The 48,321-nt window shown below is 69.4% G+C and carries 47 protein-coding genes; 27 read left to right on the forward strand and 20 right to left on the reverse strand.

Features of this window, described 5'->3' with window-relative positions:
* The first annotated feature begins 24 nt into the window (after positions 1–24).
* Genes AC3WPZ_RS14505 through AC3WPZ_RS14520 form a run of 4 tightly spaced genes read left to right on the forward strand, consistent with a single transcriptional unit; the run spans position 25 to position 4,233 of the window.
* Complete coding sequence (locus AC3WPZ_RS14505; protein WP_492440231.1) at positions 25–1,026, forward strand: ABC transporter substrate-binding protein; 1,002 nt, start codon at positions 25–27, stop codon at positions 1,024–1,026.
* A gap of 17 nt (positions 1,027–1,043) precedes the next feature.
* The gene (locus AC3WPZ_RS14510) at positions 1,044–2,111 is read left to right on the forward strand and encodes an aromatic ring-hydroxylating dioxygenase subunit alpha (RefSeq protein WP_382322072.1); all 1,068 of its coding nucleotides are present in this window, start codon (positions 1,044–1,046) and stop codon (positions 2,109–2,111) included.
* An 11-nt stretch (positions 2,112–2,122) separates the two neighbouring features.
* Positions 2,123–2,953 (forward strand): creatininase family protein, encoded by an 831-nt coding sequence (locus AC3WPZ_RS14515; protein ID WP_492440233.1) that lies wholly within the window; start codon positions 2,123–2,125, stop codon positions 2,951–2,953.
* Positions 2,950–4,233: an amidohydrolase family protein gene (locus AC3WPZ_RS14520; RefSeq protein ID WP_492440235.1), complete on the forward strand. Its 1,284-nt coding sequence runs from the start codon at positions 2,950–2,952 to the stop codon at positions 4,231–4,233. The genes AC3WPZ_RS14515 and AC3WPZ_RS14520 overlap by 4 nt, the downstream gene beginning before the upstream one ends.
* Positions 4,234–4,254: 21 nt before the next feature.
* On the opposite strand, the gene AC3WPZ_RS14525 is transcribed toward AC3WPZ_RS14520, so the two are convergent.
* Together AC3WPZ_RS14525 and AC3WPZ_RS14530 are read right to left on the reverse strand one after the other, a co-directional pair.
* Entirely contained in the window at positions 4,255–5,778 is a 1,524-nt protein-coding gene (locus AC3WPZ_RS14525) for a class I adenylate-forming enzyme family protein (RefSeq protein ID WP_492440237.1), read from the reverse strand.
* On the reverse strand, positions 5,772–6,245 hold the full coding sequence (locus tag AC3WPZ_RS14530) for a hypothetical protein (protein WP_492440239.1): 474 nt from the start codon (positions 6,243–6,245) through the stop codon (positions 5,772–5,774). The genes AC3WPZ_RS14525 and AC3WPZ_RS14530 overlap by 7 nt, the downstream gene beginning before the upstream one ends.
* Positions 6,246–6,392: 147 nt before the next feature.
* Between AC3WPZ_RS14530 and AC3WPZ_RS14535 the strand changes: the two genes are divergently transcribed.
* Positions 6,393–7,382, forward strand: a complete 990-nt coding sequence (locus AC3WPZ_RS14535) for a 2-hydroxyacid dehydrogenase (protein ID WP_382325747.1) — start codon at positions 6,393–6,395, stop codon at positions 7,380–7,382.
* Here AC3WPZ_RS14535 and mdeB read toward each other — a convergent pair.
* On the reverse strand, positions 7,366–9,969 hold the full coding sequence (mdeB, locus tag AC3WPZ_RS14540) for an alpha-ketoglutarate dehydrogenase (RefSeq protein ID WP_492440241.1): 2,604 nt from the start codon (positions 9,967–9,969) through the stop codon (positions 7,366–7,368). The two genes, AC3WPZ_RS14535 and mdeB, sit on opposite strands and share 17 nt — an antisense overlap.
* 101 nt (positions 9,970–10,070) lie before the next feature.
* Here mdeB and AC3WPZ_RS14545 point away from each other — a divergent pair, with 101 nt between their 5' ends.
* From AC3WPZ_RS14545 to AC3WPZ_RS14560, 4 genes are all read left to right on the forward strand, one after another.
* The gene (locus AC3WPZ_RS14545) at positions 10,071–10,553 is read left to right on the forward strand and encodes an Lrp/AsnC family transcriptional regulator (RefSeq protein ID WP_382322064.1); all 483 of its coding nucleotides are present in this window, start codon (positions 10,071–10,073) and stop codon (positions 10,551–10,553) included.
* Between the two features lie 11 nt (positions 10,554–10,564).
* Positions 10,565–11,452, forward strand: a complete 888-nt coding sequence (locus tag AC3WPZ_RS14550; protein ID WP_492435447.1) for a LysR family transcriptional regulator — start codon at positions 10,565–10,567, stop codon at positions 11,450–11,452.
* Positions 11,453–11,573: 121 nt separating this feature from the next.
* Entirely contained in the window at positions 11,574–12,395 is an 822-nt protein-coding gene (locus AC3WPZ_RS14555; protein ID WP_382322062.1) for a class II aldolase/adducin family protein, read from the forward strand.
* Between the two features lie 42 nt (positions 12,396–12,437).
* Positions 12,438–13,406: a tripartite tricarboxylate transporter substrate binding protein gene (locus AC3WPZ_RS14560; RefSeq protein WP_492435445.1), complete on the forward strand. Its 969-nt coding sequence runs from the start codon at positions 12,438–12,440 to the stop codon at positions 13,404–13,406.
* Positions 13,407–13,422: 16 nt separating this feature from the next.
* On the opposite strand, the gene AC3WPZ_RS14565 is transcribed toward AC3WPZ_RS14560, so the two are convergent.
* Entirely contained in the window at positions 13,423–14,208 is a 786-nt protein-coding gene (locus AC3WPZ_RS14565; RefSeq protein WP_382322060.1) for an IclR family transcriptional regulator domain-containing protein, read from the reverse strand.
* Positions 14,209–14,231: 23 nt separating this feature from the next.
* A complete protein-coding gene (locus AC3WPZ_RS14570; protein WP_382153902.1) occupies positions 14,232–15,122 on the reverse strand; it encodes a LysR substrate-binding domain-containing protein in 891 nt (296 codons plus the stop codon).
* A gap of 99 nt (positions 15,123–15,221) precedes the next feature.
* Between AC3WPZ_RS14570 and AC3WPZ_RS14575 the strand changes: the two genes are divergently transcribed.
* Together AC3WPZ_RS14575 and dkgB are read left to right on the forward strand one after the other, a co-directional pair.
* A complete protein-coding gene (locus AC3WPZ_RS14575) occupies positions 15,222–16,430 on the forward strand; it encodes an MFS transporter (RefSeq protein WP_382322059.1) in 1,209 nt (402 codons plus the stop codon).
* Positions 16,431–16,455: 25 nt separating this feature from the next.
* On the forward strand, positions 16,456–17,265 hold the full coding sequence (gene dkgB / locus AC3WPZ_RS14580) for a 2,5-didehydrogluconate reductase DkgB (RefSeq protein ID WP_382322058.1): 810 nt from the start codon (positions 16,456–16,458) through the stop codon (positions 17,263–17,265).
* A gap of 14 nt (positions 17,266–17,279) precedes the next feature.
* On the opposite strand, the gene AC3WPZ_RS14585 is transcribed toward dkgB, so the two are convergent.
* On the reverse strand, positions 17,280–18,245 hold the full coding sequence (locus tag AC3WPZ_RS14585) for an AraC family transcriptional regulator (protein WP_444687521.1): 966 nt from the start codon (positions 18,243–18,245) through the stop codon (positions 17,280–17,282).
* A gap of 160 nt (positions 18,246–18,405) precedes the next feature.
* Here AC3WPZ_RS14585 and AC3WPZ_RS14590 point away from each other — a divergent pair, with 160 nt between their 5' ends.
* The 5 genes from AC3WPZ_RS14590 (at position 18,406) to AC3WPZ_RS14610 (ending at position 22,417) form a co-directional block, all read left to right on the forward strand.
* A complete protein-coding gene (locus tag AC3WPZ_RS14590; RefSeq protein ID WP_382322056.1) occupies positions 18,406–19,236 on the forward strand; it encodes a Rossmann-fold NAD(P)-binding domain-containing protein in 831 nt (276 codons plus the stop codon).
* A 97-nt stretch (positions 19,237–19,333) separates the two neighbouring features.
* Positions 19,334–20,017, forward strand: a complete 684-nt coding sequence (locus AC3WPZ_RS14595) for a glycosyltransferase family 2 protein (RefSeq protein ID WP_382322055.1) — start codon at positions 19,334–19,336, stop codon at positions 20,015–20,017.
* Positions 20,014–21,057, forward strand: coding sequence for an acyl-CoA dehydrogenase family protein (locus AC3WPZ_RS14600; protein WP_444687520.1), 1,044 nt, complete (start codon positions 20,014–20,016; stop codon positions 21,055–21,057). Before AC3WPZ_RS14595 ends, AC3WPZ_RS14600 begins: the two co-directional genes overlap by 4 nt.
* Entirely contained in the window at positions 21,045–21,806 is a 762-nt protein-coding gene (locus AC3WPZ_RS14605; RefSeq protein WP_444687519.1) for a PIG-L deacetylase family protein, read from the forward strand. Before AC3WPZ_RS14600 ends, AC3WPZ_RS14605 begins: the two co-directional genes overlap by 13 nt.
* 2 nt (positions 21,807–21,808) lie before the next feature.
* Positions 21,809–22,417: an SAM-dependent methyltransferase gene (locus AC3WPZ_RS14610; protein ID WP_492440244.1), complete on the forward strand. Its 609-nt coding sequence runs from the start codon at positions 21,809–21,811 to the stop codon at positions 22,415–22,417.
* 18 nt (positions 22,418–22,435) lie between these two features.
* Here the strand turns inward: AC3WPZ_RS14610 and AC3WPZ_RS14615 are convergent, their stop codons facing one another.
* Positions 22,436–22,990, reverse strand: a complete 555-nt coding sequence (locus AC3WPZ_RS14615; RefSeq protein ID WP_382322050.1) for a ferritin-like domain-containing protein — start codon at positions 22,988–22,990, stop codon at positions 22,436–22,438.
* 178 nt (positions 22,991–23,168) lie between these two features.
* Here AC3WPZ_RS14615 and AC3WPZ_RS14620 point away from each other — a divergent pair, with 178 nt between their 5' ends.
* Positions 23,169–23,456: a histidine kinase gene (locus tag AC3WPZ_RS14620; protein WP_444687517.1), complete on the forward strand. Its 288-nt coding sequence runs from the start codon at positions 23,169–23,171 to the stop codon at positions 23,454–23,456.
* 105 nt (positions 23,457–23,561) lie between these two features.
* Here AC3WPZ_RS14620 and AC3WPZ_RS14625 read toward each other — a convergent pair whose 3' ends face one another.
* Positions 23,562–24,488 (reverse strand): response regulator, encoded by a 927-nt coding sequence (locus AC3WPZ_RS14625; RefSeq protein WP_444692227.1) that lies wholly within the window; start codon positions 24,486–24,488, stop codon positions 23,562–23,564.
* Positions 24,472–27,897, reverse strand: a complete 3,426-nt coding sequence (locus AC3WPZ_RS14630; RefSeq protein ID WP_444687515.1) for a hybrid sensor histidine kinase/response regulator — start codon at positions 27,895–27,897, stop codon at positions 24,472–24,474. The genes AC3WPZ_RS14625 and AC3WPZ_RS14630 overlap by 17 nt, the downstream gene beginning before the upstream one ends.
* A 148-nt stretch (positions 27,898–28,045) precedes the next feature.
* Here AC3WPZ_RS14630 and urtA point away from each other — a divergent pair, with 148 nt between their 5' ends.
* The 8 genes from urtA (at position 28,046) to AC3WPZ_RS14670 (ending at position 35,290) form a co-directional block, all read left to right on the forward strand.
* Positions 28,046–29,323, forward strand: a complete 1,278-nt coding sequence (gene urtA, locus AC3WPZ_RS14635; protein ID WP_444687514.1) for an urea ABC transporter substrate-binding protein — start codon at positions 28,046–28,048, stop codon at positions 29,321–29,323.
* 67 nt (positions 29,324–29,390) lie between these two features.
* Positions 29,391–30,305, forward strand: coding sequence for an urea ABC transporter permease subunit UrtB (urtB, locus tag AC3WPZ_RS14640; protein WP_382153929.1), 915 nt, complete (start codon positions 29,391–29,393; stop codon positions 30,303–30,305).
* A gap of 24 nt (positions 30,306–30,329) precedes the next feature.
* The gene (urtC, locus tag AC3WPZ_RS14645) at positions 30,330–31,529 is read left to right on the forward strand and encodes an urea ABC transporter permease subunit UrtC (RefSeq protein WP_492435430.1); all 1,200 of its coding nucleotides are present in this window, start codon (positions 30,330–30,332) and stop codon (positions 31,527–31,529) included.
* Positions 31,530–31,545: 16 nt separating this feature from the next.
* Positions 31,546–32,289, forward strand: a complete 744-nt coding sequence (gene urtD / locus AC3WPZ_RS14650) for an urea ABC transporter ATP-binding protein UrtD (RefSeq protein WP_444687511.1) — start codon at positions 31,546–31,548, stop codon at positions 32,287–32,289.
* A 13-nt stretch (positions 32,290–32,302) separates the two neighbouring features.
* Positions 32,303–32,992 carry an urea ABC transporter ATP-binding subunit UrtE gene (gene urtE / locus AC3WPZ_RS14655; RefSeq protein ID WP_382153938.1) on the forward strand — a complete coding sequence of 230 codons (690 nt, stop codon included), beginning with the start codon at positions 32,303–32,305 and terminating at the stop codon, positions 32,990–32,992.
* A 42-nt stretch (positions 32,993–33,034) separates the two neighbouring features.
* Positions 33,035–34,261 (forward strand): formamidase, encoded by a 1,227-nt coding sequence (fmdA, locus tag AC3WPZ_RS14660; RefSeq protein WP_382322038.1) that lies wholly within the window; start codon positions 33,035–33,037, stop codon positions 34,259–34,261.
* 10 nt (positions 34,262–34,271) lie between these two features.
* The gene (locus AC3WPZ_RS14665; protein ID WP_444687509.1) at positions 34,272–34,613 is read left to right on the forward strand and encodes an FmdB family zinc ribbon protein; all 342 of its coding nucleotides are present in this window, start codon (positions 34,272–34,274) and stop codon (positions 34,611–34,613) included.
* Between the two features lie 428 nt (positions 34,614–35,041).
* Positions 35,042–35,290, forward strand: a complete 249-nt coding sequence (locus AC3WPZ_RS14670) for a PsiF family protein (protein ID WP_492440249.1) — start codon at positions 35,042–35,044, stop codon at positions 35,288–35,290.
* A gap of 21 nt (positions 35,291–35,311) precedes the next feature.
* On the opposite strand, the gene AC3WPZ_RS14675 is transcribed toward AC3WPZ_RS14670, so the two are convergent.
* Positions 35,312–35,917, reverse strand: a complete 606-nt coding sequence (locus AC3WPZ_RS14675; protein WP_492440251.1) for a hypothetical protein — start codon at positions 35,915–35,917, stop codon at positions 35,312–35,314.
* A gap of 99 nt (positions 35,918–36,016) precedes the next feature.
* Between AC3WPZ_RS14675 and AC3WPZ_RS14680 the strand changes: the two genes are divergently transcribed.
* Positions 36,017–36,241, forward strand: coding sequence for a hypothetical protein (locus AC3WPZ_RS14680; RefSeq protein WP_382153949.1), 225 nt, complete (start codon positions 36,017–36,019; stop codon positions 36,239–36,241).
* A 28-nt stretch (positions 36,242–36,269) separates the two neighbouring features.
* Here AC3WPZ_RS14680 and AC3WPZ_RS14685 read toward each other — a convergent pair whose 3' ends face one another.
* The 8 genes from AC3WPZ_RS14685 to AC3WPZ_RS14720 form a co-directional block, all read right to left on the reverse strand.
* Complete coding sequence (locus AC3WPZ_RS14685; protein ID WP_492440253.1) at positions 36,270–36,587, reverse strand: c-type cytochrome; 318 nt, start codon at positions 36,585–36,587, stop codon at positions 36,270–36,272.
* Between the two features lie 131 nt (positions 36,588–36,718).
* On the reverse strand, positions 36,719–37,993 hold the full coding sequence (locus tag AC3WPZ_RS14690; protein ID WP_492440255.1) for a PQQ-dependent sugar dehydrogenase: 1,275 nt from the start codon (positions 37,991–37,993) through the stop codon (positions 36,719–36,721).
* A 133-nt stretch (positions 37,994–38,126) separates the two neighbouring features.
* Positions 38,127–38,522 carry a RidA family protein gene (locus AC3WPZ_RS14695; protein ID WP_382322031.1) on the reverse strand — a complete coding sequence of 132 codons (396 nt, stop codon included), beginning with the start codon at positions 38,520–38,522 and terminating at the stop codon, positions 38,127–38,129.
* Positions 38,519–40,186, reverse strand: coding sequence for an AMP-binding protein (locus AC3WPZ_RS14700; RefSeq protein ID WP_492440257.1), 1,668 nt, complete (start codon positions 40,184–40,186; stop codon positions 38,519–38,521). The genes AC3WPZ_RS14695 and AC3WPZ_RS14700 overlap by 4 nt, the downstream gene beginning before the upstream one ends.
* A gap of 119 nt (positions 40,187–40,305) precedes the next feature.
* Entirely contained in the window at positions 40,306–41,418 is a 1,113-nt protein-coding gene (locus tag AC3WPZ_RS14705; protein ID WP_444688125.1) for an acyl-CoA dehydrogenase family protein, read from the reverse strand.
* Between the two features lie 85 nt (positions 41,419–41,503).
* A complete protein-coding gene (locus tag AC3WPZ_RS14710) occupies positions 41,504–42,361 on the reverse strand; it encodes an enoyl-CoA hydratase family protein (RefSeq protein WP_382153964.1) in 858 nt (285 codons plus the stop codon).
* A complete protein-coding gene (locus tag AC3WPZ_RS14715) occupies positions 42,358–42,858 on the reverse strand; it encodes a MarR family winged helix-turn-helix transcriptional regulator (RefSeq protein ID WP_382322030.1) in 501 nt (166 codons plus the stop codon). The genes AC3WPZ_RS14710 and AC3WPZ_RS14715 overlap by 4 nt, the downstream gene beginning before the upstream one ends.
* Entirely contained in the window at positions 42,855–45,299 is a 2,445-nt protein-coding gene (locus AC3WPZ_RS14720; protein ID WP_382322029.1) for a bifunctional salicylyl-CoA 5-hydroxylase/oxidoreductase, read from the reverse strand. The genes AC3WPZ_RS14715 and AC3WPZ_RS14720 overlap by 4 nt, the downstream gene beginning before the upstream one ends.
* A 183-nt stretch (positions 45,300–45,482) precedes the next feature.
* On the opposite strand from AC3WPZ_RS14720, the gene AC3WPZ_RS14725 reads away from it, so the two are divergent.
* Positions 45,483–45,812, forward strand: coding sequence for a DUF1840 domain-containing protein (locus AC3WPZ_RS14725; RefSeq protein ID WP_382322027.1), 330 nt, complete (start codon positions 45,483–45,485; stop codon positions 45,810–45,812).
* A gap of 158 nt (positions 45,813–45,970) precedes the next feature.
* Here the strand turns inward: AC3WPZ_RS14725 and AC3WPZ_RS14730 are convergent, their stop codons facing one another.
* Positions 45,971–46,987 carry a Bug family tripartite tricarboxylate transporter substrate binding protein gene (locus tag AC3WPZ_RS14730; protein WP_492440260.1) on the reverse strand — a complete coding sequence of 339 codons (1,017 nt, stop codon included), beginning with the start codon at positions 46,985–46,987 and terminating at the stop codon, positions 45,971–45,973.
* Between the two features lie 83 nt (positions 46,988–47,070).
* On the reverse strand, positions 47,071–48,057 hold the full coding sequence (locus AC3WPZ_RS14735) for a tripartite tricarboxylate transporter substrate-binding protein (protein ID WP_382322024.1): 987 nt from the start codon (positions 48,055–48,057) through the stop codon (positions 47,071–47,073).
* Between the last annotated feature and the right edge of the window lie 264 nt (positions 48,058–48,321).

Consider the following 48,321-nt stretch of genomic DNA (forward strand, 5'->3'; position numbering starts at 1 on the left):
CCCCCCCCACAAGGAGTTCTCCCCATGAATGTCCGATCGGTTCTTGGTTCGGCGCGCGGCGCCCTGGCCGCCTGTCTCGTGTCGCTGACCGCCGTGGCACTCCCCGCCCAGGCGCAGGCCCCGCGCGACGTGAATGTGGCGCTGAGCTTCTACGCCTCCGCCGAACACGGTGGCTACTACGCGGCGCTGGCCGAAGGCATCTACGAAAAACACGGCCTGAACGTGAAGGTGACGCAGGTCGGCCCGCAGGGCAACAACATGCAGCTGATGGTTTCGGGCCGCATGGACTTCGTCAACGGCTGGAGCATGCGCGCCCTCAACGCGGTGCGCGAGGACATTCCCCTGGTGTCGGTGGCCGCCGTGTTCCAGCGCGACCCACAGTGCCTGGTGCATCACCAGGGGGCGTACGCCAAGCTGGAGAACATGAAAGGCGCGCCGATCCGCGTGGCCCAGCTCGCGCGCGGCAGCTTCTGGCCCTGGCTGAAGGTCCGGCACGGCTTCGACGACAGCCAGCTGCGGCCGTTCGACACCAGCTACGCAGCCCTGCTGCAGGACCCCAAGATGGTGCAGCAAGGTTTCATCACCAACGACGGCTTCCAGTTCAAGCGCCAGAACCTCGCCATGGACTGCCTGCTGCTGGCCGACTACGGGTGGTCCAGCTACAACTACACGATCGACACCACCCAGCGGCTCATCAAGGAGAACCCCAAGCTCGTGGGCGACTTCGTCAAAGCCACGGTGGAAGGCTGGCGCGCCTTTTTCAAGGACCCCGCGCCGGCCTCGCGCCTGATCAAGGCGAACAACCCGCAGATGACCGACGAACAGATCGCCTACGCCATGGCGCAGATGAAGCAGTACGGCCTGGTCGAGTCGGGCGACGCCGCGGGCGGCAGGATCGGCGCCATGAGCGATGCCCGCTGGACGGCCTTCTACCAGGAGATGGTGGCCGCCAAGGCGCTGCCCCCCGGACTCGACCCGCGCAAGGCCTACGACCTGCAATTCGTCAAGCAGCTGTATCCCCAATAACCGAAAGAGACACGCCCATGCTGATCACCCAACAACCCATGTTCCGCCACTTCTGGTACCCCGTCATGCCCACGCACCTGCTGGACGCCGGCCACCCCAAGGCCTTCCGGCTGCTGGGCGAAGACATCGTGCTCTGGAAAGTCGGCGAAGGGCGCTACGCCTCGATGGAAGACCGCTGCTGCCACCGCACCGCCAAGCTCTCGATGGGTTGGCTGGAGGACGACCGCATCGTCTGCGGCTACCACGGCTGGGCCTACGACTGCACGGGGCAATGCGTGTCCATGCCGCAGAGCCCCGAGGCCCAGAAGATCCCCTACAAGGTGAAGAGCCACCTGACGGACGTGCGCTACGGCTACGTGTGGGTCTGCCTGGAGCCCGATCCGATCAACACCATTCCGGTGCTGGAAGAAGACGGCGCGCCGGGCTTCCGCCTGATCCACGAGTTCTACGAACCCTGCCGCGCCACCGGCCTGCGCCTGATGGAAAACTTCTTCGACTTCTCGCACACGAGCTTCGTGCACAAGGGCACCTTCGGCAACCTGGTGGACGCCAAGCCGCGCAAGACCGAGATCGAGGAAACCGAGCACGGTCTGGTGCTGCGTGGCGATGTGCCGGTGCTCAACGCCGACGAACACATCCAGCGCGTGGTGCGCGACAGTGGGCTGGAGTCGGTGCGGCACATGGTCAGCAAGTGGTACATGCCCTTCATGCGCAAGTCGCAGATCAACTACCCCAACGGCCTGATCCATTCGCTGGTGACCTCGGCCACGCCCATCGACGACGAGCGCTCCATGCTGTGCCAGTGGATCTACCGCAACGACACGGAGGCCGAAGTCAGCGCGGCCGACTGCATCGAGATGGACCGCCGCATCACCAACGAGGACATCCTGATCCTCGAAGGGCTGGACCCGGACGTGCCGCTGGCACCCGCCAACGCCGAGGAGGCCCACATGTACACCGACCGGCCGGGCCTGGCGATGCGCCGGCGCCTGCTGAAGATGATGGAGGCGCGTGGCGAGAAGGAAGTGCGCACGCCGCGCAACCTGGCGCGTTTCGGCATCCGTGTCGAAACCGCCTCGGCGTGAAGGGCGCTGCCATGGCCGACACCTTCGCCGCCACCGTGCCCTCCCGCTTCTGGGCCGACCTGACCAGCGAGGCCTTCTCGCGCCTGGACCGGGCCAGCGTGATCGCCGTGCTGCCCGTGGGCGCGATCGAGCAGCACGGCCCGCACCTGCCGATGTCGGTGGACACCGCCACCGTCAACGCCATGGTGGCGGCCACGCTGCCGCACCTGGGCGCGGAGCTGCCGGTGCTGTTCCTGCCCACGCAGCCCATCGGCAAGAGCAACGAGCACTCGCGCTACCCGGGCACGCTGACCCTGTCCGCGCAGACGCTGATCACCCTGTGGAGCGAGATCGGCGCCTGCGTGGCCGCCGCCGGCGTGCGCAAGCTGGTGCTGTTCAACAGCCACGGCGGGCAGGAGTCCATCATGGACATCGTGGCCCGCGACCTGCGCGAGCGCTTCGACATGCTGGTGGTGTGCGTGAACTGGTACCAGCTGGGTCTGCCCGATGGGCTGATCGGCGACGACGAGATGCGCCACGGCATTCACGCGGGTGAACTGGAGAGTTCCATCCTGCTGCAGATTCACCCCGAGTTCGTGCGCATGGACCGGGCCAAGGACTTCGCCAGCACCGACCGCGCCCTCAGTGGTGGCTCGCGATACCTGTCCTATGTGGAGGGCAAGGCCCGCGTGGCCTGGCAGACGCAGGACCTGAACCCGCAGGGCGCCTGCGGCAATGCGATGCTGGCCACGGCCGAGAAGGGGCGCGCCACGCTGGACTTCGTGGGCGGCCAGTTCGCCCAGGTGCTCGAAGACGTGGACCGCGTGCCCCTGGCCTCGCTGGACAGCGCCACGGCGTGGTGAGCGACCGCTGGCTGGCGCGTGCCCGCGTGCCCGAAGCCCTGCTCGACGCGGCGGTGCGCGATGCCTTCGCGCTCGCCGCGCCGGGCCTGCGCACGGTCCACCTGCGCCTGCGCAACGGATTCATCGATGCGCTGGCGCCAGCCCGGGTCGACGACGGCCTGCCGGTGCTGGACCTGGCCGAGGGCATCGTGAGCTCGCGCTGGGTGGACCTGCACACGCACCTGGACAAGAGCCACACGGCGAGCCGCATCGGCCGCCACCACCACACGCTGCGCGCTGCGGTGGCGGCCTCCGGCGAAGACCGCGAGCGGTGGACGGCCGAGGACATCCGGCGCCGCATGGGTTTCTCGCTGCGCAGCGCTCTCGCGCAGGGCACGCGCGCGGTGCGCACGCACATCGACTGGGTGGGGGCCGCCACGCCGCCGGCCTGGACCGTGGGCCAGGACCTGCGCCGCGAGTGGGCGGACCGCATCGAACTGCAACTGGTGTCCCTGACGCCGCTGGCCCTGTTCGCCGATGCCGCACTGGGTGACACCGTGGCCGCCGTGCTGGCCGATCAGGGCGGCGTGCTGGGCGCGTCGGTGCACCCCGTGCCGGGCCAGCGCGGTCTGCTGGAGCGGGTGTTCGCGCTCGCGGTGGCGCACGACCTGGACCTGGACTTCCACGCGGACGAGCATCTGCAGAACGACATCGAGGGCCTGCGCGGCATCGCCCGCCTGACCGCGCGCCATGGCAGGCAGGGCCGGGTGACGGTGGGCCATGCCTGCGCCCTCTCGGTGGCGCCGGCCGACGAAGGCAGCGCCGTGCTGCGCGCGCTGGCCGAGGCCGGCGTGGGGCTGATCGGCCTGCCCCTGGCCAACCTGCAATTGCAGGACGGCGATGTGCCCGGCCGCACGCCGCGCCTGCGCGGCATCGCACCGCTGCAGGAGGCGAGGGGACATGGGGTGGCCGTGAGCCTGGCCTCCGACAACGTGCAGGACGCCTTCGTGCCGATGGCCGATTTCGACCCGCTGCAGGTGCTGGCGCTCGGCGCGCTCGCGGCCCACCTGGACGACCCGCTCGTGCAGTGGGTGCACAGCATCACCACCACGCCCGCCGCCGCCATGGGCCTGGCCTGGGATGGCCGGCTGCGCGTGGGTGCACCGGCCGATCTGGTGCTGCTGGCGGGGCGCAACAGCTTCGAGGTGTGTGGCCGGCCTCAGCGCCGCGTGTTGCACCGGGGTCGTCTGCTCGACGCCGGCCTGCCCGATTTTCGCGAGCTCGACGCGCCCGCCGGCTGAAGCGCCGGGGGGCGCGGTCGATCAGGCTGCCGCCATGGCCAGCGTGAGCAGATCGCCCTTGGCGATCTTGCCGGTGGGCGTCATGGGCAGTTCATCAAGGCTCACCACCTCCATCGGCGACAGGTCGTAGCTCACCTCGGCCTGCACCGCCTTTTTGAGCGCGGCCGGGTTGGGCGTGGTGCCGGCGTGGCAGGTGATGAAAGCGCGCGGCCGCACGCCACCGCCATCGGCCGGCAGGCCGATCAGCGCCGCCTGGCGCACACCGGGCTGGCGGCAGAGGGCTTCCTCGACATCGCGCGGGAACCAGCTCACGCCGTTGACGTGCAGCAGCTCGGAACGCCGCCCGCGCATGGTGACGTGGCCATCGTGGTCGATCAGGCCGATGTCGCCGGTGCGCAGCAGGCCCTGGGCCGTCACCTCCTCCGTCTTGCCGGGCTTGCCCCAGTAGCCCCACATGAAGCCGCCCCGCAGCACGATCTCGCCCAGCTGGCCGGGCGGCAGGCGCTGGCCATCGGGGCCCATCATCCAGACTTCCTTGTCGGGCAGGGCGGGGCCCACGCGCATCAGCTTGCTGTCTTCCGGTTCGAGTTCGGGGTAGCCCAGCGCCATGAAGCCGCCGAGCTCACTCTGGCCGAAGCTCTCCACCAGCGGCAGGCGCAGTTCGTCGCGCCAGGCGCGCTTGAGGGTCGGCGGCACCGGCCCGCCGCCCGAGAGGCCCATGCGCAGGCGGCCGGGCGCGCGGCCGCGCAGGGCGCTTTCGGTGCGCAGCTCTTCCAGCAGCGTGGGGTTGCCCACCAGGATGCTGGCCTGCGCCTGTTCGAGCGCGTCCCAGCCGGCGGTCTGGGTCCAGAAGCGCATGACGTGCACGGTCGCGCCGCGCGAGAGCGCGGGCAGCAGGTTGCCCACCAGCTGGTAGGAGCTGGACAGCGCGGTCGGGCCGAACGAGACGTCGTCCGCCCGCACGCGCAGGCGCTCGGCGATGCAGCGGCTGGCGCGCACCGTGGGTTCGTGGCTCAAGCAGGCGCCCTTGGGTTTGCCGGTGGTGCCCGAGGTGTAGGACAGGTGGGCGATGGCGCCCTCGTCCTCGGGGTCGGGCGGCGCCGCGAAGGCCTGGGCCATCAGCTCGGGCAAAGCGTGGGCGCCCGGCTGCGCGCCGTCCATGCACACCAGGTGGTCGATGCCCGGCACCTGGGCCACTGCCGCGAGCACGGCGTCGCGCATGTCGTGCGTGTAGATGAGCACGCGCGGGCGGTGGTCGGCCAGGTAGTAGGCGAGGTCGTCCTTGAACTTGACGTTGACCAGCGCCGCGATCGCCCCGATGCGCCACGCGCCCAGCATGGCCAGCAGGTAGTCCATGCCGTTGTGCGCGAACACCGTGACGCGGTCACCTTGGCGCACGCCCAGGTGCGCGAGCGCGCCGGCCATGCGCTCCATCTGCGCGACGGTCTCGGCGTACGACAGGCGGGCCTGCCGATCCACCCAGACGAAGGCGGTCTTGTCGGGGTGGCGCATCGCGCCGTCGGTGATCAACTGATGCATCAGCATGGGGAAGGTCCTTTCTGTGGGGTGGAGGGGTGGGCGGTCTCTGCGGCGCTGGCTTCCTCGCAGCGCACGGTGACGTCCAGGCTCGCCAGGTCCTGCACGTATTCGAAGGACGCCTGCAGGCCGTCGATCCATTGCAGCGCGCTCGTGTGCGACCGGAAGACCATGGCGCCCTGGTAGACGATGGTGTTGCCCCGCCGTTGGCCCTGGCCCCGGCTGCGCGTGCTGACGGTGCCCGCGCCCAGGAAGAGCGCGCCGCGCCCTTGCCACTGGTAGTGGCCGTCGGGGCCGAGGTGGCCGATGAAGCTGCAGGCCGCGCTGCCCGGGCCCAGGCGGACGGACGCGAGCGCGGCGCTGAAGCTGATCTCCATGCGCGGTCCATCGGGCGCGGGCCGCAGCACGCGCCGCGATTCGACGCGCCCCTGAAGCAACATGAACGGGGCGGTGGTCTCGGTGGGGGTGGCGGGCATGGGTGGCTGAAGAATGGGCACTGGCCGCCGAGTATGGGAACAGGGCCCTTTGCATTCCATGCCCGCGCCGGCATGACGCCGATCCGCTGAACGCATGGACCGAAAGACCGGGTGCTCGGGATACTGGGCCGCACCATGAACCCATCCTTGCCCAAACCCCGCCTGCTGATCGCACGCGCCGTTTTTCCCGAAGTGATCCAGCGCCTGGAGGCCTGTTTCGAGGTGGACAGCAACCAGGCCGACACCGTGCTGGACGCCACGCAGCTGGCCGGTCGGCTCGGGGACAAGCAGGCGCTGCTGTCCACGGCGGGCGATGTGATCGACGAGGCCTTGCTGGCGCGTTGCCCGTCGCTGCGCATCTGCGCCAACCTCGCGGTGGGCTTCGGCAACCTGGACCTGGCCGCGATGTCGGCGCGCGGCGTCGTGGCCACGCACACGCCGGGCGTGTTGACCGAGACCACGGCCGATTTCGGCTTCGCGCTGCTGATGGCGACCGCGCGGCGCCTGGGCGAGGGGGAGCGCTGCGTGCGCGAGGGTCAATGGACGAAGTGGTCCGTCGACTTCATGGCCGGGCAGGACATCCACGGCAGCACGCTCGGCGTCCTGGGCATGGGGCGCATCGGGCAGGGCGTGGCGCGCCGGGGCGCGCACGGCTTCGGCATGCGCGTGATCTACCACAGCCGCACGCGCCTGAGCGCGGCCGACGAGGCCGCGCTGCCGGCCTGCTTCGTCGGCATGGACGAGCTGCTGAGTGAGGCCGACCACCTGGTGCTGGCGCTGGCCCACAGCGCCGCCACGCACCACCTCATCGATGCCCGGGCGCTCGCGCGCATGAAGCCGGGCGCCACGCTGGTGAACATCGCGCGCGGCGGCGTGGTGGACGAGGCCGCGCTGGTCGAGGCCCTGCGCAGCGGCCGCATCGCGGCGGCCGGGCTGGACGTGTTCGAGCACGAGCCGGCGGTGCACCCGGGGCTGCTCTCGCTGCCCAACGTGGTGCTCACGCCGCACATGGCCAGCGCGAGCCGCGCGACCCGCCTGCGCATGGCCCACTTGGCGGCGGACAACCTGATCGGATTCTTCGAGACCGGCCGGGCGTTGACGCCCGTGCCGGCCCCCGCGCTCAGCGCGCCGGCCTGAGCAGCGCCGCCGTCGCCTGCCGCGAGATGTGCTCCGCGTCGACCTGGAAGAAGGCGCGCAGCGCGGCGCGCGTGTCGCTGCGGCCGAAGCCGTCGGTGCCCAGTGTGTGGAAAGCCCGGCCTTCAGGCACGAAGGCGCGCACGCTCTCGGGCACGGTGCGCACGTAGTCGGTCGCGGCGATCACCGGGCCCGCGCTGTCGGCCAGCAGTTGCGTGAGGTGCGAGCGCTCGCCACGCGCCACGCCGTCGCGCGCGAGTTCGCTCCAGCTGGTGATGCTGAACACGTGCACGCCGATGCCTTGTTCGGCCAGTTGCGCGGCGGCCTTGAGCACCTCGGTGAAGATCGCGCCCGAGCCCAGCAGGGTCACCTGCTGCGCCGCGTTGTCGGGCCCGAAACGGCCGAAGCGGTAGCCGCCCTGGAGCACACCGTCGGCCGCGCCCTCGGGCAGGTCGGGCTGGGCGTAGTTCTCGTTCATCAGCGTGACGTAATAGAACACGTCCTGCTGCTCCACCAGCATCTCGCGCATGCCCGCGTCCAGGATGACGGCGAGTTCGCCCGCGAAGGCCGGGTCGTAGGCCTTGCAGTTGGGGATGGTGGCGGCCACGAGGTGGCTGCTGCCGTCCTGGTGCTGCAGGCCTTCGCCGCCCAGCGTGGTGCGCCCCGAGGTGGCGCCCAGCAGGAAGCCGCGCGAGCGCTGGTCGGCCGCGGCCCAGATCGCGTCGCCCACGCGCTGGAAGCCGAACATGGAGTAGTAGATGTAGAAGGGCAGCATCGCCAGGCCGTGCACGCTGTAGCTGGTGGCCGCCGCCGTCCAGCTCGCGATGGCGCCGGCCTCGCTGATGCCCTCTTCCAGGATCTGCCCGTCCAGCGCCTCGCGGTAGCTCAGCACCGAGCCGATGTCTTCGGGCGCGTAGCGCTGGCCCACGCTGCTGTAGATGCCGACCTGCTTGAACAGGTTGGCCATGCCGAAGGTGCGCGCCTCGTCGGCCACGATGGGCACGATGCGCGGGCCGAGTTGCCCGTCTTTCAGCAGGCCGCCGAGCATGCGCACGAAGGCCATGGTGGTGCTCATCTCCTTGCCGTCGGCCTTGAGCGCGAAGGCGGCGTAGGCGTCGATCGCGGGCACGGGCACCACCTCGCAGGCGGTCTCGCGCCGGGGCATGGCACCGCCCAGGCGGGCGCGGTGCTCGCTCAGGTAGCGCATCTCGGCGCTGTCGTCGGCGGGCTTGAAGAAGGCCAGGCCCGTGGCTTGCTCGTCGCTCAGCGGCAGGTTGAAGCGGTTGCGGAATTCGATCAGGTCGGCGCCGTCGAACTTCTTCTGGCTGTGCGTGGTCATCTTGCCCTGGCCTGCGCTGCCCATGCCGTAGCCCTTCTTGGTCTGCGCCAGGATCACGGTGGGCTGGCCGGTGTGCGCGGCGGCGGCCGCGTAGGCGGCGTGGATCTTCACCAAGTCGTGGCCACCGCGCTTCAGGCGGTCGATCTGCTCGTCCGTCATGCCCTGCGCCAGGCGGGCCAGTTCCTCGTTCTGGCCGAAGAAGTTGTCGCGGTTGAAGCGGCCGTCCTTGGCGGCGAAGGTCTGCATCTGGCCGTCCACCGTGTGGGCGAAGGCGCGCACCAGCGCGCCGGTGACGTCGCGCGCGAACAGGCCGTCCCAGTCGCTGCCCCACACCAGCTTGATCACGTTCCAGCCTGCGCCGGCGAAGAGTTTTTCCAGCTCGTCGATGATGCGGCCGTTGCCGCGCACCGGGCCGTCCAGGCGCTGCAGGTTGCAGTTGACCACCCACACCAGGTTGTCGAGCTTCTCGCGCGCGGCCAGGGTGAGCGCGCTCATGCTCTCGGGCTCGTCCATCTCGCCGTCACCGAACACGCCCCACACCTTGCGGCCCGCGCAGTCCTGCAGGTTTCGGTGCGTGAGGTAGCGCATGAAGCGCGCGTGGTAGATCGAACTGATCGGACCGATGCCCATGGAGCCGGTGGGGAACTGCCAGAAGTCGGGCATGAGCCAGGGGTGCGGGTAGCTCGAGAGGCCGCGCGCGCCGCTGGCCGGTGCGGTGATCTCCTGGCGGTAGTGCAGCAGGTCGGCTTCGCTGAGCCGGCCTTCCAGGAAGGCGCGCGCGTACACCCCGGGCGCGCTGTGCGGCTGGAAGAAAACCAGGTCGCCGCCGTGTTGTTCGCTGCGCGCATGGAAGAAGTGGTTGAAGCCGGTCTCGAACAGGTCGGCCGCGCTCGCGTAGCTCGCGATGTGCCCCCCGAGTTCGCCGTACGCCTGGTTCGCGCGCACCACCATGGCCAGCGCGTTCCAGCGCATCAGCGAGGCCAGGCGCTCCTCGACCGCGAGGTCGCCGGGGAAGGCGGGCTGGTCTTCCACCGCGATGGTGTTCACATACGGCGTGTTCAGCTCGGGCTGCCAGCCGATGCGCTGCTGGCGGGCCAGGCGCGCGAGTTCGTCGAGGATCTGCCGCGCGCGCGCCGGCCCCTGGCTGGCCGCCAGCGAGAGCAGGGCATCGCGCCATTCGAGGGTCTCTTGTGGGTCCGGATCGGTAGAGAGGGACTCGCTGAAATGCAGCTGCTTCGAAACGTCGTTCATGGTGGGTTCTCCTGGATCAGGCACTGTAGGCGCGCCCCGCTGGCAGTTGGTGTCGATCGGACGCACGGCCACGCGGTCGGCGGGCATAAAATGCTTCGATCATGAAAACAGACGGCACAAACCACTTCGATGCCACCGATCTGAAGATTCTGGAAGAGCTTCAGAACGACGCCAGCCTGTCCAACGTCGAGCTGGCGCGGCGCGTGCACCTCTCGCCATCGCCCTGCCTGGCGCGGGTGCGGGCGCTGGAGGCGCGTGGGCTGATCCGCCAGTACGTGGCGCTGCTGGACGCGAAGCAACTCGGGCTGCACCTCAACGTGTTCATCTCCATCAGCCTCAAGCAGCAGAGCCGCGAGGCGCTGGAGGAATTCGAGGCGCGCATCGGCATCCGCGACGAGGTGATGGAGTGTTACCTGATGACGGGCGACGCCGACTACCTGTTGCGCGTGGCCGTGCCCGACATGCCGGCGCTGGAGCGCTTCATCCTGGAGCAGCTCTCGCCGATCGCCCAGGTGGAGAAGATCCGCTCGAGCTTCGCGCTCAAGCAGGTGCGCTACAAGACCGCGCTGCCCCTGGCCGGTTGAGCGGTCGGCCCATGTTCAGCCTGAGGCACATCGAGGTTTTCCACGCCATCATGCGCGGCGGCACGGTCACGGCCGCCGCGCGCATGTTGAACGTGACGCAGCCGGCCGTGAGCGCGACGCTCAAGCACATGGAAAGCCGCATGGGCATGAAGTTGTTCGAGCGCGCCGGTGGCCGGCTGTTGCCCACGCCCGAAGCGCGGGCGCTGCTGCCCGATGTGGCGGGCATCTATGGCCGCATGGACGCGATGGAGCGGCTCGCGCAGGACCTGGCGGGCGGGCGGCTGGGCACGCTGTCGATCGCGGCCTCCTCGCCGATTGCCAACGGGTACGGGGCCGCTGCCGTGGCGGCCTTCATCGCCGACAGCCCGGGTGCGCGCGTCACGCTGCAGTCCCTCGCTTCGCCTCTGGTGCTGGACCGCGTGGCCAGCGGCGAGGCCGAGCTGGGCGTGGCTTACGAACCGGTGCTGCACTCCGAAGTCGTGACCGAGGTGCTGGTGCACAACAGCGTGGCCTGCGTCATGCGCAGCGATCACCCGCTGGCGGCGAGGCCCGAGATCCACATCGAGGAACTGGCACCTCACGGCCTCATCACCTACCTGCCGCAGGCGGTGCTGCGCCCCTATGTGGACCGCGCCTTCAGCCAGGCCGGCGTCACGCCGGACATCCGCGTGCAGGTGGGGTTGTCGATCACCGGCATCGCGCTGGCGTACCACGGCGCGGGCATCGCGCTCGTCGAGCCGCAACTGCTGGCCTCGCTGCCTTTGCCAGGGCTGGTGGCGCGGCCCTTGTTGCCCCGGCTCGAAGTGCGGACGCTGCTGCTGCGGCACAAGACGGCGCCTTCGTCGGTCCTGCTGGACAAGTTTCTGCCCCACCTGCGCAAGGCGGCGGCCCCGAACTGAGCCCAGGGGTCCCCCGGGCATAAAGCGGGCTTATGGCCTGGGCCCGATTGGTGATTGGCGCCCACGGCGGGTCCTTCATAGACTGCCCAGCCAGAACACCCGACCTGGACAGAGACCCACCATGAACACCCACCCGCCGGCGCAGGCCGGCCGATCCGTCTACCAACCCGAACAGGAAGGCCTGTACTTCCCCCAGCCGCCGCAATTCGCGACCTTCGCCGAGGAACGCCTGCACCGCAAGCAACGCCTGGCGGCGGTGTGCCGCGTGTTCGCCCGGTTCCGCTACGAATACGGTTTTGCCGGTCATGTGACGGTGCGCGACCCCGAGCACACGGACCTGTACTGGACGAATCCTTTCGCCATGGACTTCGGCCGTGTGCGCACGTCCGACCTGCTGCTGGTCGACCACGACGGCAAGGTGCTGGAAGGCCGCTGGGCGGTCAACCGGGCCGGCTTCGTGCTGCACGCCGCGATCCACGAGGCCAACCCGCACATCGTGGCCTCGTGCCATGCGCACACCACGAACGGCATGGCCTGGGCCGCGCTCGGCCGCAAGCTCGACCCGATCACGCAGACGGCCGCCAGCTTCCACAACGATCACGCGCTGATCGCCGAAGAGGCCGGTGCCGTGGTGGTGCAGCGCAGCGCCGGCGCGAGCGTGGCCGCGGCGTTCGGCGAGAACAAGATCGCCATTCACCAGAACCATGGCCTGTTCTCGGCCGGCCGCGACAGCGTGGACGAAGCCGCCTGGTGGTTCATCGCGGCGGAGCGGGCCTGCGAAATCCAGCTCAAGGCCGAAGCCACGGGCCATCCGCTGCAGCACATCGGCGCCGAGGCGGTGGCCCACTCGTCGACGCACCTGGGCACGCCCTTCATCGCGTGGCTGCATTTCCAGCCCATCTACGACGCCATCTGCCGCTCGGACCCGGACCTGTTCGACTGATCCTTTCCTTTTCCTCACAACACCGACGGAGACATTCTTCCCATGTTCAACACCTTCAAGCGCACCGCCGTGCTGGCGGCGATGCTGGCCTCGACCCTGACCACTGCCCACGCCGCCTGGCCCGACGACAAACCCATTGAAATCGTCGTCGGCTTCGCCGCTGGCGGCGAGACCGACATCATGGCGCGCGGCCTGGCGCCCTTCATCCAGAAGCACCTGGGCGGCAAGGCGAACCTGGTGGTCATCAACAAGGTGGGCGCCTCGGGCGAGATCGCCAACGCCTATGTGCAGCGGGCCGCCGGCGATGGCTACACCCTCGGCGTGGTCAATGTGCCGCCGCTGCTGTTCGTGCCGCTGACCAAGAAGGCGCAGTACGACCCGAAACAGCTCTCGCTGCTGGCCCGTGTGGTGAGCGACCCCACCTTCCTGGTGGCGCGCGCCAACAGCCCCTACACCTCGCTCACGCAGGTGGTGGCCGCGCTCAAGGACAAGCCCAACTCGCTGACCTTCGGCTACAACGGCGTGGGCACCAACGGCCACCTGGCGATGCTGCAGCTGCAACTGGCCACCGGCGTGAAACTCAACGACATTCCGTTCAACGGCTCCAGCCAGTCGAAGAACTCGCTGCTGGGCGGCCACACCGACTTCATGTTCACCAGCCTCACCGCGGTGCCCGCGCCCGAGAAGGAGGCCGTGCCGCTGCGCATCGTCTCGCAGTTCATGGAAACGCGCGCGCCGGCGATCAAGGACGTGCCCACTGCCAAGGAGCAGGGCATTGCCGTGGTGATGCCGTCCGACCGCGGGTTCGCCGCGCCCAAGGCCGTGCCGGCCGACATCCAGGCGCGGCTGCAACAGGCGATCGCGAGCAGCCTGAAAGATCCCGAATTCCTGAAGACCGCGTCGTCCTATGCGTCGGTGATCAGCTACCTGCCGGGCGCCGAGTGGCAGCGTTCGCTGGATGCCAGCCTGCCGATGCTGGAGGCGCTGGCGGCCAGGATGCCGAAGGAGTAAGGCGGGGCCTTTGAGCTCACAGCAGGGGCCGCGCGCTGCGCGCGGTGTCCTGCAGCACCGGCAGGATGCGCTTGACCGCGAGTTCGCTGGTCTCGTTGTTCATGGGCATGGTCACGCTCATCGCGCCCAGCAGCTCGTCGTTGTGGTCCCACAGCGGCACGGCGATGCCCCGGTAGTTCATCTCCAGCTGCTGCTCCGAAATCGCCCAGCCCTGTTGGCGCGCCTGCACCAGGTTCTGCTGCAGCTGCTGTTTGTCCAGCACGGTGTGCGAGGTGAAGGGGCGCAGCGTCTGCGCCGCGAGCCAGGGTTCCCAGAAGCCCGGCCCGAGCGCGGCCAGGATCACCATGCCGGCGGCCGTCAGGTGCGGCTGCACGCGCGAGCCCAGCATGTAGCCGGTGTTGAGGTGGCGCTGCGTGCCGCTGCGCGCGATGTAGACCAGCTCGTCGTGGTCCAGCACGGCGCTGTAGGCGACCTCGCCGGTGCCGGCGGTCACGCGCTGCAGGTAGGGCTGCACGGCGCGCGGCAGGCGTGCCGATTCCAGGTAGGCCTGGCCCAGGCGCATCACGCGCGGCGTGAGCCAGAACAGCTTGCCGTCGGTGGTCACGTGGCCGGTGTGCACCAGCGTGAGCAAGTACCGGCGGGTGGCGGTGCGCGTCATGCCGCAGCGCTGCGCGGCCTGGCTGGCGGTCAGGCGCGAGTGTTCGGCGTCGAAGGCCTCGATCAGGTGCAGGCCCTTCTCCAGGCCGGCGATCCAGTCGCGGCGTTCCATGTCCTGGGGGGCGTTGTAGGGTGGTGGCGGCATGCGGTGGATTCTGCCGGCTGCGTTCAGGCGCTGGCCAGGCGCAGCGCCAGGAAGTCCACGAAGCAGCGGATGCGCGAGGCCAGCTCGGTGTTGCGGTAGTAGACCGCGTGCACCGGCTGGCGTTGCTCCAGCGTGTCGCGCATCAGCACCTGCACCAGGTCACCGCGGGCGCGGTCGGGCCCGGTCATGAAGTCGGACAGGCAGGCGATGCCCGCGCCCGCGAGCGCGAGCTGGCGCACCGTCTCGCCGCTGGAGGCGGCGATGGTGGGCGTGATCGCCAGGCCGTCGCCGTCGGGGTGGCGCAGCGGCCAGGTGTTGAGCACCTCGGGCTGGGTGAAGCCCAGCAGCGCGTGGCGCGCCAGGTCCTCCACCTTGGTCGGCCGGCCGGCCTTCTTCAGGTAGGCCGGGCTGGCGTACAGGCGCAGGCGGTACGAGGTGAGCGGCCTGGCGTGCAGCGTGGAGTCGCGCAGCGTGCCGATGCGCACCGCCACGTCGGCGCGGTGCTCGATCAGGTCGATGATGCTGTCGCCGCTGTGCAGCTCCAGCTCGATGTCGGGGTACTCGGCCAGGAAGTCGTTCACCAGCGGCACCAGCACGTGCAGGATGAAGGGCGAGGCCGCGTTCACGCGCAGCTTGCCGGCGGGTTTGAGGTGGCGGCAGGCCAGCTCGTCCTCGGCGGCCTCGACCGACTGCAGGATCTCGCGCGCCCGCGCGAGGAACAGCTGGCCTTCCTCGCTCAGCTCCAGGCGCCGCGTGGTGCGCCGCATCAGCGTGGTGTTGAGCTTCTGCTCCAGCCGGCTGAGCGCGCGGCTGATGCCCGAGCTGGTCTGGCCCAGCTGCTCGGCGGCGGCGCTGATGGAGCCCGTGTCCACCACGGTCCTGAAGGCGAGCAGTTCGTCGAGGGTGGTCTTCATTCTTGAATTTTCGGCACAAATGTTGTTCCAGGCAACCGCTTTTTCTCAAGAAAGAACCGGCCCACACTGCGAACCTTTCCAGCCCTACGGAGTGGTTTCATGCCTTTAGCCTTGCTCGCGCTGACCATCAGCGCCTTCGCCATCGGGACGACCGAGTTCGTCATCGTCGGCCTCATCCCCACCATCGCGGCCGACCTCGGCGTGAGCCTGCCCTCGGCCGGCCTGCTGGTCAGCCTGTACGCGCTGGGCGTCGCCGTGGGCGCGCCGGTGCTCACCGCGCTCACCGGCAAGCTGCCGCGCAAGACGCTGCTGCTCTCGCTGATGGTGCTCTTCACCGTCGGCAACCTGCTGGCCTGGCTCTCGCCGGGCTACGAGACGCTGATCGCCGCGCGCGTGCTCACCGGCCTGGCGCACGGTGTGTTCTTCTCCATCGGTTCGACCATCGCCACCGGCCTGGTGCCCAAGGAGAAGGCGGCCAGCGCGATCGCCACCATGTTCAGCGGCCTCACCGTGGCGCTGGTCACCGGCGTGCCGCTGGGCACCTTCATCGGCCAGCACTTCGGCTGGCGCGCCACCTTCCTCGCGGTCGCCGCGCTGGGCATCGTGGCCATCGTCGGCAGCCTGCTGTTCGTGCCGCGCAAGCTCGCGCACAGCCAGCCCGCCTCGCTGCTGCAACAGCTGGCGGTGCTCAGGCAGCCGCGCCTGCTGCTGGTGTACGCGATGACGGCCGTGGGCTACGGCGGCACCTTCGTGGCCTTCACCTACCTCGCGCCCATGCTGCAGCAGGTCACCGGTTTCCAGGCCAGCGCGGTCGGCGGCGTGATGCTGGCCTACGGCCTGTCGGTGGCGGTGGGCAACCTCTGGGGCGGCAGGCTGGCCGACCGCAAGGGCCCCATCCCCGCGCTGAAGATCATCTTCTCGCTGCTCGCGCTGGTGCTGCTGGTGCTGACCTTCACCGTTTCCAACCCCTGGCTCATGGTGCTGACCGTGCTGGCCTGGGGCGCCGTGGCCTTCGGCAACGTGGCCGGCCTGCAGGTCTATGTGGTGCAGCAGGCCGAGCGCTTCGCGCCGCGCGCCATCGACGTGGCCTCGGGCCTGAACATCGCGGCCTTCAACCTCGGCATCGCGCTCGGCGCCTGGGGCGGTGGCTGGATCGTGGACGGCATCGGCCTGCGCCACACACCCTGGATCGGCGCCCTGGTGGTGCTCGGCGCGTTCGGCCTGACCGTGTGGAGCGGCCGCCTCGACGCGCGCGACCCGGCACCGGCCCGCAGCGGCGGACGCACAGCGGCGTACGCTGGTCACTGACTCCCTTTTTTTTGAAAGACACACCATGAACACCCCCATCCCTTCCTTCGGCCTCGGCACTTTCCGCCTGCAGGGCCAGGTCGTCATCGACGCCGTGCGCCAGGCACTGGAGCTCGGCTACCGCCACATCGACACCGCGCAGATCTACGGCAACGAGGCCGAGGTCGGCCAGGCCATCGCCGAGAGCGGCGTGCCGCGCCGCGAGCTGTTCGTCACCACCAAGGTCTGGACCGAGCACCTGGCCGCCGAGAAGCTCGTGCCCAGCCTGCAGGAGAGCCTGCGCAAGCTGCGCCTGGACCAGGTGGACCTCACGCTGATCCACTGGCCCTCGCCCGCGGGCGCCGTGCCGCTGGCGGATTCGCTGCACGCGTTGCAGGCCGCGCAGGCCCAGGGCCTGACGGCGCACATCGGCGTCTCCAACTTCACCATCCCGCTGCTGCGCCAGGCGATCGACGTGGTGGGCGCGAAGGCCATCGCCACCAACCAGATCGAGCTGCACCCCTACCTGCAAAGCCCGAAACTCGTGGCCTTCGCGCGCGAGCAGGGCATCCACCTCACCTCGTACATGACGCTGGCCTACGGCAAGGTGCTGGGCGATGCCGTGGTCACCGAGCTGGCGCGCTCGCGCGGCTGGACACCGGCCCAGGTGGTGCTGGCCTGGGCGCTGCAGCGCGGCTTCGCGGTGATTCCTTCGTCCACGAAGCGCGAGAACCTGCAAGGCAACCTGCTCGCGCCCACGCTGCGCCTGAGCGACAGCGAGCTGGCGCGCATCGACGCGCTGGACCGGGGCGAGCGCCTGGTGAACCCCGACGGCCTGGCGCCGGTGTGGGACTGAGCGGCGGCGGCCCCTCAGGCCCGGGCCGCGCGGCGTGAGGCCTGTCGCGCCGCGCCCGGCGAGGTGCCGACCCAGCGTTTGAAGGCGCGGCTGAAGGCGGCCTCGGACTCGTAGCCGTGGCGGCTCGCCAGGTCGGCCAGCGGCGCGTCGTCTTCCTTGAGTTGCGCCAGCGCGAGATGCATGCGCCAGCGCGCGAGGTACTGCATGACCGGCTCGCCCACGCGCGCCGTGAAGCGGGCCGAGAGCGCGGAGCGCGACATCGCCACCTCCGAGGCCAGCGAGGCCACCGTCCAGGGCCGGGCGGGGTCGAGGTGGATGAGCGCGAGCGCGCGGCCGATCTGCTTGTCCTGCAGCGCGCCGATCCAGCCGGTCTGCGCGGCCGGGTCCTGCGCCATCCAGTTGCGGATGGCCTGGATCACCAGGATGTCCGCCAGCCGCGTGATGATGGTCTCGCCCCCAGGCAGCAGCGTTCGCGCCTCCGACATCATCAGCCGCAGGCTGTGCTGCATCCACTCGTGCTGCCCCGCGCTGGCGCTGTCGACGCAGAGCAGTTTCGGCAGCAGCTTCACGAGCCGCTCGGCCGCCGGGTGATCGAAGCGCACCACGCCGCAGACCATGCTGGTGGGCGCACCACCGCCGCCGTGGCGCAGAACTTCATAGCGCTCGCTGACGGTCTGGCGCGGCAGGTCGAACAGCGCGACGGTGGGCACGTCGGGGCCGCTGTAGAAGGCATGGCCCTGGCCGTGCGGCACCAGCGCGAACTCGCCGGCGCGCAGCAGCCGGGGCGCCACACCGGGCACCGCGATCCAGCATTCGCCGGCCGTCACGACGTGGAACATCAGGCAGTCGTCGAGCGCGGGCAAGGCCACCGACCACGGCGCCGTGACCTCGGAGCGGCAATAGAAGCTGCCGCTCATGCGCAGGAAATGCAGGGCCTCGCCGAGCGGGTCGATGGCGGGCCAGAGGTCTTTGGCTTTCATGCCGGGGAGTATCGGCCGGTGCGGTGCCATCGTCCAATGCACCTGGACGAATGGTCATGAAAGAGCGCTTCTGAATCATTGTTGATCCCACGTGGCCTGCGGACACTGGACGCCTGGCAAGCCGGCACATTCGTCGGCACCGATCCCAAGGAGATTCGACATGACCACCCCCTCACCCACCCTGGTGCTCGGCGGCCACGGCAAGACCGGCCGCCGCGTCGCGCAGCGCCTGAGCGCGCTCGGCCGGCCCTGGCGCATGGGCTCGCGCAGCGCCACGCCCCCGTTCAGCTGGGACGACCCCGCCACCTGGGCACCGGCCCTGCAAGGCGCGGGCTCGGTCTACCTCTCGTACTTCCCCGACCTCGCCGTGCCCGGCGCGGCGGACACGGTGGGCGCGTTCGCGCGGCTGGCCGTGCAGCGCGGCGTGCGCCGGGTGGTGCTGCTGTCCGGGCGCGGGGAAGAGGGCGCGGAACGGGCCGAGCAGGCGGTGCAGGCCTCGGGCGCCGACTGGACCGTGGTGCGCGCCACCTGGTTCAACCAGAACTTCAGCGAAGGCGGTTTCCTCGACGGCGTGCTCGCCGGTGAACTGGCGCTGCCGGTGGGCGACGTGGCCGAGCCCTTCGTGGACGCCGACGACATCGCCGACGTGGCCGTGGCCGCGCTGACGCAGGACGGCCATGGGGGGCAGGTCTACGAGCTGACCGGCCCGCGCCTGCTCACGTTCGCGCAGGCGGCCGAGGAAATCGCGCGCGCCATCGGCCGGCCGGTGCGCTGCACACCGATCCCGCTGGACGCCTTCACCGACGCGATGGCGGCGCAGGGCGAGCCGCCGGAGGTGGTGGAGCTGCTGCGCTACCTGTTCAACGACGTGCTGGACGGCCGCAACGCCCACCTGGCCGACGGCGTGCAGCGCGCCCTGGGCCGGGCACCGCGCGACTTCGCGGACTTCGCGCGGGACGCGGCGGCCCAGGGCGCCTGGTCGCCGCGCTGACGCGCCGCCCGGGCCGGGCACAGCGCGGTACCGAACAGACCCGCAGGGCCGCCACCGATGTAATGGCCCATCGTGCCTTCCGGCACCGGAGCACGCCTTGTTGGCCATCATCATTCCCGCGAACAACGAAGAAGAGGCCATCGGCGTCTGCCTGCGCTCGGTGTCGGCCGCCGCCGCCTGCCCGGGACTGGCGGGCGAGCAGGTGCTGACCATCGTGGTGCTGGATGCCTGCACCGACGGCACGGCGGCCATCGCCCACGAGGCCGGCGCGGTCACCACCTCGGTCGACGTGCGCAACGTCGGCATGGCCCGCGCGGCGGGCGCGCGCCTGGCCCTGGCCCTGGGCGCGCGCTGGCTCGCCTTCACCGATGCCGACACCACCGTGGCCCCCGAATGGCTGCACGAGCAGATGGCCCTGGACAGCGACGCGGTGTGCGGCACGGTGAGCGTGACCGACTGGGGCGTCTATGGCGATCCCATGCGCCGCCACTTCGATGCCACCTACACCGACGCCGATGGACACCAGCACATCCATGGCGCCAACCTGGGCGTCAGCGCCGAGGCCTACCACCGGGCGGGAGGCTTCGAGCCGCTCGCCACCCGCGAGGATGTGGCCTTCGTGCTGGCGCTGCAAGCGGTGGGCGCGCGCATCGCGTGGTCGGCCGCGCCGCGCGTCGTGACCAGCGCGCGCAAGCTGTTCCGCGCGCCCGGCGGATTCGGTTCGACCCTGCTTGCCCTGGCCCAGGGTCGCCTGCCGATGTCCTCAGAGCGTGGGGCATGAGCCCTCCCGGCGCCCGCGCATGCCTGCGCGCGCGACTGAGCGGCGCGCTGGCCCGGCTGGACCCCGACGCCGGCCCGGCGCAGGGGCTGGCGGAACTGGTGCACCAGGGCCTGGACGAGGTGCCTTTGCCTGCCCAGGGCCGCACCTTGATGCGGTGGCAGCTGCTGTGTGCGGTCGCCGAGCATGACCTGTCGCTGGCCAAGCTCTATGAAGGGCACCTCGATGCCCTGGCCGTGCTGGCGGAGGTCGCACCCGGGACGCCGCGGCCGGTCGGCTCCACCTGGGGCATGTGGGCCTCGGAGGCGCCGGGCGGGCGCACCCGTTTCGAGGCCTGCGCAGCGGACGAAGTGCGTTTGAACGGTCGCAAGGCCTGGTGCTCCGGTGCCGCGCGGCTGAGCCACGGTGTGCTCACCGCCTGGTCCGCCGATGGCACGAAGCCGCAACTGGTGCGCGTGGCCATGGCACAGCCGGGCGTGTGCGTGTCGGACGCCGCGTGGCAGGCGGTCGGCATGGCGGCCAGCGCCAGCGGGGACATCACGTTCCAGGACGCGGTGGGCCACCGCGTGGGCGACGCAGGCGCCTACCTGCAGCGCCCGGGTTTCTGGCAGGGCGGCGCGGGCATCGCCGCCTGCTGGCATGGCGGAGCCCTCGCGCTGGCGAACACCTTGCGCCGGGCGATTGCCGAAGCGCCTCCCGAACAGCGCAGCGCCTTCCGGATGGCCGCGTTGGGCCGGGTCGACGTGGCCTTGCAATCCACGGCCGCCTTGCTGCGCGAGGCTGCGAGGTGGATCGACGAGCACCCCGCGCGGGACGCCAGCGCGCTGGCCTTGCGCGTGCGGCTGTGCGCCGAGCGCAGCGCCACCCTGGTGCTGGACGAAGCGGGCCGCGCGCTGGGCGCCACGCCGTTCTGCCGTGACCGGCGCTTCGCGCGCATGGCGGCGGACCTGCCGGTCTACCTGCGCCAGAGCCACGCCGAACGCGACCTGGCCGCGCTGGGCGAGCGCACGGCCGCAGCGGAGGGCGCGCCATGGTCGCTGTAGAAACGCCTCGGCGGATCGAAGGCGAGGGCACCAGCGAACCCACCTGGCAACGCTGGCTGGCCGCCACGCCGTGCTCGGAGCTGTCGATGGCGCAGGCGCTCGCGCCGTCGCAGCGCCTCGTGGTGGTAGCGCCCCATCCCGACGACGAGGTGCTCGCCTGCGGTGCGCTGGTGGCCATGCATGCCGCGCGCGGGGGCGAGGTGGTGTTCGTCGCCGTGACCGACGGGGAGGCCAGCCACGCCGGGCTGTCCCCGCCGGGCCGCTGCGAGCTGGCGGCGCAGCGCCGCGCGGAGCGGCTGCGTGGCCTGGCGCGGCTGGGCATCGCGAAACCGCAGGTGCACATGCTGGCCCTGCCGGACGGCGACGTGCAGGCCCAAGGCGGCTTGCTGCGCGGCTGGTTGCTGTTCTTCCTGCGCCCTGGCGATGTGGTGGTGAGCACCTGGGAAGGGGACGGCCATCCCGATCACGACAGCACCGGCCGCGTCACCCAGGGCGCGTGCCTGCGCGTGGGCTGTCGTTTCCTCGCGGCGCCGGTGTGGATGTGGCATTGGGCCGCCCCCGCCGACGCGCGCGTGCCCTGGCACCGCCTGCGCCGCCTGGCCCTGAGCACCGACGCCTGCGCGCGCAAGCAGGCGGCGCTGGCGGCCCACGTCACGCAGCTCACGCCGCGCAGCGCCAGCGTGGGCGCGGTGCTGGGCCCCCACCTGCTGGCGCGGGCGGCGTGGCGCCACGAATACTTCTTCGTCTGACCATGCCCAACGTCCCGAGCCCGTGGCACTTCGACGAGCTGTTCCGGCAGAACGACGACCCCTGGGGTTTCCGATCGCGCTGGTACGAGGCGCGCAAGCGCGCGCTGACGGTGGCCTGCCTGCCCACGCGGCGCTACACCAGCGGGTACGAGCCGGGGTGCGCCAACGGTGAACTCTCGGCGCAACTGGCCGAACGCTGCGATCGCTTGCGGGTGTCGGATGTGTCGGCCCGTGCGGTGGAGCTCGCCCGCGCCCGGCTGGCCGCGTTTCCCCACGTCGAGGTGGTGCGGGCGCACCTGCCGGCCGATTGGCCCGTGGGCCGGTTCGACCTGATCGCCATCAGCGAACTGGGCTACTTCGTGGACGTGGCCTCGCTCGATGCCATCGCCGGGCAGGCGCGCGAATCCCTGCTGCCCGGCGGCACGGTGCTGGCGTGCCACTGGCGCCGCCCCATCGATGGCTGCGCGCTGGACGGCGAGGCCGTGCACGAGCGGCTGGCGCGGGGCCTAGGGCTGCCCACGCTGTGCGAAGTGCGCGAGGCGGACTTCGTGCTGCACGTGTGGAGCAGCGACCCGCGCTCGGTCGCCGAGCGCGAAGGCTTCGACTGGTAGCGCCGGCCTCGTGGTGGATCAGAGGGCGCGGGGCTTGTCCGGCACCTGCGTCAGCAGATCGGCCAGTTCGTCCGCGTGTTCCTCTTCCACCTCGAGGATGGACTCGAACAGCCGGCGGGTGGTGGGGTCGTCCGCACCGACGAACTCGATCGCGTGGCGGTAGCTGTCGATGGCGATGCGCTCGGCCACCAGGTTCTCCCGGATCATGTCGCCCAGCGTGGCGCCTTCGACGTACTCGGCGTGGCTGCGCTTCGTCAGGGTGTCGGGCGAGAAGTCGGGCTCGCCGCCGAGCTGCACGATGCGCTCGGCCAGCTGGTCGGCATGGCCCTGTTCCTCGTTCGAATGGACCAGGAACTCGGCCGCGGTGGCTTGCGAGTGGATGCCGCTGGCCATGAAGTGGTGGCGCCGGTAGCGCAGCACGCACACCAGTTCGGTGGCCAGTGCCTCGTTGAGCAGGTCGATGACTTCCTGGCGGTTGGCGCTGTAGCCGGCGGTCACGGCGCCCTCTTCGATGTGCTGGCGCGCGGACTGGCGCAGTTCGGTGATGTCGAGGGGTTTCAGGGGCTGGTTCATGGTGTTCTCGGGTGGGGCGGAAGGGGTTTTCTGCAGGCGGCATCTGGGCCGCCTCCAGCATGGATCGCCGGCCCGGCCGCGTCGGTGCTTTGGCGCACAGACCTGGCGTCTCGACCGCGTGTGCCTGCGGACGGTCTCCGTTCTGCGCCGTTGCGTGCTGCGTCGGGCTACCCGGCGCATGTCCAAGCTCATCAACGATGTGCTGGACTTCACCCGAGGGCGGCTGGGGTCCGGCATGGGCATCCACATCGAACCCGTGGCCCACATCGAGTCCGCGCTTCGGGACGTGGTGGCGGAATTGCGGGATGCGCACCCGGCGTCCACCGTCGTCGAGCGGTACCACCTGTCCGGGTCCGTGGCGTGCGATGTCGGGCGTGTCCAGCAACTGCTGTCGAATCTGTTAGCAACGCGATCGTGCACGGCGGTGAGCCGTCGTCCGTCGAGGTCGCTGCAAACCTGGACCTGAACTGGTTCGAGATTTCGGAGCTCGTCGAAAGAGGCGGGCACCTGTTTCACGGCCAGGCTTCCAGCGATGCGGGAGGTCACGGCGATCGCGTGACCCTGGCAAGGCTCAATCCTGCGGCAGCAGCTTGCCCGCGATCGCCGCCGCCGCCGAGCGCGTCTCCACGCCGAGCTTCTCGAACACGTGCTCCAGGTGCTTGTTCACCGTGCGGTGGCTCATGCCCAGGATGTCGGCGATGTCGCGGTTGGTCTTGCCCTTGGCCAGCCACGACAGCACCTCGGTCTCGCGCGGCGTGAGCGCGATGTCGCGCAGGCGCTGCGCGGCGTCGCTGTCGGGCGGCGTGAGCGTGAGCAGCAGCATGGCTTCGCCCAGGTTGCCCTGGCCCATGTGGCGCGCCAGCAGGCGGCCGTGGCGGCCGAGGTCGCGCAGCGTCTCGCGCTGGTTCAGCGAGGCGCCCAGCCATTCGCGCGCGCGCTGGCCGGCGGCGGCGTCCTGGCCGAAGGCCAGCGCCAGCCAGGCCGTGGCCTGCGGTGAGCGCCAGGCCAGGCGGCCCTGCGTGTCCAGCACCACCGTGCCCATGCCGGCCACGTCCACCGCTTCCTGCGCCAGGCGGGTCACGCGCGCGTTGCGCACGTGGGTGGCCAGGCGCGCCATCACCTCGGGAATGCGCAGCGGCTTGACCACGTAGTCCACCCCGCCGCTGGCGAAGCCGCGCAGGATCTGCTCGCTTTCGGACAGGCCGGTCATGAAGACGATGGGCACGTGCGCCCAGGCCGGCGTGGCCTTGAGCCGTTCGCACAGCGTGAAACCGTCCATGCCGGGCATCACCGCGTCGAGCAGCACGCCGTCGGGCACGGCGACCTCGAAGCGCTCCAGGGCTTCGTCGGCGTCGCGCGCGGCGAGCACGACGTAGCCCTCGGCGACCAGCGCGTCGCCCAGCATGCGAAGGGTGTCCACGGCGTCGTCCACCACCAGGATCACGGGGGGCGTGACCGACGGCGGCACGGGGGCCATGGGGTCAGGTGTCGATGTCATCTTCCGTCAGCTCCGCGGTGTCTCTGAGGTACTCGATCAGGGTCTGGAAATCGAAGCGGTCCGCGCAGGACTGCAGCAGCGCCAGCGTGGCGGCGTGCGCGGGTTCGGCGGTCTGCGCCTGCCACAGTCGCTGGCGCAGCGCGGCGGCCTGCCCCTGGCGGGCCAGGCGCTGCAGCTCCTCGCGCAGGTCTTCGGGCAGCGGCAGGCCGGTGACGCGGTGGCGCACGAAGCTCACCGGCGGGGTGGCCGGCGCCTGCTCGGTCACCCACTCCAGCGCCAGCGCGTGCTTCAGCGCGTCGAGCAGTTCCGACTCCATCATGGGCTTGGCGACGAAGCCCTGGCAGTCCAGCGCGGTCAGCTGCTCGGGCCGGTTGTCGAACAGGTTGGCCGAGACGAACACGATGGGCAGGCGGGAGGCGGGCAGCAGCTGGCGCACGGCGGCGGCGGTCTGCCAGCCATCGAGGCCGTCCATGGTGAGGTCCAGCAGCAGGCCGTGGGGCGCGTGCTGTTCGATGATCTCCAGGCATTCCTGGCCGCTGGCGGCCTCGCGCACCACGAAGCCCAGTGGCACCAGGATGCTGGCGAGCAGCTGGCGGTGCAGCGGCTGGTCGTCCACCACCAGCAGGGTGCGGCGCTCGCCGAGGTAGCCGGTGACCGCGCGCAGCGTGGAGGGGATGGGCAGCGGGTGTTTCGGGTCCGAGGGGATGGGCGGCAGGTACAGGCGCAGCGAGAAGGTGCTGCCGTGGCCCGGGCGGCTTTTGAGCAGCAGCTCGCCGCCCATCATGTCGGTGAGCAGGTGCGTGATGGTCAGGCCCAGGCCGGTGCCGGTGTCCGCCGCGCGCCGCCCGGCGCTGCCGCGCTCGAAGGGCAGGAAGATGCGCTTCTGGTCCTGCGCGGCGATGCCGATGCCGGTGTCGATCACGTCGATGCGCGCCACCTGCTGGCGAAAGTCCAGCCGCAGCGTGACCTCGCCCTGGTCGGTGAAGCGCACCGCGTTGCTCAGCAGGTTGATCAGGATCTGGCGCAGGCGCTTGGCGTCGGCCCGCACCCAGGCCGGCAGCTCGCCTTCCTGCTGCACCACGAAGCGCAGGCCCTTGGCCTCGGCCTGCGGGCGCACCATGCGCTCCACGTCTTCCAGCAGCTGGCCCAGCGGCAGCGGCACCGGGTCGAGCTTGAGGCGGCCGGCCTCGATGCGCGCGAGGTCCAGCGAACCGTCGATCAGCGCGTGCATGTGCTGGCCGCTGCGCTGCATGGTGGCGATGGTCTCGCGCACCCAGACCGAGATCTCGTTGTTCTTCAGCAGGATCTGCGCATAGCCCAGGATGCTGGTGAGCGGCGTGCGCAGCTCGTGCGTCATGCCGGCCACGTAGCGCGTCTTGGCCTGGCTGGCGGTCTCGGCGCGGTCGCGCGCGGACTGCAGCTCGGCATCGGTGCGCTGGTGGGCGTCGATCTCCCGCATCAGCAGCTGCGTCTGTCGCTCGGACTCGTCCTGCGCCATGCGCCGGCTGTCGGTGGTCAGCACCACCCACCACGAACACACCGCCGCCAGCAGCACCAGGAAGGCGTAGATCTTGAGCAAGGGCGATTGCAGGGCCTCGGCCGGCGCGTGCAGGCTCTCCTGCAGGTAGACCATGCCGATCAGGAAGGCCATGACCGCGCTCAGCGACAACCAGACCGCGAGGAACTGGCCGGCGCGGAAGTTGACCCGCACCATCGCGCCCTGCGGCAGCACGGCGGCGAGCGCGGCGCGCACCTGATCGATGGCGCGCGAGTTGGTCTTGCAGCGGTCGTGGCAGCGCGACTCGAGCGAGCAGCACAGCGAGCAGATGGGCGCCTGGTAGGCCGGGCAGCTGGCCATGTCTTCCGACTCGAACTGGTTCTCGCACACCGAGCAGCGCACCGCCTCGCCGGGCGCCCAGCCGCCCGAGGGCGTGCGCGCCAGGTAGTACCTGCCCTGGGTGGCCCAGGCGATCAGGGGCGAGAGCAGCAGCGCCAGGCCGAGCGCGATGAAGGGCGAGAAGGCCGCCGCGACTTCGCCCATCACGCCCGCGTAGGCCAGGCTGGCCACCAGCGCCGCGATGATCATGGAACCCATGCCCACCGGGTTGAAGTCGTACAGGTAGGCGCGCCGAAACTCGATGCCCTTGGGGCTCAGGCCCAAGGGCTTGTTGATGATGAGGTCGGCCACCAGCGCGCCGACCCAGGCGATCGCCACGTTGCTGTAGACGCCCAGCACCTTCTCGATGCCGGCGAACACGCCCAGCAGCATCAGCAGCGTGGCGATGCAGACGTTGAACACCAGCCAGACCACGCGGCCGGGGTGGCTGTGCGTGACGCGCGCGAAGAAGTTGGACCAGGCCAGCGAGCCGGCGTAGGCGTTCGTCACGTTGATCTTGACCTGCGCCAGGATCACGAACACCACCGTCATCGCCACCGCCAGCCCGGGGTGGCCCACGGCCTCGGTGAAGCCGGCCAGGAACATCTGCGTGGGCTCGGTGGTGCGCTCGGGGTTCACCTCGAACTGCATGGCGGCGAACGCGAGGAAGGCGCCGCCCACCATCTTGAGCATGCCCATGACGATCCAGCCCGGGCCCGGGATCAGCACCGCGGCCCACCAGCGCCAGCGGTTCTCGCGCTTGCGCTCGGGCATGAAGCGCAGGAAATCCACCTGCTCGCCGATCTGCACCACCAGCGAGAAGATGACGGCCGCCGCCGCGCCGAACATCAGCGGGTGGAACTCGCTGCTGCCCGAGCGGATGCCGGTGAGGCTGGTGAAGTCGCGGTACAGCTGGGGTTGCGAGAGCCCGATCCACACGAAGGGCAGCACCAGCAGGAACAGGTAGAGCGGCTGCGTCCAGGCCTGCAGCTTGGAGATGAGGGTGATGCCCCGGATGACCAGCGGAATGATCACCACCGCCGAGATCAGGTAACACCAGGCCAGCGGCCAGTCGGTCGCCATCTGCAGGGCCAGCGCCATGATCACCGCCTCGATGGCGAAGAAGATGAAGGTGAACACCGCGTAGATCAGCGAGGTGATGGTCGAGCCCAGGTAGCCGAAGCCGGCGCCCCGGGTGAGCAGGTCCATGTCCAGCCCGTAGCGCGCGGCGCAGTAGGCGATGGGCAGGCTGGTGAAGAAGATCACCAGCCCCACCACCAGGATGGCCCACATGGCGTTGGCGAAGCCGTAGTTCACCGCGATCGCGCCGCCGATGGCCTCCAGCGCCAGGAAGGACAGCGAGCCGAAGGCGGTGTTCGCCACCCGCCACTCGCTCCATTTGCGGAAGCTGCGCGGCGTGTAGCGCAGGGCGTAGTCCTCCATGGTCTCGTCGGCCACCCACGAGTTGTATTCCCGGCGGAACCGGAAGATTTTCTGCGTGGCGACGGGGTGGGCGGGCTCGGGCGAGGGCATGCCCGGGACGCTAGCAAGAACCGGCCCTACCCACCAGACGGGGCCTCTACGTTATTTGACGTATGGGCCGGATCAAGGGCTTTCCCTAGTCTTCACCCCAGTCGGCACACCGCCGGTTCCACCGCCCCAAACGTCCCAGGAGTCCTCCATGAAGCACCCTTCCGATCCGAATGCCCAGCCGTCCGAATGTCTCGAAACCCCGGAAGCCAGCCGCCGCCGCGTGCTGCAGATGCTGGGCGTCGCCGGCCTGGCCGGCCTGCCGGCCTGGAGCTTCGGCCAGCCCACGGCCTCGGTGAACACCACCAAGCTGGCCGTGACCGACACCGAAGTCACCGTGGGCCAGCTGCATTCGTCCACCGGCACCATGGCGATCTCGGAAACGGGCTCCATCCAGGCCGAGCAGCTCGCCATCGACGAGATCAACGCCATGGGCGGCATCCTGGGCCGCAAGATCAAGGTGATCAAGGAAGACGGCGCCTCCGACTGGCCGACCTTCGCCGAAAAGTCCAAGAAGCTGCTGATCAACGACCGCTGCGCCGCCGTGTTCGGCTGCTGGACCTCGGCCTCGCGCAAGGCCGTGCTGCCGGTGTTCGAGAAGGAAAACGGCCTGCTGTACTACCCCACCTTCTACGAAGGCCTGGAGCAGTCCAAGAACGTGATCTACACCGGCCAGGAAGCCACGCAGCAGATCCTCTACAGCCTGGACTGGGCGCAGAAGGAGAAGAAGGCCAAGACCTTCTTCCTGATCGGCTCCGACTACATCTGGCCGCGCACCTCGATGAAGATCGCGCGCAAGCACATCGAGAACTTCCAGAAGGGCAAGGTCGTCGGCGAGGAGTACTACCCGCTGGGCAGCACCAACTTCGGCTCGCTGATGAACAAGATCAAGCTGCAGAAGCCCGACTGCATCTTCTGCGCGGTGGTGGGTGGCTCCAACGTGGCCTTCTACAAGGCGCTCAAGGCCGCCGGCATCACCGGCGACAAGCAGCTGCTGGTCACGCTCTCGGTGACCGAGGACGAAATGACCGGCGTGGGCGGCGAGAACTTCGCCGGCTTCTACTCGTCGATGAAGTACTTCCAGACGCTGGACAACGCGAACAACAAGAAGTTCGTGGCCGCCTTCAAGGCCAAGTACGGCAAGGACGCGGTGATCGGCGACGTGACCCAGGCAGGTTACCTCGGCCCCTGGCTGTGGAAGGCCGCGGTCGAGAAGGCCAAGAGCTTCGACGTGGACAAGGTGGTGGCCGCCTCGCGCACCGGCATCGAGCTCACCACGGCACCCGAGGGCTACGTGAAGCTCGACCCGAACCACCACCTGTGGAGCAAGTCGCGCATCGCCATGGGCATGCCGGACGCGACCTTCAAGGTGGTGGCGGAGTCACCCGAGCTGATCAAACCCGATCCGTTCCCCAAAGGCTACCAGTGAGCTGACCCACCCTGCCGCGGCGCACCCACGCCGCGGCCGCCTCCCTTCTTGCCCTGGAGTCTTCAACATGAGTTTCAACGACCTGCTCAACATCGGCCTGATGCAGGGCTTCGCCGGCCTGAGCCTGTTCGCGGTGCTGCTGCTCATGGGCCTGGGCCTGGCCATCATCTTCGGGCAGATGGGCGTGATCAACATGGCGCATGGCGAGTTCATGACCATCGGCGCCTACACCGTCTTCCTGGGCTCGACGCTGGCCAATGCGATCAGCCCCGGCGCGGTGGCGGCGTACTTTCCGTTCGCCATCGTGGCCGCCTTCTTCTTCGCCTTCATCGCGGGCTGGCTGGTGGAGTGGGCGCTGATCCGCCACCTGTACAAGCGCCCGCTGGACACGCTGCTGGCCACCTGGGGCATCAGCCTGGCGCTGCAGCAGTGCTTCCGCACCTTCATCGGCCCCAAGGAAGTGAGCCCCACGCTGCCCGACTGGCTGCTGGGTTCCTGGGCGCCGGCCGAGGGGCTGGACATCCCCATCAACGGCATGTTCGTGCTGGCCCTGGCCATCGTGGTCACCGCCGGCGTGCTGATCGCGCTGCACAAGAGCCGCTGGGGCCTGCGGGTGCGCGCCACGGTGAGCAACCGCGTGATGGCCAACGCCATCGGCATCGACACCAGGAAGACCGACCGACTGACCTTCGCCATCGGCTGCGGCATCGCCGGCGTGGCCGGCGCGGCCTTCACCACCATCGGCTCCACCGGCCCGACCTCGGGCTCGCTCTACATCGTCGACGCCTTCCTGGTCGTCACTTTCGGCGGCGCGGCCAGCCTGCTGGGCACCGTGGTCTCGGCCTTCGGCATCGCCCAGACGCAGTCGATCACCGAGTTCTTCATGGCCGGCTCCATGGCCAAGATGCTCACGCTGTCGCTGATCGTCGTGATCCTGATGCTGCGGCCTCAGGGTCTGTTCGCATCCAAGGTGCGTCGTTGATTTCTTTGTCTCCCGGAGTCCGTCATGAACGCCCTGAAAGCCTGGATCACCCGCTACCAGCTCGCCAGCCTGGTCCTGCTCACCGTGCTGCTCGCGGTGGTGCTGCCGCTCAGCCTCGACATCTTCCGCCTCAACCTGGTCGGCAAGTACCTCACCTACGCCTTCGTGGCCATCGGCCTGGTGATGTTGTGGGGCTATGGTGGCGTGCTCAGCCTGGGGCAGGGCGTGTTCTTCGGCCTCGGCGGCTACGCCATGGCGATGTTCCTCAAGCTGGAGGCCTCCGACCCTGAAGCGACGAAGATCCAGTCCACCCCCGGCATCCCGGACTTCATGGACTGGAACCAGCTCACCGAGCTGCCCTCGTTCTGGGTGCCGTTCAAGAGCTTTCCGTTCGCGCTGGCCGCCGTCATCGTGGTGCCCACGCTGCTGGCCTGGCTCGTCAGCTTCGCCATGTTCAAGCGGCGCGTGGGCGGGGTGTACTTCGCCATCATCACGCAGGCCGTGGCGCTGATCCTCACGGTGCTCATCATCGGCCAGCAGGGCTACACCGGCGGCGTCAACGGCATGACCGACCTCAAGACCCTGCTGGGCTGGGACACGCGCACCGACAGCGCCAAATACATCCTGTACTACGTCTGCGTGGGCCTGCTGGTGCTGTCCATCGTGGTCTGCCGCTGGATCCAGACCAGCAAGCTCGGCACCCTGCTGCTGGCCATGCGCGACAAGGAAGACCGCGTGCGCTTCTCGGGCTACGACGTGGCCGACTTCCGCATCTTCGTGTTCTGCCTGGCGGCCGCGCTGTCGGGCATCGGTGGCGCGCTGTTCACGCTGCAGGTGGGCTTCATGTCGCCCAGCTTCGTGGGCATCGTGCCCTCGATCGAAATGGTGATCTACGCCGCCGTGGGCGGGCGCATGAGCCTGGTGGGAGCGGTGTACGGCGCGCTGCTGGTCAACGCCGGCAAGACCTTCTTCTCGGAAAGCTTCCCCGACCTCTGGCTGTTCCTCATGGCGGGCCTTTTCATCGGCGTGACCATGGCCTTCCCCATGGGCCTGGCCGGCTTGTGGGAAAGCAGGATCGTGCCGTGGTGGAAGTCGCGCCAGGCCGCGCTGCGCGAGGCCTCGGCCGCGCGGCCCCAGCCGCCTTCGCCGCCCCCTCATGCACCGATGGCCAAACCCAAGGCCGAGGTGAAGTTGCCCGACGGCACCCGAAGCCAAGGCGTCTGAGCCCACGGAGAACCTCATGAGCAACACCGACTTCGCCCTCTCCGTGGAAGACCTGACGGTTTCCTTCGACGGCTTCAAGGCCATCGACGCCCTCACGCTCTACGTCGACAAGAACGAGCTGCGCGTGATCATCGGCCCCAACGGCGCGGGCAAGACCACGCTGCTGGACCTGATCTGCGGCAAGACCAAGGCCAGCGCGGGCAGCATCAAGTTCAAGAACGAGGAAATCATCAAAGTGCCCGAGCACAAGCGGGTGCGCAAGGGCATCGGGCGCAAGTTCCAGACGCCGTCGATCTACGAGAACCTCTCGGTGTTCCAGAACCTGGAGGTGTCCTTTCCCTCGGGGCGTTCGGTCTGGGGGGCGCTGGCCTTCACCGCCACCGAGGAGATCCAGGCCCGCGTGAAGGCGGTGGCCGAGGACATCGGCCTGGGCGACAAGCTGGAGACCGAAGCCGGCCTGCTCTCGCACGGGCAGAAGCAGTGGCTGGAGATCGGCATGCTGCTGATGCAGGAGCCCGAGCTGCTGATGCTGGACGAACCCATCGCCGGCATGAGCGCGCGCGAGCGCGACCTGACCGCCGAGCTGCTGCAGCGCATCTGCCAGAACCGCGCCGTGATCGTGATCGAGCACGACATGGACTTCGTCAAGAAGATCGCGCACAAGGTCACCGTCATGCACCAGGGAAAGATCCTGGCCGAAGGCCCGATGGACCAGGTGCAGGCCGACCCCAAGGTCATCGACGTGTACCTCGGCCACTGAAGGAGTCACCACCATGCTGAAAGTCAAGGACCTCGTCGTCGCCTATGGCCAGAGCCAGGCGCTGCACGGCATCTCGTTCGAAGGCCGCGAGAACGAAACCGTGGCCATCATGGGCCGCAACGGCATGGGCAAGACCACGCTGTTCAAGAGCCTGATCGGCGTGCTGCCGATCAAGAGCGGCCACATCTCGGTGGCCGGCCAGGAGGTCTCGCAGTTGGAGAGCTTCCAGCGCGTGGCCAAGGGCATCGCCTACGTGCCGCAGGGCCGCATGATCTTTCCCACGCTCACGGTGGAAGAGAACATCCAGACCGGCCTGGAGAACGCCAAGGACAAGACCATCCCCGAAGAGATCTACGCGCTATTCCCGGTGCTGTGGGACATGCGCCGGCGCAAGGGCGGCAACCTCTCGGGCGGCCAGCAGCAGCAGCTGGCGATCGCGCGCGCGCTCGTCACCGACCCCAAGGTGCTGCTGCTCGACGAGCCCACCGAAGGCATCCAGCCGTCCATCATCAAGGACATCGCCAAGGCGCTCAACGAGATCCGCAAGATGCGCAAGATCACCATCGTGGTCTCCGAGCAGGTGCTCTCGTTCGCCATGGACGTGGCCGACCGCCTGTTCGTCATCGAGGGCGGCCGCCTGGTGCACGAGACCGACCGCGCCGACACCGACCAGCAGCGCATCAAGTCCTACCTCTCCGTCTGATTCCCCCCTTTCCCTTTCCCGTCCACCCCAGGAGCACAAGCCATGCCCGAGACCCTCATCAAAGTCGATCTGAACGCCCCCGCACCGTCCAACGAAATGGTGCACAACCGCTGGCACCCCGACATTCCCATGGCCTGCTGGGTCAACCCCGGTGACGACTTCGTGCTGGAAACCTACGACTGGACCGGCGGCTTCATCCAGAACAACGACAGCGCCGACGACGTGCGCGACATCGACCTCACCACGGTGCACTACCTCAGTGGCCCGGTGGGCGTGAAGGGCGCCAAGCCCGGCGATCTGCTGGTGGTCGAGCTGCTCGACATCGGCGCCAAGGACGACAGCCTGTGGGGCTTCAACGGCTTCTTCAGCAAGAAGAACGGCGGCGGCTTCCTCACCGAGCACTTCCCGCAGGCGCAGAAGTCGATCTGGGACTTCCACGGCATGTTCACCACCTCGCGCCACGTGCCGGGCGTGAAGTACGCCGGCCTGATCCACCCGGGGCTGATCGGCTGCCTGCCCGACCCCAAGATGCTGGAGACCTGGAACACGCGCGAGCAGGCGCTGATCGACTCCGACCCGGCCACCAGCGGCCTGGCCAACCCGCCCTTCGCCGGCACGGCGCACATGGGCAAGCTCACGGGCGAAGCCAAGGCCAAGGCGGCGGCCACCGGCGCGCGCACCGTGCCGCCGCGCGAACACGGCGGCAACTGCGACATCAAGGACCTCTCGCGCGGCTCCAAGGTGTTCTTCCCGGTCTACGTGGACGGCGCGGGCCTCTCGGTGGGCGACCTGCACTTCAGCCAGGGCGACGGCGAGATCACCTTCTGCGGTGCCATCGAGATGGCCGGCTGGGTGCACATGAAGGTGTCCATCATCAAGGACGGCATGGCCAAGTACGGCATCAAGAACCCGATCTTCAAGCCCAGCCCGATCACGCCGACCTACAACGACTACGTGATCTTCGAGGGCATCAGCGTGGACGAGAGCGGCAAGCAGTACTACCTGGACGTGAACGTGGCCTACCGCCAGGCCTGCCTGAACGCCATCGAGTACCTGAAGAAGTTCGGCTACTCGGGCGCGCAGGCCTACTCCATCCTGGGCACGGCGCCGGTGCAGGGCCACATCAGCGGCGTGGTGGACGTGCCCAACGCCTGCGCCACGCTGTGGCTGCCGACGCAGATCTTCGACTTCGACATCAACCCGAACGCGAGCGGCCCGATCAAGCACCTCGACGGCTCGGTGGTGATGCCGCTGTCGCCGGACCTCTGAGGCCCTCGCCATGCCGACCTACGACTACGACTGCCCGTCCTGCGGGGGCTTCGATGCGTTCCGCTCCTTGAGCGAGCGCAACGAGCCCGCCGCCTGCCCGGACTGCGGCACCGCCTCGGCGCGCGTCTTCGTGAGCGCGCCGCGGCTGGCGCTCATGGACGGGGGCACGCGCACCGCCATCGGCATCAACGAGCGCGCGCGCCACGAACCCAAGACCTCGCGCGACTACCAGCGCCTCAAGCACCCGGCGGGCTGCGGCTGTTGCAGCTCGGGCCGCAGCAAGGCGACGGTGACGGCGCCGAACGGCGCGAAGGCCTTTCCGAGCAAGCGCCCCTGGATGATTTCCCATTGAGACCCCCTTCCTTCGTGGGTCGGCGTTGTTTTTTTGCGTTGCACCGGTCATCGGCGCCCAGGGGGAGCGGCTCCGCTCATGTCCCCCGGTCTGGGCTTCGCCCAGCCCTCCTCCTTTACTTCGCTGCGCCGCTCCCCCTGGGCGCCGATGACCTCATTGGCACTCGGTCCGTTGGCGATCCAGCATCCCTTCTGGTGCATGGGCCTCAGGCGTTCTGCGCAGCGGGGTAAAGGAGGAGGCGGCACCAGCCGCCGGGGGACACCCGCGGAGCAGAGCGCCTGAGACCCACGCGCCTGCGAGGTAGTCGCTTGGAGTCGTCAGCGTGAACCTGTCACCCTAGGGTTTGTCGGGTGGTCTACCCCTGGGGGGTATTCTTGACAGCGTCACCGCCAGCGCCTTCAATGGGGCTTTCGTCCCTGGAGATGTTCATGCGCCTTGTTGTCCTGTGCTCTTTCGCCGTTGCCGCCCTGATGCCCATCGCGTCCTTTGCCGAGGGCCCCAGCTGCAACGCCGCCGCCGCCGAGAAGAAACTCGCTGGCGCGGCCAAGACCTCGTTCCTGAAGAAATGCACGCGCGACGCGGCGGCCAGTTGCGACATGGCGGCGGCCGAGAAGAAACTCGCGGGCGCCGCGAAGACCAGCTTCAACAAGAAATGCAACCGGGACGCCTTGGGCTGATGCCCCGGCCGCCGGCCGCGTTCAGAGGCTGGTGAGTTCGCCGTAGGCCCGCCGCGTGTAGGGGGAGACCGCCGCGAGCACCTGCCGGTACCCGGTCTTGTGGCTGCGCACCAGGCGCGTCGACGCGGTGCTGAACGAGCGGCAGAACCAGTGGCAGGTGTGCTGCATCAGGAACAGCTCGGCCAGGATGAGGTAGGCCTTGTCGCGCGGCGGCCGCTGGGCGTTGTTGTCGACCGCCTCGGTGATGGCGTACGCGTGGACCATGAAGGCCGCGCGCAGGTCGAACGTGGCGCGGTGACACCAGCGGTGCGCCCAGGGCAGGGCGAAGGGCAGCTTGCTCACGCGCGTGGCGGCCGCCTCGACATCGACGAAAAAGTGCACGAACCGGGTGAACTGCTTCGCGATGGAGCGCTCGGCCCCTTCCAGCACGCTCCAGATCTGTTCCCGGCGCTCGGGGTCTTGCTCCGCCAGGGCCCGCTCGTAACCTTCGGCGAGTTTTTCCAGCATGAGGTCGATCTGGTACGGGCCCAGGTGCTTGCGCAGCAGCTCGATGCGTTTTTTCTGGTCCAGTGAATTGAGAAAAGCGAGGCCGGCGAAAAAGGCCAGCACCAGGGTCAGAATTTCCATGGCCGAAACGGGGTGTTGGAGAGGCCGCCAGTGTAGAGTCCCCAAACGGCGGCGGGAATGCGAGAATGATTTCCCCGTGACGCCCGCCTTTTGCCCTCCATGCCCCACCACCTTCCCCTGATCATTGCCGCCGCTGCCGGGTGGGCCGCCTGCCTGACAGGCGTCGCCTGGGTCGTTTCCGCCTGGCTTGGCCGCGCGCTCTCCATCGCCGAGACGGTGCTGCTCGGCGGCATGTTGGGCGTGGTGGTGGCGGTGATCGTGCAGGCGCGCCTGCAGCGCCAGCGCCGCAAGCTCGACGACATGCGCGACTCCGCGCTCTGGTGACGCGCCCGCGCCCGCGGCCGCGCCGGCCTCAGGGCGCGTCCACCCGCACCTGCAAGGACGAGTACCAGAGCGCCAGGTTGTCGATCTCGGCGTCCGTCAGCGGTTTGGCGATCACCGACATCACCTCGTTCGCGCGTTTGCCGCTGCGGTAGTTCCGCAGCTGTTCCGTGAGGTAGAACAGCGGCTGGCCCGCGAGGTGGGGCACGTTGGGCTGCATCGACAGGCCCACCGGGCCGTGGCACACCGCGCAGGCGGTGGCCGCGCGGGCCTTGCCCGCCTCGAGGTCGGCGGCAGTGGCGGCAGCGCTCGCGCCGCCCACGACCATGAGCAGAAGTGCGATCCGCACCGAGTGAAACAGCCTCAGCCAGAGGCAGCGAGGGTCCGGCTCCGCCGGCCCAAGCTGCCGTCCCCCCTCGAAGCGCCGAAGGCGCGCCACGGAGGGGGGAAGCCGCGTCAGCGGCGCAGGGGGGTGTGCCATCAATTCGAGTACGTCACGCGGTAGATCGCGCCGACGTAGTCGTCCGAGATCAGCAGCGAGCCGTCCTTCATCGGCGCCACGTCCACCGGCCGGCCCTTGTAGACCCCGTTGGCGTCCAGCCAGCCTTCGGCGAAGACCTCGGACTTGCCGGCGGTGCCGTCGGCGTTGACCGGCACGTAGTTGATCAGCGCGCCCGTGGCCTTGGTGCGGTTCCAGGAACCGTGGGCCGCCACGAACATGCCGCCCCGGTACTTGGTGGGGAACATGCCGCCGTTGTAGAACGCCATGCCCAGCTGCGCCTGGTGGGCCGGGAACTCCACCTGCGGGAACACCGCGTTGGCCGGCTCCTTCATGTCCTTGAGGTCGGGCGCGGCGGCCGAGCCGGCCACCTTGAACTTGCCGTTCCAGTAGGGATAACCGAAATGCTGGCCGGCGGCGGTGGAGCGGTTGAGCTCGCCAGGCGGCACCTCGTCGCCCAGCCCGTCGGTCTGGTTGTCGGTCCACCACACCGTCTTGTCCTTGGGGTTGATGTCCATGCCCACCGAGTTGCGCACGCCGCGCGCGAACACCTCGCGGCCGGAGCCGTCGAAGGGGTTCAGGCGCACGATGCCGCCGATGCCGACCTGCTCGTACAGCGCCACCTTGCCCGCCGGCTGCACGTTGTGCGGCTGGCCGAGCGTGATGTAGAGCTTGCCGTCGTCGCTCACGCGGCACACGCGCGCGCCGTGGTTGAAGGACTCCTCTTCCTCCGGGATCAGCTTGCCCTGGCCCACCACCTCGATCACCGCCACGTCGGGCCCTTCGTAGAAGAACTCGGCGGCCGGGAAGTTGAGCACGCGGTTGTGCTCGACCACGACGAGGAAGCCGTCCTTGGTCCAGCACACGCCATTGGGCACCTTGAAGTTGAGCGAAGGCGCGAAGGGTTTGACCTCGTCGGCCGTGCCGTCGCCGTTGCGGTCGGTCACGGCCCACACGCGGGTCTTGCGCGTGCCCACGAACAGCATGTTGGTGCTGGGCGCCACCGCCATGTGGCGCGCGTCGGGCACCACCGCGTACAGCTCGATCTTGAACCCCGGGGGCAGCTTCACGGACCGCAGGTTGGCGCGGATCGCCTCGGCATTGCGACCTTCCTGGGGCACGGGCGGAATGTTCAGGTCGACGCCCGAGACCTTCATCTGCTTGAGCGTGGCGAGGTTGTCCTTGCCCGCCTGCGCCATCGCGCCTGTCGCCAACCCGCAGGCCAGCAATGCCATCCACAGTCGTGTGCTTTTCATGGGTCTCCTCCGAGGGGTGAATCCCGAAGGACCATCCTTCGGAACCGGCCATTCTGGAATCAAACCCGCGGCCGCACCCAGGAGTCCCCTGCGCCGTCGTTGTCTTGGTGCACTGCAGCGTGCGTGCCGGCGCTCAGTCCGGCACCACCGCCGTGACTTCGATCTCCACCTTGGCGCGCGCTTCCATGAGCGCGCTCACCTCCACGCAGGTCATGGCCGGGAAGTGGCGGCCCATCACCTCGCGGTAGACCTCGCCGAGTTCGCGCAGGCGCGCGTTGTACTCCACCCGGTCGATCACGTACCAGGTCATGCGCACCATGTGCTGCGGCCCGGCCTCGGCGCAGGCGAGCACGTCGCGCACGTTGAGCAGGGTCTGGCGCGTCTGGGCGATGAAGTCGTCGCTCTCGAACACCTGGGCGGCGTTCCAGCCGATCTGGCCGCCCACGTAGACGTGGGTGCCGCGCGCGGCGATGCCGTTGGCGTAGCCCTTGGGTGCTGCCCAGCCGGGCGGTTGCAGGTGTTTCATCATGTCGGTTGGCTTCGATGTTGTTGGGCTTGCTGGCGCAGCGCGAAGCGCTGCAGCTTGCCGGTTTCGGTGCGCGGGAGCTGGTTCACGAAGACCACCTCGCGCGGGTACTTGTAGGGCGCCATGTTCTGCTTCACGTGCTCCTGCAGCGCCTTGACCTGCGCCGCGTCGGCGGCTTCGCCGGGTTTGAGCACCACATAGGCCAGCACGATCTGGCCGCGCTCCTCGTCGGCCTTGCCGACCACGCCGCACTCGGCCACCGCCGGGTGCTGCAGCAGCGCGGCCTCCACCTCGGGGCCGGCCACGTTGTAGCCGGCGGTGATGATCATGTCGTCGGTGCGCGCCTGGTAGAAGAAGTAGCCGTCGGCGTCCTGGCGGAAGGCATCGCCGGGGAAGTTCCAGCCGTCGCGCACGTACTGGGTCTGGCGCGGTTCGTCGAGGTACTTGCAGCCGGTCGGGCCGATCACGGCGAGCTTGCCGACCTCGCCCAGGGGCAGCGGCCGGCCTTCGTCGTCCACCACGCGCGCCTCGTAGCCCGGCACCACCTGGCCGATGGCGCCGCGGCGCACGGCCTCGGGCGGCGAGGAGATGAAGATGTGGAACATCTCGGTGGCGCCGATGCCGTCGAGCATCTCCAACCCGCTGGCTTCCTTCCAGAGCTGGCGCGTGGCATCGGGCAGGCCCTCGCCCGCGCTCACGCTGATGCGCAGGCGGCCGATGCCGTGCTGGCGCGCGAACGCGGCCATCTGGCGGTAGAAGGTGGGCGCGGTGTAGCAGATGGTGGCGCCCACGCGGCCGATGAGCTGCACCATGGCCTCGGGCGTGTAGGGGATGGAGGGGAAGTAGACTGAGGCGCCGGCCCACATGGGGAAGACCAGCAGACCGCCCAGGCCGAAGGTGAAGGCCAGCGGCGGCGAGCCCATGACGATGTCGTCCGGCGTGGCGCGCAGCACGTGGCGCGGCCAGGTCTCGCAGGCGGCGAGCACGTCGCGGTGGGTGTGCACGGCGGCCTTGGGCGTGCCGGTGGTGCCCGAGGTGAAGGCCAGCAGCGCGATGTCGGTGGCGGCGGTGGGGCAGGGCGTGCCGTGTTCGCACTGGCGCCGCGCCAGGGCTTCAAGCGAGTGTGGCGCCTCCCCTTCGGCCGTGTTGAAGGTCAGCAGCTTCATGCCGGCCATGGCGGGATCGGCCGCGAGCGCCGCCTTGAGCTCGTCCTGCAGTTTCACGTCGCACAGCGCCACCGAGGGCTGGGCCTTGGTGAGGATGGCGCCGAGCTCCTTCGCGCGCAGCAGCGGCATGGTGGCCACCGCGATCAGGCCGGCCTGCACCGTGCCCAGCCAGGCCAGCGCCATGGCCACCGAGTTGCCGCCGCGCAGCAGCACGCGGTTGCCGGGCACCAGGCCCAGCTCCACCGTGAGCGCGTTGGCGATGCGGTTCACCTCGAGCTGCGCCTGCGCGTAGGTCAGCGTGCGCTCCTCGCTGCGGAACAGCGGGCGGTCGCCATGGCCCGCCGCGATGGCGCGCTGGAACAGCGCGTGCACGGCGTTGACCTGCGCGGGCAGTTGCAGCTCGGGCCGGTCGAAGCGCAGTTCCGGCCACTGCGCGGGCGGGGGCAGGCGGTCGTGCACGAAGTGGTCGGGCTGGGCGGACGGGATGGCAATTTTCATCATTCACTCATTCCAGTGACGTCGGCGCGAAGTGCCTTGAACCAGAAATGCCGCGGAACCGGCTTTGCCGGGCCGCAGGCATTGCCCCCTTGAGGGGGTCGCGCGAAGCGCGGCGGGGGTGCTCATTTCAATGCGGCCTTGCCGAGGATCAACAGTTGAACCTCGCTCGCACCCTCGTAGATGCGCAGCGAACGGATGTCGCGGTACAGGCTCTCGACCTTCTGGCCCACCTGCACGCCGCGCCCGCCGAACATCTGCAGCGCCATGTCGATCACGCGCTGCGCGTTTTCGGTGGCGGTGAGCTTGGCGGTGGCCGCGGCCGTGGTGTAGGCCGGCGTGCCCGCGCCCTGCGTGGCGCTGCAGTCGCGCTGCCAGGCGGCGCGGTAGGTGAGCACGGCGGCGGCGTCGATGAGCGCGCTCATCTCGCCGAGCCGGGCCTGCGTGAGCTGGAAGTCGGCCAGGGTCTGGCCGAACATCTTGCGCTGCTTGGCGTGCGCGACGCTTTCGGCGAAGGCGCGCCGCGCCATGCCCAGCGCGGCGGCGGCGACCGAGGCGCGGAAGATGTCCAGCGTCTGCATGGCGAGCTTGAAGCCGCCGTGCAGCGGCCCGACCATGGCGTCGGGGCCGACGGCGCAGCCGCTGAAGCGCAGCGTGGCCAGCGGGTGCGGGGCCATCACGTGGAGGTGTTCGCTGCTGTCCAGGCCGGGTTGCCGGGCGTCGACGATGAAGGCGCTGATGCCGCGCGCGCCGGCCTCGGGGTCGGTCTTGGCGAAGACGACGTAGAAGTCGGCCAGGTCGCCGTTGCTGATCCAGGTCTTGCTGCCGTCGAGCGCCCAGCCGCCCGCCGCCTGCGTGGCGCGCGTGGCCATGGCGGCCACGTCGGAGCCGGCGTCGGGCTCGCTGAGCGCGAAGGCGGCGATCTTCTGGCCGCTGGCGACCGCGCTCAGGTAGCGCGCCTTCTGGGCCGGGGTGCCGGCGAGCGTGATGGCGCCGCTGCCCAGGCCCTGCATGGCGAAGGCGAAGTCGGCCAGCGGCGAGTGGAAGGCCAGGGTTTCGCGCAGGATCACCAGCGAGCGCGAGTCCAGCGAGGGCAGGGCGCCGCCGTGGGCCCCGGGCACGCAGTAGCGCAGCCAGCCGTCCTGGCCCAGGCGCGCCACCCAGTCGCGGCAGGCGGCGCGGTCGTCGGTTTCATCGACACCCTGCAGCGCGGCCCAGTCGGCCAGGCGCGGCGCCATCTCGCGGTGGTGGGCGTCGAAGAAAGGCAGTTCCCACTGCGCTTGGGGTGGGCGCAGGCCGTGCGGGTGTTCGAAGGCGACCACGTCAATCTCCTTCGAAGACCGGGCGCTGCTTGGCCGCGAAGGCCTCGTAGGCGCGGCGGAAGTCCTGCGTCTGCATGCAGATGGCCTGGGCCTGGGCCTCGGCTTCGATCGCCTGGTCCAGCGTCATGGCCCACTCCTGGTGCAGCATGGTCTTGGTCATGCCGTGCGCGAAGGTGGGGCCTTGCGCGAGTTGCGCGGCGAGCTTGTGCGCGGCGGGCAGCAGGGCGGCGCTGTCGTGCAGCGCGTTGAAGAAACCCCAGGCGTGGCCTTCGGTGGCGCTCATGGCGCGGCCGGTGAACAGCAGCTCGCTGGCGCGGCCTTGGCCGATCATGCGCGGCAGCAGCGCGCAGGCGCCCATGTCGGCGCCCGCGAGGCCCACGCGGGTGAACAGGAAGGCGGTGTTCGTCTGCGGCGTGCCCAGGCGCAGGTCGGAGGCCAGCGCCATCATCGCGCCGGCACCGGCGCACACGCCGTCGATCGCGGCCACGATGGGCTGCGGGCAGGCGCGCATGGCGCTCACCAGCGCGCCGGTCATGCGCGTGAAGGCCAGCAGCTCGGGCATGCTCATCTTCGTGAGCGGGCCGATGATCTCGTGCACGTCGCCGCCCGAGCAGAAGTTGTCGCCCGCGCCGGTGAGCACCACGGCGCGCACGTCGGTGGCCTTCTGCAGGCCGAGGAACCAGTCGCGCAGCTCGGCGTAGGAGTCGAAGGTCAGCGGGTTCTTGCGCTCGGGCCGGTTGAGCGTGACGGTGGCCACGCCGTCGTCGCCCACGCGGAGCGCGAAGTGGGTGGGGGCGGGCGTGGCCTTGGGGCCGTACTGGCCGCGCATCGGGTTGTGGTCGGGGATGGGGTGTTTCATTCTTCGTCGATCCGCTGGTTGAGTTCGAGCTGGTGCTGTTTCACTTTGCCCAGCAGCTTGTGCAGGCTGTCGAGGTCGCGCGGGCTCAGGCCTTCGAACGCCTCGACGATCCAGCTCTCGTGCTGCTGGGCCATCTCGACGAAGCTGGCGCGGCCGTGCGGCGTGAGGCGCACGCGGAAGGCGCGCCGGTCGCCGTCCACGCCCATGCGCTCCACCAGGCCTTCGTTGACGAGCTGGTCGGTGATGCCGGTGACGTTGCCGCCGGTGACCATGAGCCGGTGCGAGAGCTCCTTCATCTTCAGCCCGTCGGGGTGGCGTTCGAGCTGGGCCATGAGGTCGAAGCGCGGCAGCGTGGTGTCGAACTGCTCGCGCAGGCCGGCGCGCACGCGCTTCTCGATCAGTTGCGAGCAGGTCAGCAGCCGCAGCCACAGGCGCAGCTCGTGCGCGTGTTCGCTGTGGGCGCGGGCTTCGAGGTCGAGCGGTGAAGGAGGGGTCATGGTGTAGGGGCGTTGAGGGCTTGCTGGCGGGCGATCTCGCGGTAGAGCTGGTCGCGCCCGCTCTCGTAGGGGCGCGGCCATTCGATGGCGCGGGTCTGCAGCTTGGCGGCTTCGTGCAGCGTCCAGGCCGGGTCGGCCAGGTGCGGGCGCGCCACGGCGCAGAGGTCGGCGCGGCCGGCCGCGATGATGCTGTTGGCGTGGTCGGCTTCGGTGATCGCGCCCACCGCCATGGTGAGGATGCCGGCCTCGTTGCGCACGCGGTCGGCGAACGGCGTCTGGTACATGCGGCCGTACACCGGCTTGGCCGTGCGCGTGGTCTGGCCCGAGGACACGTCGATCAGGTCGCAGCCGGCGGCCTTGAAGAGGCGCGCGATCTCGACCGCGTCGTCGGGCGTGTTGCCGCCCGGCGCCCAGTCGTGCGCGGAGATGCGTACGCTGAACGGCTTGTCGGCCGGCCATGCCGCGCGCATGGCGGTGAACACCTCCAGCGGGTAGCGGCAGCGGTTGGCGAGCGAGCCGCCGTAGTCGTCGGTGCGCTGGTTGGTGAGGGGGGTGATGAAGCTGGACAGCAGGTAACCGTGGGCCGCGTGCAGTTCCAACCAGTCGAAGCCGGCCTCGGCCGCGCGCTGGGTGGAAGCGACGAAGGCCGCCGTCATGGCGTCCATGTCGGCGCGCGTCATGGCGCGCGGCACCTGGTTCTGTTCGCCATACGGCACGGCGCTGGCCGAGAGCAGCGGCCAGTTGCCGCTGGGCAGGGGCTCGTCGATCTGCTCCCAGCCGAGCTGGGTCGAGCCCTTGGCGCCGCTGTGGCCCAGTTGCAGGCCGATCTTGGCGCTGCTGTGGCCGTGCACGAAATCGACGATGCGTTTCAGGCCGGCCTGCTGCGCCTCGTTCCACAGGCCCGGGCAGCCGGGGGTGATGCGGCCTTCGGGCGTGGGGCTGGTCATCTCCACCATCACCAGCGCGGCGCCGCCCATGGCGCGAGCGCCCAGGTGCACCAGGTGGTAGTCGCCCACCACGCCGTCGACCGCGCTGTACTGCGCCATCGGCGAGACCACGATGCGGTTCTTCAGCGTGACGCCGCGCACCGTGAGCGGCAGCAGCATGGGCGGCGTGGGGTGTTTCTTCACCGGCACGCCGGGTTGGGCCTGGGTCTGCAGCCAGGCCTCATAGCCTTCAAGCCATTTCGCGTCGCGCAGGCGCAGGTTCTCGTGGCTGATGCGCTGGCTGCGCGTGAGCAGCGAGTAGGCGAACTGCTCGACCTCCATGCCCGTGTAGCGGTCCACGTTCTCGAACCACTCGGTGGAGTTGCGCGCGGCGTTCTGGATCTTGAGCACCTCCACGCTGCGGCGCGCCTCGTAGCCTTGCAGCACCTCGGCCACGTCGGCATTCGCGTGGCGCGAGAACTCGTCGGCCAGGTCGATCGCGTCTTCCAGCGCGAGCTTGGTGCCGCTGCCGATGGAGAAATGCGCGGTGTGCGCGGCGTCGCCCATGAGCACGATGGGGGTCTTGCGGCCGCCGTGATCCGGCGCCGGGCCGCCCCAAGCCGGATCAGCCCCCTCGGGGGGCAGCGACCCGCGCAGCGGTGGAGCGTGGGGGCGAGCAATCTCTTGCCAGTGCACCCAGGTGTGGCAGATCACGCGCGGGAAGCGGATCCAGATCGCCGAGCCGCGCAGGTGCGAGGCGTTGCTGATGAGGGCGTGGCCGTCGAGGTAGGGGGCGAACAGCTTCTCGCAGAAGGCCACGCCGTCTTCCTGGCTCATCTGGTCGATGCCGTGCGCCTTCCAGACTTCCTCGGGCGTTTCCACGATGAAGGTGGAGGTCTCGCCGTCGAATTTGTAGGCGTGCGCCTGGAACCAGCCGTGTTCGGTCTGCACGAAGGCGAAGGTGAAGGCGTCGAAGGTCTTCTTGGTGCCGAGCCAGACGAAGCGGCATTGCCGGGTGTCGATGTCGGGCTGGAAGGTGTCGGCGTAGCGCGTGCGGATGCGGCTGTTGAGGCCGTCGCTGGCGATCACCAGGTCGGCCTCGTATTGCGCCGCGAGCGCCTGGTCGTCGGTCACGTCGGTCTCGAACACCAGGTTCACGCCCAGCGCCAGGCAACGCTCCTGCAGGATGTTGAGCAGCTTCTTGCGGCCGATGCCGCAGAAGCCGTGGCCGCCGGACCGCACGCGGCCGCCCTTGAAGAAGACCTCGATGTCGTCCCAGTGGTTGAAGGCCTCACCGATCAGCGCGGCCGATTCGGGGTCGGCCTCGCGCAGGTTGCCCAGGGTCTGGTCCGACAGCACCACGCCCCAGCCGAAGGTGTCGAACGGCCGGTTGCGCTCGACCACCGTGACGGTGAGCGAGGGGTCGCGCCGCTTCATGAGCAGAGCGAAGTACAGGCCCGCCGGGCCGCCACCGATGCACAGGATGCGCCGAAGCGCTGGAACGGATGTTTTCATGCCTAATTAGTTTAGGTTTAAAATATACAACTCCAATCGGGTAAACCCGTAGCCCATTCGGCTGCGGCGACGCCCCGGGCCATGCGTCCTACATCCGTCGGGACGTCCTTCCTACAAATCCGCTGGTTTTCCATGGCGTGTAGGTGCAAGAATGGCCTTACCTCACCACCCCCGGAGGCACTCATGTCTGTGTATCGATTCAAGTCCCGCGAAACGGGCGACCTCGTCATGCTGCAGCAGCACGGCCAACGCATGCTGGAGATCCTGGGCAAGCGTCTGTCGGGCCCGGGCATCATCCAGCCCGGCGAAATGGACGCGGCCGTGCAGAAGATCCGGGCCGCCGTGGCGGCGGACGACGCGGCCCGTCAGAAGCAGAAAGAGAAAGCGGAAGCGGAAGGCCAACACGACGACGCGCAGGTCGACCCGGTGAGCCTGCGCATGCGCGCCGCACCTTTCATCGAGATGCTGGAGCGCTGCGAGAAGGCGAACGTCGAGATCGTCTGGGGAGTGTGAGGAGAAACACCCCCCTGCGCCGCTGCGCGGCTTCCCCCCTCCGTGGCGCGCCTTCGGCGCTTCGAGGGGGACGGCATCTCGGGCCGGCGCAGCCGGACCCTTGATGCCTCTGGAGGGTGCACTTCTTTCGTTGCGGGCCGCGCCGCTGCGCGGGTTCTTCAGTCCACGCGGGCGCCGGAGGCCTTGACCACGGCGGCCCACTTGGTGGTCTCGGCGTCGATCAGGCGCGCGAACTCGGCCGGTGTGTTGCCGCTGGGGATGGCGCCCTGGGCCACCAGGCGCTCTTTCACCGCCGGCAGGTTCAGGGCCTTGGCGGTCTCCTGCTGCAGCCGGTTCACCACCTCGGTCGGCGTGCCGGTGGGCGCGAGCAGGCCGAACCACGAGCTGGCTTCGAACCCGGGCAGGTTGCCGGCCTCGGCCACCGTGGGCACGTCGGGCAGGGCCGATGAGCGCACCGCGCTGGTCACCGCGAAGGCCTTGAGGTTGCCGGCCTGGATGTGCGGCATCGCCGAGGGCAGGTTGTCGAACATCACGTCGATCGAGCCCGCCAGCAGATCGGTCAGCGCCGGTCCGGAGCCACGGTAGGGAATGTGCGTCATGAAGATGCCGGTGCGCGACTTGAACAGCTCGCCCGCCAGGTGGATGGAGGTGCCGTTGCCGCTGGAGGCCATGTTCAGCCGGCCGGGGTGTGCCTTGGCGTACTTCACGAAGTCGGCCACGCTGGTGATGCCCAGGGCCTGCGCCCGCTTGGTGCCCATCACCATCACGTTGGGCACGCCGGCCACCAGGGTGATGGGCGCGAAGTCCTTCTGCGGGTCGTAGGGCAGCTTGTCGTAGAGCGACTTGTTGATGCCGTGCGTGCCCACCGTGCCCATGAGCAGGGTGTAGCCGTCGCCCGGCGACTTGGCGACCACCTCGGCGCCGATGTTGCCGCCGGCGCCGGCGCGGTTTTCCACCACGAAGGACTGCCCCAGGGTCTTGCTCAGCTCGGGCGCCAGCACGCGGGCCAGGATGTCGGTGGTGCCACCGGGCGCGAACGGCACGACGATGCGCACCGGTTTGCTCGGCCAGGCGGCCTGCGCCCAGCCAAGGCCTGGCAGGCCCAGGGTGGCGGTGGCGGCGGCCAGGGTCCGCAGGTGGTGGCGGCGCGAGGCGGAAAACGGCTTGTCGTCCATGCGATGTCTCCTTGGGTGGCAAAAAGAAAAGCCGCCCGAGGGCGGCTTGCATGGAGCCGCCCTTTCGGGCGTGCGGCACGAAATCAGTCGGCGTACTGGCCGGCGCCGTCGATGGCGGCCTTGAGCTTGGCGATTTCGCTGGCCACGAAGGCCTTGTGGCCGGCCGGCGTGACGCGGTTGTCGGTCACCACGATGGCGCCCAGGTCGATCTGGCTCTTGATGAAGGCCGGGTCCTTCAGGGCCACCTGCAGGGCTTCGTTGAGCTTCTTGGTCACATCGGGCGGCGTGCCCTTGGGGGCGTACAGGCCGTGCCAGATGGTCAGGTTGAAGTCCTTGAGGCCCATTTCCTGCAGCGAGGGGTAGTCCTTGAGCAGCTTGTGGTTGTCCAGGCGCTTGGCGGTGGTGACCGCGAAGGCCTTCACGCGGCCGGCTTCGATCTGCGAGGTGGTGTTGGTGGTCTGGTCGCACATCACATCGACGTTGCCGCCGATGAGGTCGTTCATGGCCGGCGCGGTGCCGCCATAGGGGATGGTGGTCAGCGACTTGTCGAGCTTCATGGCGGACTGCCACATCAGGCCGCAGATGTGCGACGCGGAACCCAGGCCGGCGTGGGCCAGGTTGAGCTTGCCGCCGTTGGCGCGGATGTAGGCCTCGAAGTCGCGGTAGGTGTTGGCGTTGAGCTTGTTGCTGCCCAGCAGGGTCATGGGCACGTCGTTGATCGCGCCCAGGTACTCGAAGTCTTCGAGCGGCTTGAAGGTCTGCTTGCGGTACAGGCTGGTGGTGGCGGCCATGCCGATGTGCCAGACCAGCAGGGTGTAGCCGTCCGGCGCGGCCCGGGCCACCTTGGTGGCACCGATGGTGCCGCCGGCGCCGGCGGCGTTTTCCACCACGATGTTGGCGCCGCCCAGGGGCTTGCGCATGGCTTCGGCGAGGCGGCGTGCCACCAGGTCCGTCGGGCCGCCCGCGGCGAAGGGCACCACGAAGGAGATGGGCTTGTTGGGGAAGCCCTGCGCGAAGGCGCCTGACGAAATGCTTGCAGCCAAGGCCGCCAGGGCGAGGATCTTCTTCATACGATGCTCCTTGAGAGGTTGATTACCGGGCGATCGTAGCCCCGCCATCCCTTGTCCGTATCGCGGAAATTACTTAGCTCCGGGCCGGGGAAAACCCTCGTTGGCGCACTTTTGGCGTCAGTTTGGCGTCAGTTCCGCGATGGTTGCGGGGCTTTTCCTACTGGTAGCTGCGCGCGTCCTCGATCACCTTGCCGTCGTTGGGCAGGGAGCCCGGCTGGACGAGCTCGACCTGGGCGCGCAGCTTGGTGACCTCGCGCACGGCGG

The sequence above is a fragment of the Hydrogenophaga sp. FW305-3-2-15-A-LB1 genome (genome assembly GCF_058787875.1).

Bases quoted from the DNA above. Each gene is read 5' to 3' on its own strand.
- AC3WPZ_RS14670 (WP_492440249.1), top strand. From the start codon at position 35,042: ATGCGCCTTGTTGTCCTGTGCTCTTTCGCCGTTGCCGCCCTGATGCCC.
- mdeB (WP_492440241.1), bottom strand. From the start codon at position 9,969: ATGAACGACGTTTCGAAGCAGCTGCATTTCAGCGAGTCCCTCTCTACC.
- urtA (WP_444687514.1), top strand. From the start codon at position 28,046: ATGAAGCACCCTTCCGATCCGAATGCCCAGCCGTCCGAATGTCTCGAA.
- AC3WPZ_RS14730 (WP_492440260.1), bottom strand. From the start codon at position 46,987: ATGGACGACAAGCCGTTTTCCGCCTCGCGCCGCCACCACCTGCGGACC.
- AC3WPZ_RS14610 (WP_492440244.1), top strand. From the start codon at position 21,809: ATGCCCAACGTCCCGAGCCCGTGGCACTTCGACGAGCTGTTCCGGCAG.
- AC3WPZ_RS14695 (WP_382322031.1), bottom strand. From the start codon at position 38,522: ATGATGAAACACCTGCAACCGCCCGGCTGGGCAGCACCCAAGGGCTAC.
- AC3WPZ_RS14665 (WP_444687509.1), top strand. From the start codon at position 34,272: ATGCCGACCTACGACTACGACTGCCCGTCCTGCGGGGGCTTCGATGCG.
- AC3WPZ_RS14690 (WP_492440255.1), bottom strand. From the start codon at position 37,993: ATGAAAAGCACACGACTGTGGATGGCATTGCTGGCCTGCGGGTTGGCG.
- AC3WPZ_RS14615 (WP_382322050.1), bottom strand. From the start codon at position 22,990: ATGAACCAGCCCCTGAAACCCCTCGACATCACCGAACTGCGCCAGTCC.
- AC3WPZ_RS14550 (WP_492435447.1), top strand. From the start codon at position 10,565: ATGTTCAGCCTGAGGCACATCGAGGTTTTCCACGCCATCATGCGCGGC.
- AC3WPZ_RS14720 (WP_382322029.1), bottom strand. From the start codon at position 45,299: ATGAAAACATCCGTTCCAGCGCTTCGGCGCATCCTGTGCATCGGTGGC.
- AC3WPZ_RS14575 (WP_382322059.1), top strand. From the start codon at position 15,222: ATGCCTTTAGCCTTGCTCGCGCTGACCATCAGCGCCTTCGCCATCGGG.
- AC3WPZ_RS14725 (WP_382322027.1), top strand. From the start codon at position 45,483: ATGTCTGTGTATCGATTCAAGTCCCGCGAAACGGGCGACCTCGTCATG.
- AC3WPZ_RS14530 (WP_492440239.1), bottom strand. From the start codon at position 6,245: ATGCCCGCCACCCCCACCGAGACCACCGCCCCGTTCATGTTGCTTCAG.
- AC3WPZ_RS14545 (WP_382322064.1), top strand. From the start codon at position 10,071: ATGAAAACAGACGGCACAAACCACTTCGATGCCACCGATCTGAAGATT.
- urtD (WP_444687511.1), top strand. From the start codon at position 31,546: ATGAGCAACACCGACTTCGCCCTCTCCGTGGAAGACCTGACGGTTTCC.
- AC3WPZ_RS14605 (WP_444687519.1), top strand. From the start codon at position 21,045: ATGGTCGCTGTAGAAACGCCTCGGCGGATCGAAGGCGAGGGCACCAGC.
- AC3WPZ_RS14705 (WP_444688125.1), bottom strand. From the start codon at position 41,418: ATGGCGCCGCGCCTGGCCGACTGGGCCGCGCTGCAGGGTGTCGATGAA.
- AC3WPZ_RS14560 (WP_492435445.1), top strand. From the start codon at position 12,438: ATGTTCAACACCTTCAAGCGCACCGCCGTGCTGGCGGCGATGCTGGCC.
- AC3WPZ_RS14715 (WP_382322030.1), bottom strand. From the start codon at position 42,858: ATGACCCCTCCTTCACCGCTCGACCTCGAAGCCCGCGCCCACAGCGAA.
- AC3WPZ_RS14555 (WP_382322062.1), top strand. From the start codon at position 11,574: ATGAACACCCACCCGCCGGCGCAGGCCGGCCGATCCGTCTACCAACCC.
- AC3WPZ_RS14625 (WP_444692227.1), bottom strand. From the start codon at position 24,488: ATGACATCGACACCTGACCCCATGGCCCCCGTGCCGCCGTCGGTCACG.
- AC3WPZ_RS14630 (WP_444687515.1), bottom strand. From the start codon at position 27,897: ATGCCCTCGCCCGAGCCCGCCCACCCCGTCGCCACGCAGAAAATCTTC.
- AC3WPZ_RS14510 (WP_382322072.1), top strand. From the start codon at position 1,044: ATGCTGATCACCCAACAACCCATGTTCCGCCACTTCTGGTACCCCGTC.
- urtB (WP_382153929.1), top strand. From the start codon at position 29,391: ATGAGTTTCAACGACCTGCTCAACATCGGCCTGATGCAGGGCTTCGCC.
- AC3WPZ_RS14515 (WP_492440233.1), top strand. From the start codon at position 2,123: ATGGCCGACACCTTCGCCGCCACCGTGCCCTCCCGCTTCTGGGCCGAC.
- dkgB (WP_382322058.1), top strand. From the start codon at position 16,456: ATGAACACCCCCATCCCTTCCTTCGGCCTCGGCACTTTCCGCCTGCAG.
- AC3WPZ_RS14700 (WP_492440257.1), bottom strand. From the start codon at position 40,186: ATGATGAAAATTGCCATCCCGTCCGCCCAGCCCGACCACTTCGTGCAC.
- AC3WPZ_RS14525 (WP_492440237.1), bottom strand. From the start codon at position 5,778: ATGCTGATGCATCAGTTGATCACCGACGGCGCGATGCGCCACCCCGAC.
- AC3WPZ_RS14590 (WP_382322056.1), top strand. From the start codon at position 18,406: ATGACCACCCCCTCACCCACCCTGGTGCTCGGCGGCCACGGCAAGACC.
- AC3WPZ_RS14505 (WP_492440231.1), top strand. From the start codon at position 25: ATGAATGTCCGATCGGTTCTTGGTTCGGCGCGCGGCGCCCTGGCCGCC.
- AC3WPZ_RS14675 (WP_492440251.1), bottom strand. From the start codon at position 35,917: ATGGAAATTCTGACCCTGGTGCTGGCCTTTTTCGCCGGCCTCGCTTTT.
- fmdA (WP_382322038.1), top strand. From the start codon at position 33,035: ATGCCCGAGACCCTCATCAAAGTCGATCTGAACGCCCCCGCACCGTCC.
- urtC (WP_492435430.1), top strand. From the start codon at position 30,330: ATGAACGCCCTGAAAGCCTGGATCACCCGCTACCAGCTCGCCAGCCTG.
- AC3WPZ_RS14620 (WP_444687517.1), top strand. From the start codon at position 23,169: ATGTCCAAGCTCATCAACGATGTGCTGGACTTCACCCGAGGGCGGCTG.
- AC3WPZ_RS14680 (WP_382153949.1), top strand. From the start codon at position 36,017: ATGCCCCACCACCTTCCCCTGATCATTGCCGCCGCTGCCGGGTGGGCC.
- AC3WPZ_RS14600 (WP_444687520.1), top strand. From the start codon at position 20,014: ATGAGCCCTCCCGGCGCCCGCGCATGCCTGCGCGCGCGACTGAGCGGC.
- AC3WPZ_RS14735 (WP_382322024.1), bottom strand. From the start codon at position 48,057: ATGAAGAAGATCCTCGCCCTGGCGGCCTTGGCTGCAAGCATTTCGTCA.
- AC3WPZ_RS14565 (WP_382322060.1), bottom strand. From the start codon at position 14,208: ATGCCGCCACCACCCTACAACGCCCCCCAGGACATGGAACGCCGCGAC.
- AC3WPZ_RS14710 (WP_382153964.1), bottom strand. From the start codon at position 42,361: ATGAAACACCCCATCCCCGACCACAACCCGATGCGCGGCCAGTACGGC.
- urtE (WP_382153938.1), top strand. From the start codon at position 32,303: ATGCTGAAAGTCAAGGACCTCGTCGTCGCCTATGGCCAGAGCCAGGCG.
- AC3WPZ_RS14570 (WP_382153902.1), bottom strand. From the start codon at position 15,122: ATGAAGACCACCCTCGACGAACTGCTCGCCTTCAGGACCGTGGTGGAC.
- AC3WPZ_RS14585 (WP_444687521.1), bottom strand. From the start codon at position 18,245: ATGAAAGCCAAAGACCTCTGGCCCGCCATCGACCCGCTCGGCGAGGCC.